The organism is Ectothiorhodospira shaposhnikovii, from assembly GCF_047222355.1.
Classification (GTDB): Bacteria; Pseudomonadota; Gammaproteobacteria; order Ectothiorhodospirales; family Ectothiorhodospiraceae; genus Ectothiorhodospira.
Window position 1 is genome coordinate 1,096,485 of sequence record NZ_CP178333.1, and the last position, 57,671, is coordinate 1,154,155.

General features: G+C 65.0%; 48 protein-coding genes and 1 pseudogene (2 of these 49 cut by a window edge). 27 read left to right on the forward strand and 22 right to left on the reverse strand.

From position 1 onward, the window contains the following. Nucleotides 1-426 carry the 3' end of a ribosome biogenesis GTPase Der gene (gene der / locus ACLF6L_RS05020; RefSeq protein ID WP_238618130.1) on the forward strand. 975 nt of this gene lie to the left of the window's left edge, so 426 of the gene's 1,401 nt are visible here — the last part of the coding sequence; its start codon lies beyond the left edge, outside the window; the stop codon is at nt 424-426. A gap of 13 nt (nt 427-439) precedes the next feature. Here the strand turns inward: der and ACLF6L_RS05025 are convergent, their stop codons facing one another. The 3 genes from ACLF6L_RS05025 to ACLF6L_RS05035 all read right to left on the reverse strand — a co-directional run bounded on the left by ACLF6L_RS05025 (nt 440) and on the right by ACLF6L_RS05035 (nt 2,579). Continuing rightward, entirely contained in the window at nt 440-595 is a 156-nt protein-coding gene (locus ACLF6L_RS05025; RefSeq protein ID WP_008932778.1) for a hypothetical protein, read from the reverse strand. A gap of 33 nt (nt 596-628) precedes the next feature. Continuing rightward, complete coding sequence (locus ACLF6L_RS05030) at nt 629-1,687, reverse strand: YgfZ/GcvT domain-containing protein (RefSeq protein WP_238618132.1); 1,059 nt, start codon at nt 1,685-1,687, stop codon at nt 629-631. A 178-nt stretch (nt 1,688-1,865) separates the two neighbouring features. Continuing rightward, nucleotides 1,866-2,579: a YhcB family protein gene (locus ACLF6L_RS05035; protein ID WP_412852499.1), complete on the reverse strand. Its 714-nt coding sequence runs from the start codon at nt 2,577-2,579 to the stop codon at nt 1,866-1,868. Between the two features lie 455 nt (nt 2,580-3,034). Here ACLF6L_RS05035 and ACLF6L_RS05040 point away from each other — a divergent pair. Continuing rightward, a pseudogene (locus ACLF6L_RS05040) lies at nt 3,035-3,840 on the forward strand (NifU family protein). 21 nt (nt 3,841-3,861) lie between these two features. Here ACLF6L_RS05040 and ACLF6L_RS05045 read toward each other — a convergent pair. From ACLF6L_RS05045 to asd, 7 genes are all read right to left on the reverse strand, one after another. Then, entirely contained in the window at nt 3,862-4,110 is a 249-nt protein-coding gene (locus tag ACLF6L_RS05045) for a succinate dehydrogenase assembly factor 2 (RefSeq protein ID WP_008932783.1), read from the reverse strand. A 128-nt stretch (nt 4,111-4,238) separates the two neighbouring features. Next, nucleotides 4,239-5,015: a succinate dehydrogenase iron-sulfur subunit gene (locus tag ACLF6L_RS05050; protein ID WP_008932784.1), complete on the reverse strand. Its 777-nt coding sequence runs from the start codon at nt 5,013-5,015 to the stop codon at nt 4,239-4,241. A gap of 26 nt (nt 5,016-5,041) precedes the next feature. Further along, nucleotides 5,042-6,832 carry a succinate dehydrogenase flavoprotein subunit gene (gene sdhA, locus ACLF6L_RS05055; RefSeq protein WP_008932785.1) on the reverse strand — a complete coding sequence of 597 codons (1,791 nt, stop codon included), beginning with the start codon at nt 6,830-6,832 and terminating at the stop codon, nt 5,042-5,044. A gap of 3 nt (nt 6,833-6,835) precedes the next feature. Next, the gene (sdhD, locus tag ACLF6L_RS05060; protein ID WP_008932786.1) at nt 6,836-7,216 is read right to left on the reverse strand and encodes a succinate dehydrogenase, hydrophobic membrane anchor protein; all 381 of its coding nucleotides are present in this window, start codon (nt 7,214-7,216) and stop codon (nt 6,836-6,838) included. 13 nt (nt 7,217-7,229) lie between these two features. Next, complete coding sequence (gene sdhC, locus ACLF6L_RS05065) at nt 7,230-7,607, reverse strand: succinate dehydrogenase, cytochrome b556 subunit (protein WP_008932787.1); 378 nt, start codon at nt 7,605-7,607, stop codon at nt 7,230-7,232. 161 nt (nt 7,608-7,768) lie between these two features. After that, the gene (locus ACLF6L_RS05070; RefSeq protein WP_412852500.1) at nt 7,769-7,945 is read right to left on the reverse strand and encodes a succinate dehydrogenase assembly factor 4; all 177 of its coding nucleotides are present in this window, start codon (nt 7,943-7,945) and stop codon (nt 7,769-7,771) included. Nucleotides 7,946-8,119: 174 nt separating this feature from the next. Further along, nucleotides 8,120-8,986 carry an archaetidylserine decarboxylase gene (gene asd / locus ACLF6L_RS05075; RefSeq protein ID WP_008932788.1) on the reverse strand — a complete coding sequence of 289 codons (867 nt, stop codon included), beginning with the start codon at nt 8,984-8,986 and terminating at the stop codon, nt 8,120-8,122. Between the two features lie 42 nt (nt 8,987-9,028). Here asd and prmB point away from each other — a divergent pair, with 42 nt between their 5' ends. The 4 genes from prmB to ACLF6L_RS05095 all read left to right on the forward strand — a co-directional run bounded on the left by prmB (nt 9,029) and on the right by ACLF6L_RS05095 (nt 13,774). Beyond that, nucleotides 9,029-9,934 (forward strand): 50S ribosomal protein L3 N(5)-glutamine methyltransferase, encoded by a 906-nt coding sequence (prmB, locus tag ACLF6L_RS05080; protein ID WP_412852501.1) that lies wholly within the window; start codon nt 9,029-9,031, stop codon nt 9,932-9,934. A 135-nt stretch (nt 9,935-10,069) separates the two neighbouring features. Then, on the forward strand, nt 10,070-11,458 hold the full coding sequence (gene hemN, locus ACLF6L_RS05085; protein WP_238618139.1) for an oxygen-independent coproporphyrinogen III oxidase: 1,389 nt from the start codon (nt 10,070-10,072) through the stop codon (nt 11,456-11,458). A gap of 2 nt (nt 11,459-11,460) precedes the next feature. Continuing rightward, nucleotides 11,461-12,561 (forward strand): chorismate synthase, encoded by a 1,101-nt coding sequence (aroC, locus tag ACLF6L_RS05090; protein WP_090203248.1) that lies wholly within the window; start codon nt 11,461-11,463, stop codon nt 12,559-12,561. 34 nt (nt 12,562-12,595) lie between these two features. Continuing rightward, entirely contained in the window at nt 12,596-13,774 is a 1,179-nt protein-coding gene (locus ACLF6L_RS05095; protein ID WP_412852502.1) for an MFS transporter, read from the forward strand. A gap of 144 nt (nt 13,775-13,918) precedes the next feature. On the opposite strand, the gene ACLF6L_RS05100 is transcribed toward ACLF6L_RS05095, so the two are convergent. From ACLF6L_RS05100 to ACLF6L_RS05130, 7 genes are read right to left on the reverse strand one after another with little or no spacing between them, the layout of a single operon-like run. After that, entirely contained in the window at nt 13,919-15,559 is a 1,641-nt protein-coding gene (locus tag ACLF6L_RS05100; protein WP_412852503.1) for a complex I subunit 5 family protein, read from the reverse strand. Then, entirely contained in the window at nt 15,556-17,031 is a 1,476-nt protein-coding gene (locus ACLF6L_RS05105; protein ID WP_412852504.1) for a complex I subunit 5 family protein, read from the reverse strand. Before ACLF6L_RS05105 ends, ACLF6L_RS05100 begins: the two co-directional genes overlap by 4 nt. Before the next feature lie 5 nt (nt 17,032-17,036). After that, entirely contained in the window at nt 17,037-17,384 is a 348-nt protein-coding gene (locus ACLF6L_RS05110) for an NADH-quinone oxidoreductase subunit K (protein WP_412852505.1), read from the reverse strand. Further along, nucleotides 17,381-17,815, reverse strand: coding sequence for a Na(+)/H(+) antiporter subunit B (locus tag ACLF6L_RS05115; RefSeq protein ID WP_412852506.1), 435 nt, complete (start codon nt 17,813-17,815; stop codon nt 17,381-17,383). The genes ACLF6L_RS05110 and ACLF6L_RS05115 overlap by 4 nt, the downstream gene beginning before the upstream one ends. A gap of 7 nt (nt 17,816-17,822) precedes the next feature. Further along, complete coding sequence (locus ACLF6L_RS05120) at nt 17,823-18,896, reverse strand: efflux RND transporter periplasmic adaptor subunit (RefSeq protein ID WP_238618146.1); 1,074 nt, start codon at nt 18,894-18,896, stop codon at nt 17,823-17,825. A 10-nt stretch (nt 18,897-18,906) separates the two neighbouring features. Beyond that, nucleotides 18,907-21,987, reverse strand: a complete 3,081-nt coding sequence (locus tag ACLF6L_RS05125; RefSeq protein ID WP_412852507.1) for an efflux RND transporter permease subunit — start codon at nt 21,985-21,987, stop codon at nt 18,907-18,909. Next, a complete protein-coding gene (locus ACLF6L_RS05130) occupies nt 21,987-22,952 on the reverse strand; it encodes an efflux RND transporter periplasmic adaptor subunit (protein WP_412852508.1) in 966 nt (321 codons plus the stop codon). The genes ACLF6L_RS05125 and ACLF6L_RS05130 overlap by 1 nt, the downstream gene beginning before the upstream one ends. A gap of 239 nt (nt 22,953-23,191) precedes the next feature. On the opposite strand from ACLF6L_RS05130, the gene ACLF6L_RS05135 reads away from it, so the two are divergent. The 3 genes from ACLF6L_RS05135 (at nt 23,192) to ACLF6L_RS05145 (ending at nt 27,961) form a co-directional block, all read left to right on the forward strand. Beyond that, nucleotides 23,192-25,255 carry an esterase/lipase family protein gene (locus ACLF6L_RS05135; protein WP_412852509.1) on the forward strand — a complete coding sequence of 688 codons (2,064 nt, stop codon included), beginning with the start codon at nt 23,192-23,194 and terminating at the stop codon, nt 25,253-25,255. 169 nt (nt 25,256-25,424) lie between these two features. After that, nucleotides 25,425-26,519: a patatin-like phospholipase family protein gene (locus ACLF6L_RS05140; RefSeq protein ID WP_238618150.1), complete on the forward strand. Its 1,095-nt coding sequence runs from the start codon at nt 25,425-25,427 to the stop codon at nt 26,517-26,519. Then, the gene (locus ACLF6L_RS05145) at nt 26,516-27,961 is read left to right on the forward strand and encodes a GntP family permease (protein ID WP_412852510.1); all 1,446 of its coding nucleotides are present in this window, start codon (nt 26,516-26,518) and stop codon (nt 27,959-27,961) included. The genes ACLF6L_RS05140 and ACLF6L_RS05145 overlap by 4 nt, the downstream gene beginning before the upstream one ends. A gap of 60 nt (nt 27,962-28,021) precedes the next feature. Here ACLF6L_RS05145 and ACLF6L_RS05150 read toward each other — a convergent pair whose 3' ends face one another. From ACLF6L_RS05150 to ACLF6L_RS05160, 3 genes are all read right to left on the reverse strand, one after another. Next, nucleotides 28,022-29,665, reverse strand: a complete 1,644-nt coding sequence (locus ACLF6L_RS05150; RefSeq protein ID WP_412852511.1) for an alpha/beta hydrolase — start codon at nt 29,663-29,665, stop codon at nt 28,022-28,024. A gap of 185 nt (nt 29,666-29,850) precedes the next feature. After that, on the reverse strand, nt 29,851-31,047 hold the full coding sequence (locus tag ACLF6L_RS05155; RefSeq protein WP_412851734.1) for an IS4 family transposase: 1,197 nt from the start codon (nt 31,045-31,047) through the stop codon (nt 29,851-29,853). A 171-nt stretch (nt 31,048-31,218) separates the two neighbouring features. Next, on the reverse strand, nt 31,219-32,121 hold the full coding sequence (locus ACLF6L_RS05160; RefSeq protein ID WP_412852512.1) for a LysR family transcriptional regulator: 903 nt from the start codon (nt 32,119-32,121) through the stop codon (nt 31,219-31,221). 192 nt (nt 32,122-32,313) lie between these two features. Here ACLF6L_RS05160 and leuC point away from each other — a divergent pair, with 192 nt between their 5' ends. The 10 genes from leuC (at nt 32,314) to draG (ending at nt 44,489) form a co-directional block, all read left to right on the forward strand. Then, entirely contained in the window at nt 32,314-33,720 is a 1,407-nt protein-coding gene (gene leuC, locus ACLF6L_RS05165; RefSeq protein ID WP_008932794.1) for a 3-isopropylmalate dehydratase large subunit, read from the forward strand. 17 nt (nt 33,721-33,737) lie between these two features. After that, nucleotides 33,738-34,373, forward strand: a complete 636-nt coding sequence (gene leuD, locus ACLF6L_RS05170; protein WP_008932795.1) for a 3-isopropylmalate dehydratase small subunit — start codon at nt 33,738-33,740, stop codon at nt 34,371-34,373. A gap of 101 nt (nt 34,374-34,474) precedes the next feature. Continuing rightward, nucleotides 34,475-35,554 carry a 3-isopropylmalate dehydrogenase gene (gene leuB / locus ACLF6L_RS05175; protein WP_238618154.1) on the forward strand — a complete coding sequence of 360 codons (1,080 nt, stop codon included), beginning with the start codon at nt 34,475-34,477 and terminating at the stop codon, nt 35,552-35,554. A 118-nt stretch (nt 35,555-35,672) separates the two neighbouring features. After that, on the forward strand, nt 35,673-36,695 hold the full coding sequence (locus ACLF6L_RS05180) for an aspartate-semialdehyde dehydrogenase (RefSeq protein ID WP_238618155.1): 1,023 nt from the start codon (nt 35,673-35,675) through the stop codon (nt 36,693-36,695). A 117-nt stretch (nt 36,696-36,812) separates the two neighbouring features. Further along, entirely contained in the window at nt 36,813-39,572 is a 2,760-nt protein-coding gene (locus ACLF6L_RS05185; protein ID WP_412852513.1) for a FimV/HubP family polar landmark protein, read from the forward strand. Nucleotides 39,573-39,606: 34 nt separating this feature from the next. Next, entirely contained in the window at nt 39,607-40,290 is a 684-nt protein-coding gene (locus tag ACLF6L_RS05190; RefSeq protein ID WP_238618157.1) for a CbiQ family ECF transporter T component, read from the forward strand. 49 nt (nt 40,291-40,339) lie between these two features. Beyond that, entirely contained in the window at nt 40,340-41,140 is an 801-nt protein-coding gene (truA, locus tag ACLF6L_RS05195) for a tRNA pseudouridine(38-40) synthase TruA (RefSeq protein WP_008932800.1), read from the forward strand. A gap of 180 nt (nt 41,141-41,320) precedes the next feature. Continuing rightward, on the forward strand, nt 41,321-42,838 hold the full coding sequence (gene nifB, locus ACLF6L_RS05200) for a nitrogenase cofactor biosynthesis protein NifB (protein ID WP_238618159.1): 1,518 nt from the start codon (nt 41,321-41,323) through the stop codon (nt 42,836-42,838). Nucleotides 42,839-42,917: 79 nt separating this feature from the next. Beyond that, the gene (locus ACLF6L_RS05205) at nt 42,918-43,595 is read left to right on the forward strand and encodes a nitrogen fixation protein NifQ (protein WP_412852514.1); all 678 of its coding nucleotides are present in this window, start codon (nt 42,918-42,920) and stop codon (nt 43,593-43,595) included. Then, the gene (draG, locus tag ACLF6L_RS05210) at nt 43,596-44,489 is read left to right on the forward strand and encodes an ADP-ribosyl-[dinitrogen reductase] hydrolase (protein ID WP_238618161.1); all 894 of its coding nucleotides are present in this window, start codon (nt 43,596-43,598) and stop codon (nt 44,487-44,489) included. Here draG and ACLF6L_RS05215 read toward each other — a convergent pair. Continuing rightward, nucleotides 44,486-45,667 carry a pyridoxal-phosphate-dependent aminotransferase family protein gene (locus ACLF6L_RS05215; RefSeq protein ID WP_412852515.1) on the reverse strand — a complete coding sequence of 394 codons (1,182 nt, stop codon included), beginning with the start codon at nt 45,665-45,667 and terminating at the stop codon, nt 44,486-44,488. The two genes, draG and ACLF6L_RS05215, sit on opposite strands and share 4 nt — an antisense overlap. A 171-nt stretch (nt 45,668-45,838) precedes the next feature. Between ACLF6L_RS05215 and purL the strand changes: the two genes are divergently transcribed. Then, nucleotides 45,839-49,729: a phosphoribosylformylglycinamidine synthase gene (purL, locus tag ACLF6L_RS05220; protein WP_412852516.1), complete on the forward strand. Its 3,891-nt coding sequence runs from the start codon at nt 45,839-45,841 to the stop codon at nt 49,727-49,729. Further along, a complete protein-coding gene (locus tag ACLF6L_RS05225) occupies nt 49,729-50,469 on the forward strand; it encodes a glycosyltransferase (protein ID WP_412852517.1) in 741 nt (246 codons plus the stop codon). The genes purL and ACLF6L_RS05225 overlap by 1 nt, the downstream gene beginning before the upstream one ends. Before the next feature lie 6 nt (nt 50,470-50,475). Here ACLF6L_RS05225 and ACLF6L_RS05230 read toward each other — a convergent pair whose 3' ends face one another. Beyond that, nucleotides 50,476-51,309: an NAD(+)--dinitrogen-reductase ADP-D-ribosyltransferase gene (locus ACLF6L_RS05230; protein ID WP_238618165.1), complete on the reverse strand. Its 834-nt coding sequence runs from the start codon at nt 51,307-51,309 to the stop codon at nt 50,476-50,478. 173 nt (nt 51,310-51,482) lie between these two features. On the opposite strand from ACLF6L_RS05230, the gene nifH reads away from it, so the two are divergent. The 6 genes from nifH to nifE form a co-directional block, all read left to right on the forward strand. Then, entirely contained in the window at nt 51,483-52,364 is an 882-nt protein-coding gene (gene nifH, locus ACLF6L_RS05235) for a nitrogenase iron protein (RefSeq protein ID WP_200176998.1), read from the forward strand. Nucleotides 52,365-52,497: 133 nt separating this feature from the next. After that, nucleotides 52,498-53,967, forward strand: coding sequence for a nitrogenase molybdenum-iron protein alpha chain (gene nifD / locus ACLF6L_RS05240; protein ID WP_238618166.1), 1,470 nt, complete (start codon nt 52,498-52,500; stop codon nt 53,965-53,967). 99 nt (nt 53,968-54,066) lie between these two features. After that, nucleotides 54,067-55,638 (forward strand): nitrogenase molybdenum-iron protein subunit beta, encoded by a 1,572-nt coding sequence (gene nifK, locus ACLF6L_RS05245; protein ID WP_238618167.1) that lies wholly within the window; start codon nt 54,067-54,069, stop codon nt 55,636-55,638. Between the two features lie 74 nt (nt 55,639-55,712). After that, complete coding sequence (nifT, locus tag ACLF6L_RS05250) at nt 55,713-55,925, forward strand: putative nitrogen fixation protein NifT (RefSeq protein ID WP_090203323.1); 213 nt, start codon at nt 55,713-55,715, stop codon at nt 55,923-55,925. Between the two features lie 53 nt (nt 55,926-55,978). Then, nucleotides 55,979-56,698, forward strand: a complete 720-nt coding sequence (nifX, locus tag ACLF6L_RS05255) for a nitrogen fixation protein NifX (protein WP_238618168.1) — start codon at nt 55,979-55,981, stop codon at nt 56,696-56,698. A gap of 233 nt (nt 56,699-56,931) precedes the next feature. Next, nucleotides 56,932-57,671, forward strand: partial view of a nitrogenase iron-molybdenum cofactor biosynthesis protein NifE gene (gene nifE / locus ACLF6L_RS05260; RefSeq protein ID WP_238618169.1) — the 5' portion only. 673 nt of this gene lie beyond the right edge of the window; only the first 740 of its 1,413 coding nucleotides appear in the window; its start codon is at nt 56,932-56,934; its stop codon lies beyond the right edge, outside the window.

The following is a 57,671-nucleotide window of genomic DNA, read 5'->3' on the forward strand; positions in this document are numbered from 1 at the left end:
CGGTTCATTTCCGCCCTTCACGGCACCGGGGTCGGCGACCTGTTCGGCGCCGTTCAGCGGGCCCATGAGTCCGCCTTCCGGGACATGGGTACCAGTGTCCTGACCCGTCTGCTGGAAAGCGCCGTGGTGGCGCATCAGCCGCCCTTGGTGCGGGGACGGCGGATCAAGCTGCGCTATGCCCATCAGGGGGGGCGCAATCCACCGGTGATCGTCATCCACGGCAACCAGACCGACGAGCTGCCGGGGGCCTACAAGCGTTACCTCACCAACCACTTCCGCGAACACCTGCAACTGGTGGGTACTCCCATCCGGCTGGAGTTCAAGAGCGGCGAGAACCCTTACGAGGGCAAGCGCAATACCCTCACACCCCGCCAGATCCACAAGCGCAAGCGCCTGATGCGGCACATCAAAAAGAAGGGACGATGAAGGCCCGGTCGGATCAGACGAGCCGCAGGTAGCCGGCCACGAACAGCACCCCCATGATCCCGGCGGTGATGTACAGGGCGTTGGAGAGTTTCCTGTTGCCGGGGCGGCTGAAGTAGGCCGCCCACAGCATGAGCAGGATCACGACGAACAGAAAGAACAGAAAACGCACGGTGATGGCTCCCGAAAGGTCATCGCTCCATCATCAGGGGGCTGCCGCCAGGTCAAAGGCGTAGGGGAGGGCCTCCACCCGGGTCGGGGTACCTTCCGGCCCCTCCAGGCGGGGTTCCCCGGCTTCCGCGCTGACGACCTGCATCACTGCCAGGGCGGCGGCGCCGCCATCGGGATGGAGCTGGGCATCGACGATGGTGCCGGCGGGCTGATCGGATGGCTGGGCCGGATCGACGAGGATGTCTCCGGGCCGTGGTGGTGTTTCCACCGGCAGGTGGATCAGATACATGCGGCGTTTGAGCTTGCCCAGGTACTGCATCCGGGCCACCACTTCCTGTCCCGGATAACAGCCCTTCTTGAAGCTCACGCCGTCCAGCAGATGCAGGTTGGTCATCTGCGGCACGAAGGCCTCGGCCGTGGCCGGATAGAGATTGGGTATCCCCGCCAGGATGTCCATCAAGGCCCATTGCGCCGCGCCCACCGGGGCGCAATGGACATTGAGGGCCTGCCAGAGTCGCTGCATGGATTCCAGGTCGCCGTACAGCTCGAAGCGGGGATGGCGACCGGGGATGCGAATGATCGTGATGCCGTCATGACGGGTACAGGCGTTCGCTTCGGCGGGGATGTCGCCACCCACGGCGTCCCTGAGCAGGGTCTCCGCATGTGGGCCGGACAGCCCCAGGGGGATGAAGGCGCCACCGGCGTCTTCCAGGCTCACCTTGGCCCGCAACACGTACAGGGAAAGACGCTTGAGCACCGCTTCCACCTGTTCCCTGGGCAGGCGCAGGTAGAAGGCATCACCGCGGTTGAACAGGCGGAATGTACAGATCATGCGGCCCTTGGCGGTGCACCAGGCACCCGGAAGGCTTCGCCCGGGACCGACCTCGCCCACATCGCAGGTGAACTGCCCCTGCAGGAAGGCGGAGGCCTCCTCGCCGTGGGCACTGATCAATCCCAGGTGTGACAGATCGCAGATCACGTCGCCGGTGACGGCCACGCTGCGTTCACGCTCCGGGTTGCCGTAGTGGGATACCCGGTCGTTGTCCATCTCGGCACCGGCGTCGAGCAGGAAGGCTTTCCACTCGGGTTTCATCAGTTCGCACCTTTGGGGATGTCTCGATATCCGAACGCCATCTTAGACCAAAGTTCGATACAAGGGGAGAAAGGGCAAGGCGCCATAAACGCACATCCCGGCACGAGGCCGGGATGTGCATGCGGGACCTGCCTGTCCCTCGGGGAGAACCCCGGTGCTCGTCCTAGGTCTGAAGCGCTTACTTCTTGGCGGCTTCCAGGTCCTTGGCGGCCAGGCGGATGCGATCAGGCTGGCCGGGGGCCTTGACGGAAGTGGCGCCGGGCATGGTCTTGGCGGACTCGGCAGCCTTGGGCTTGATGTCGCGCTTCAGCGCCGTGGCGCCACGGGGATCGGGGCGGCTCTGGGGCTTGGGCTGAGGTGCGGCGGCAGCGGCGGGCTTCTGCGGGGCCGGAGCAGCCTTGGGTGCCGGTGCGGGAGCAGCGGCCTTGGGAGCGGCAGCCGGAGCAGGGGCAGCCTTGGGAGCCGCGGGGGCGGCCTTGGGTGCTTCAGGCTTGGCGGCGGCGGGAGCCTTGGCGGCGGGAGCGGCAGCCTGAGCCGGCTTGGCGGCGGCGGGGATGGCGCGTCTCTGTTCTTCCTTGGACAGTTCCAGCAGCGCGGAGGCGCGGCGGGGCAGGAAGCGGTTGGAGGGGCCGTCACCCAGGCGATCGTAGCTGTCTACCAGGTGATCATAGAGTTCACGGTAGGAGTGGGCCATGCCCGTGAACAGGGTGGCGGTCTTCTCGAAGTGACGGTTGACCTGGGATCGATAGTTGTTGATCTTGCGCTGCTGGTTGTCCAGTTCCTTTTCCAGGTCCCGTACCCGACCGGCGTCCCCTTGCTGCCGACCGAACCAGAAGCCCAGCAAGCCCGCGCCCACAAAACCCAGGACCGTGAGCATGCTGTCCCCAACCATCAAGAACTCCCGCATATTCGCGGCTATTTCTGTCGATGACATACCTATCTCCTGCAAGTTTGCCGCCGTTGGCCCCCGCGACCATACGGGTCTTTGTGGCGGCGGTTAGCCCGCGGTGTCTTTAGGTGACGACCGCATGTTGATGACTCCGGTGAGTCGAAAATTCCGTTGATGCTATCCAGCCCGAACATTATGCACAATAACAGCAAGGTATGCTGCCATGAATTCGGGATTAAGTCGTTGTTTTCCCACTTTAATAGTCGGTTATGGGCGGTAAACCCGGAGGGCGTGTCCGGGTCATGTCACATGATGCTGAATGATGGTTTTGAAGGCCTAAGGATGACAGGGATATTTTGCAGGGAGCTTTGACCGTGGTCATGGTGACGAACAGTCGTGGGTATTTTGTGCGCTTGAAGTCCTCCGCGAAGGTCCTGGGAGGGCTGTTTCTGGTTCATATGGCCGCGCTGGCATCCGTCTGGAGCAGCGGCCTGCCGTTCTGGGGGCAGGTATCGGCCACCCTGGGCGGCCTGTGCAGTCTGGTGCTGATGGTGCGCCGGGTGGGTGTGGGGCCATTTCCCGGACAGTGGCGTGCCGTGGGTTGGGATGCCGATGGGACATGCTGGCTGGAGTCACGGGACGGTCGGCGGGTGATGGCGCGGATCCTGCCCGAGTCGGTGGTATTGCCGGGGTTGATCCTGTTGTTGCTGCGGGATGAGACGGGGCGCCGCCTGCAACTGCCGCTGATCCGGGATGCGGTGGTCGGCGGGGATCTGCGGCCGCTGCGTCTGCGCTTGCGCCGGGCAGCCAGGGACAGGCAGACTGCGGGGCCGGAGCCGTGATCACAGGCAGGAGCATGACCGTCATGACCGAAACCAGAACCGACCTGGACTCGCTGCTGAGTCCTGATGCCCACCATGTTTATTCCGAGGCGGAACTGGATGCCATCGAGGCCGTGGACCCCGAGTTGGCATTGAGGTTGGATCGCGCCCAGACCCTGGCCGCCCGGATGCGGGAGGACGCACCGGCCCGGGGTGACATCGACGAGGCGGCCGTGCGGGCCGCGGTGGAGGAGGCGCGTCGGGTGCTGATGCAGGATGGCGGCGATATCGAGTATCTGCACCTGGAGGGACGGACGGTGATCGTCCGTCTCAAAGGGGCCTGCGTGGGGTGTCCCCGCTCGGCGCTGGATCTGCGCAACATCGTCGAGCGCTTGGTCAAGGCCCGTTGCCCCGGGGTGGAGGCGGTAGTCAACCGTTTTTGATGTTGCGCAACAAAGGCGGGCTCAGCGCTCGATGAAGTGACGCCTGACGCGGTCGATCATCGTGGCCAGTTCGGCCTTTTCCACCGGCTCGCCGTAGAGGAGCCAGCGCTGGAGGTCGTCATCTTCCTGCTTGAGGATTTGCTCGAAGGTCTGCAGTTCCGCGGCATCCAGGTGTTCACCCTGGGCGAGCAGGAACCCCTCCAGCATGAGATCCAGCTCCTTGGTGCCGCGTCGGCAGTGCCAGCGTAATCGGGCGATATCGCTCATCATTCAGGACTCATGGACAGGCAGGAACGAAGTCCGTGGGGCAGGTCCGCCTGCGAACGGCGGCGCGGAAATCCCCGGCCGGATACCATCGCGGCCGGGGGTATTTCCTGGGACGGGGATATCCGGCGGACTCAGCGCCGGATCACCATCAGCTTCTTGATCTCCGCAATCGCCTTGGCCGGGTTCAGGCCCTTGGGGCAGGTGCGGGTGCAGTTCATGATGGTGTGGCAGCGGTACAGCTTGAACGGGTCCTCCAGGGCGTCCAGACGCTCACCGGTGGCCTCGTCACGGCTGTCCGCGATCCAGCGGTAGGCCTGCAGCAGGATGGCCGGACCCAGATAGCGGTCGCCGTTCCACCAGTAACTGGGGCAGCTGGTGGAGCAGCAGGCGCAGAGGATGCACTCGTACAGGCCGTCCAGCTTGGCGCGCTCTTCCTTGGACTGCAGCCGCTCGGAATCCGGCGGCGGCGGGGTCTGGGTCTGGATCCAGGGCTTGATGGACGCATACTGGGCATAGAAGTGGGTCATTTCCGGAATCAGGTCCTTGACCACCTTCATGTGCGGCAGCGGGTAGATGTTCACATCTCCCTTGATCTCGTCGATGGCCTTGGTGCACGCCAGGGTATTGGTGCCGTCGATGTTCATGGCGCAGGACCCGCAGATCCCCTCCCGGCAGGAGCGCCGGAAGGAGAGGGTGGAGTCCATCTCGTCCTTGATCTTGATGACGGCGTCCAGCACCATCGGCCCGCAGGTGTCCAGGTCCACCTCGTAGGTGTCGATGCGCGGGTTTTCACCGCTGTCCGGGTCCCAGCGATAGATGTTGAAGCGCTTGACGTTGGTGGCACCCTCGGCCTTGAAGGTCTTGCCCTTCTTGATCCGGGAATTGATTGGCAATACAAACTGGGCCATGGTCTTGCGTTCTCCTGAATCTGCGCTCAGTAGACCCGTGCCTTGGGCGGCACGACTTCCACGTCATCGCTGAGGGTGTACATGTGCACCGGGCGGTAGTCGAGCCTGACCTTGCCCTGTGCGTCGACCCAGGACAGGGTGTGCTTCATCCAGTTCTCGTCGTCGCGCTCCGGGAAGTCCTCGCGGGCGTGGGCGCCGCGGCTTTCCTGACGATTCACCGCCGAGCGGATGGTGGCCACGGCGCTGCCCAGCAGGTTTTCCAGTTCCAGGGTTTCCACCAGATCCGAGTTCCAGACCAGGGAGCGGTCAGTGACCCGCACGTCGCCGAAGGACTGGAACACCTCATCCATGCGCTCGCAGCCCTTCTGCAGGGTCTCGCCGGTACGGAACACGGCGGCATAGCGCTGCATGCATTCCTGCATGTCGCCGCGGATGGAGGCGGTGGAGCGGCCGCCGTTGGCGTAGCGCAGACGGTCCAGGCGCTCCAGGGCGGCGTCACTGGCGCCGGCCGGCAGGTCGGGCACGGAGGCGCCGATGTCCTTGACGATCTCGGCGGCGCGGATGGCGGCGGAACGACCGAACACCACCAGGTCCAGCAGGGAGTTGGAGCCCAGACGGTTGGCGCCATGGACGGACACGCAGGCCGCCTCGCCGATGGCCATCAGGCCCGGCACGATGTGGTCCGGATTGCCGTCCTTGAGGGTGACCACTTCGCCACGATAGTTGGTGGGGACGCCGCCCATGTTGTAGTGCACCGTGGGCAGCACGGGGATGGGTTCCTTGGTGACATCCACGCCGGCGAAGATCTTGGCGGTTTCGGCGATCCCCGGCAGGCGCTCGTTGATCACTTCCGGACCCAGGTGCTCCAGATGCAGGTGGATGTGGTCCTGTTTCGGACCCACGCCGCGACCTTCGTTGATCTCGATGGTCATGGAGCGGGAGACCACGTCGCGGGAGGCCAGGTCCTTGGCGTTGGGGGCATAGCGTTCCATGAAGCGCTCGCCCTTGGAATTGGTCAGGTAGCCGCCTTCGCCGCGCACCCCTTCGGTGATCAGGCAGCCGGCACCGTAGATGCCGGTGGGGTGGAACTGGACGAACTCCATGTCCTGCAGGGGCAGGCCGGCGCGCAGCGCCATGCCCATGCCATCGCCGGTACAGGTGTGGGCGGAGGTGCAGGAGAAGTAACTGCGGCCGTAGCCGCCGGTGGCCAGGACCACCAGATGGGCGCGGAAGCGGTGCAGGGTGCCGTCTACCAGGTTCAGGGCCATCACGCCGCGGCAGGTCTCGCCGTCCATGATCAGGTCGGTGGCGAAGTATTCGATGAAGAATTCCGCCTGGTGCTTGAGGGCCTGCTGGTACAAGGTGTGCAGGATGGCGTGGCCGGTACGGTCGGCGGCGGCACAGGTGCGCTGGGCGCGGCCTTCACCGAAGCGGGTGGTCATGCCGCCGAAGGGCCGCTGATAGATCTTGCCGTCCTCGGTACGGGAGAAGGGCACGCCGTAGTGTTCCAGCTCGATGATGGCGGGCACGGCCTCGCGGCACATGTATTCGATGGCATCCTGGTCGCCGAGCCAGTCGGAGCCCTTGACGGTGTCGTACATGTGCCAGCGCCAGTCATCTTCGCCCATGTTGCCCAGCGCCGCGGAGATGCCGCCCTGGGCGGCCACGGTGTGGCTGCGGGTGGGGAATACCTTGGTCACGCAGGCCGTCTTGAGACCCTTTTCCGCCATGCCGAAGGTGGCTCTCAGGCCGGCGCCACCGGCGCCCACCACCACCACGTCATAGGCATGGTCGACAATCTTGTAGTCGCCCTTCATCAATCAGCTCCCGAAAGCAATGCGCAAAATGGCGACGATCCCGATGATCGCCAGCAGCCACGCGAGAAACGTCATGGCAATGAGCACGGTGAATTTCTTGCCTTCACTGTGCACGTAATCTTCGATCACGGTGTGCAGGCCCATCTGGATGTGGTGGAACATCACCCCGACGCCGAGGATCAACAGGACCGTGTTCAGGGGTTTGGCGGCCCAGGCCAGGGTGGCCTCGTAGCCCGCGCCGGCCAGGGTGGCCAGGCTGAAGATCAGCCACAGCATCAGCGGTACCAGGGCGATGGAGGATAGACGCATCACCCACCAGTGGTGGGTGCCGTCCTTGGCGGAACCGAGGCCGCGGGCCCGGCCGAGTGGTGTACGAAGGCTCATGTGGATATCCCCGTCAGATCACGACGACCCAGAAGATCAGGGTCAGAAGCAGTGTGGTGGCCAGGGCGGTCCAGCCGGTGACGTAGACGCCCTTGATGGTCAGTGCGACACCCGCGTCCCAGACGAGATGGCGAATGCCGGCGCACAGGTGATAGAACAGCGCCAAGGTGACGGGGATCAGGATCGCGATCCCGATCCAGCCATGCAGCAGGGCCTCGGCCCGAGCGAACGCCTCGGGGCCGGCGGCCAGGGCGGCCAGCCAGTAGACCAGGATCAGGCTGGCGACGCTCAGGATCACGCCGGTGATCCGGTGCAGGATCGAGAGTACCGAGGTCATCTGCGGCCGATAGACCTGCAGATGGGGTGACAGCGGCCGGTTGTCGTTTGGCATGGCTTGGAAGGCTCCGCTTGAAGAATCCGCAGTGTGCGGGTGTTGACGGTCTGCGGCCCCGAACCCGTGATACGCATGACGCTCCGGGGCGGGGCAGGTCGTTCAGTCGTGCAATACTCGAGGATAGCGGGTGCAAGAGTGCCCGGTGGTCCGGGCTGCTTTCAGAAGTCGGTGCAACGTCCGCGCTGTTCCCAGTCACCGTGGCGGGTGGGCTCGGGACCCTGGTAGCCCCCGATCTCGCGGGTGGACTCGGCTGTGACGGATGAAGGGGTATCTGTATCGTCCGCCTTCGACGCCCGGTCATCATCGGGCGTCGATGTGTGATCTTTCTCGCTCATGGATGTTCTCTATTATTCGCCACGATAGGGGCGTCCGGGTGCTTGCGGCGGCCGATGGTGATGTGAAGACACCGGCTGCGCCCCCCGTGATATGGCTGCCGCGCATGACGCGGCGCATCAAATCCGAGTATAAATAGCAGTTCTGCGCCGGACCCGCAAGGGTCCGGCCTCGCCTCAGCGTCGCGCCAGGGCCTGGCCCATGCGCACCGCCTGCCCAGGCGCCAGTGCCGGCAGCCAGCCGGAGACCTGTTCGGGGAGTAGCAGGATGACGGTGGAGCCCAGGTTGAATCGCCCCATTTCCTCGCCCCGCGCCAGGGTCGGCGGGTTGTCCCGGTGGTCCCATCGGCACGGTGTCCGGGGGCTGCGCGGCGTGACCTCGCCGGCCCAGACCGTCTCGATGGAAGCCACGTTGATGGCACCCACCAGCACCATGGCCATGGGGCCGAAATCCGTCTCGAACAGGCAGGCCAGGCGCTCATTGCGGGCGAACAGGCCGGGTACGGTCTTGACCGTGAAGGGCGCCACCGAGAACAGGCGACCGGGCACGTATACCGATTCCCGCAGGGAGCCGTTCCAGGGCATGTGGATGCGGTGATAGTCCCGGGGGGACAGGTAGAGGGTGATGAAGTGTCCGTCGGCAAAGGGCGCCGCCAGGTCTGCGTCCCCGCCCAGCAGGGCAGTGGCCGAGTAGGCGTGTCCCTTGGCCTGGATCAACTGCCCGTCGCGAATGCGGCCGAGCTGGCTGACGCGGCTGTCCGCCGGGCTGATCAGGGTGTCCGGGGCGGGGTCCAGCGGCCGGGCGCCGGGCTTGAGGGCGCGGGTGAACAGGTCGTTGAAGCTGGCGTAGCGGCTCGGATCCGATTCGACGGCCTCGGACATGTCCAGGCCATAGCGGCGAATGAACCACCGTGCCACCGGGTCCTTGTGCCGGGTTTCCCAGCGCGACAGACGGTAGACCAGCCGCGAGATCCCATGATGGGGCAGCAGATACAGGGGCAGGGCCTTGAGCCAGTCCTGCCAGTTGGCCACTTGATCGTTCATGGGCGTATTATTCCACACCCTGAACCGCACTGGCTGATTTCCATGACCGATTCCACCGCTACCGACGGGCTGCTGACCGTCCGTGACTTCATTCGCTACGGCATGAGTCGTTTCACCGCCGCGGGCCTGAGTTTCGGCCATGGCACCGACAATGCCCTGGACGAGGCCGCCTGGCTGGTGCTTCACGCCCTGCACATGCCCCATGACATGACCGGTCCCTGGCTGGAATGCCGTCTCACCCGGGACGAACGGGCGCGGGTGACGGAACTGCTGGAGCAACGGGTGCAGACCCGCAAGCCCGCCGCCTACCTGACCGGTCAGGCCTGGTTCATGGGGCTGGAATTTTTCGTCGACGAGCGGGTGTTGGTGCCCCGCTCCCCCTTGGCGGAACTGATCCAGCAGGGTTTTGCGCCCTGGATCGAGGCCGGGGCGGTGCATCGGGTGCTGGACCTGTGCACCGGCAGCGGCTGCATCGGCATTGCCTGCGCCCATGTGTTTGACGAGGCGAAGGTGGATCTGGGCGACATTTCCCCCGATGCCCTGGTGGTGGCGCGGGAGAATATCCGTCGTCACGGCCTGGAAGGGCGGGTGGAAGCGTTGCAGTCCGATCTTTTCAAGGGTCTGGGCGGGCGCCGCTATGACATCATCGTCAGCAATCCTCCCTATGTGGACGCCCGGGACATGGCGGCCCTGACTCCGGAGTTCCGTCATGAGCCGGTGCTGGGACTGGCCTCGGGGCCGGACGGCCTGGATGCGGCCCTGGAGATCCTGCGGGGCGCGGCGGATCACCTCAACCCCGGCGGCATCCTGGTGGTGGAGGTGGGCAACAGCGCCCCGGCCCTGGAAGCGCGCCTGCCCGACGTGCCGTTCACCTGGCTGGAATTCGAGTCGGGCGGGGAGGGGGTATTCCTGCTGACCGCCGAGCAATTGCAGGCGCTGGATCTGTAGGGGTGAACCGTAAAACCGTCCCGGGATGGCCGTCGACTTGGCACAAGTCACCAAAATCCCCCAATACGTTCGGCACATCCGTCCCGAGCGGTTACAATAGACAGTTACATTCCTAGACCGGGTACCAATGCCGTCATGAGCTTGTCGCAGACCATCGATTTCGATCTGGACCTGATCAACCGTTACAACACGGCGGGTCCCCGCTACACCTCCTATCCCACCGCCGTGCAGTTCCACGAAGGTCTGGATGCCGATCGCTATGCGGAGATCGCCCGGGGCACCAACGCCAGCGGCCGTCCCCTGTCCCTGTATTTCCACATCCCCTTCTGCGACACCGTGTGTTTCTACTGTGCCTGCAACAAGGTGGTGACCAAGGACCGCGCGAAGGCCCGTCCCTACCTGGATCGGCTCTACAAGGAAATGGCCCTGCAGGGCGAACTGTTCGACCGCAGCCGCCCGGTGACCCAGTTGCACTGGGGGGGTGGCACCCCCACCTTCATCTCCCATGACGAGATGATCGAGTTGATGGACAAGACCCGTGAGCACTTCAGGCTGCTGGATGACGATACCGGCGAGTATTCCATCGAGATCGACCCCCGCGAGGTGCATGACGACACCCTCGCGCTGTTGCGCAAGCTGGGTTTCAACCGCATCAGCCTCGGGGTGCAGGACTTTGACGAGACCGTGCAGAAGGCCGTCAACCGGGTCCAGACCGAAGCCCAGGTGATGAGCGTGCTGGACGAGGCCCGGCGTCTGGGCTTCCGCTCCACCAGCGTGGACCTGATCTACGGTCTGCCGCATCAGACTCCGGACACTTTCGGCGACACCGTGCGCAGGATCATCGAAGTGAACCCGGCTCGGATATCCGTATTCAACTACGCCCACCTGCCGGACCGCTTCAAGCCCCAGCGCCGCATCGACGAGGATGCCCTGCCCAATCCCGCCGACAAGCTCACCATCCTGCAGCAGACCATCCAGCAGCTCACCGAGGCCGGGTATGTCTACATCGGCATGGACCACTTCGCCCGTCCCGACGACGAACTGGCCGTGGCCCAGCGTGACCACACCCTGTACCGCAACTTCCAGGGGTATTCCACCCACTCCAACTGCGACCTGATCGGCCTGGGTTCCACCAGCGTGGGCGTGGTGGGCAACAGCTACAGCCAGAACCACCACGACCTGGAGAAGTATTATCAGTGCCTGGATGAGAACCGCCTGGCCGTGTTCCGGGGCGTGGAACTGGATACGGACGACCTGCTGCGCCGGGATGTCATCACCCGTCTGATCTGCCACTTCGAACTGGCGTTCGCAGACGTGGAGCGGGCCCACGGCATCGTTTTCGGTGACTATTTCGCCCAGGAACTGGAAGGACTCAAGCCCATGGAGGCCGATGGCCTGCTCAAGGTCACCAGCAACGCCATCACCGTGCAGCCCGCCGGCCGCCTGCTGATCCGGAACATCTGCATGGTGTTTGACCGTTACCTGCGCCAGGCCACCGAACAGCGCTATTCCAAGGTGATCTGAACGTGTCGGGCAACACCATCGGCAAGTTGTTCACGGTCACCGGTTTCGGTGAGAGTCACGGGCCGGCCATCGGCTGCATCGTCGATGGCTGTCCGCCCGGACTGGCCCTGTGCGAGGCCGACCTGCAGCAGGATCTGGAGCGGCGGCGGCCGGGCAAGACCCGGCACACCACCCAGCGTCGGGAACCGGACCAGGTGAAGATCCTCTCCGGGGTATTCGAGGGGCGCACCACCGGCACCCCCATCGCCCTGATGATCGAAAATACCGATCAGCGTTCCAGGGACTATGCCGACATCGCCCGGCAGTTCCGGCCGGGCCATGCGGACTATACCTACCACAAGAAATACGGCCTGCGGGATTACCGGGGTGGTGGCCGCAGTTCCGCCCGGGAGACCGCCATGCGGGTGGCGGCCGGGGCCATTGCCAAGAAATACCTCCGGGAACGCTTCGGTGTCCAGGTGCGGGGCTATCTGGCCCAGCTTGGCCCCATCCGCGCCCAGCGGGTGGACTGGTCCGTGGTGGAGACCAACCCCTTCTTCTGCCCGGACCCGGACCGGGTACCGGAGATGGAAGCCTACATGGACGATTTGCGCAAGTCCGGCGACTCCATCGGCGCCCGCATCAACGTGGTGGCCACCGGGCTGCCTCCCGGCTGGGGCGAGCCCATCTTCGATCGCCTGGACGCGGACATTGCCCATGCCATGATGGGCATCAACGCGGTCAAGGCGGTGGAGATCGGTGACGGCTTCGCCTGCGTGGCCCAGAAGGGCACCGAGCACCGGGACGAGATGCTGCCCGAGGGCTTTGCCTCCAACCATGCCGGAGGCGTGCTGGGAGGCATCTCCAGCGGCCAGGACATTCGCGTCAGCATCGCCCTGAAACCGACGTCCAGCCTGCGCATCCCGGGGCGCTCCCTGGACGTGGACGGACAGCCGATCGAGGTGATCACCACCGGACGTCATGACCCCTGCGTGGGCATTCGCGCCACTCCCATTGCCGAGGCCATGCTGGCCATCGTCCTGATGGACCATGCCCTGCGGCATCGGGGACAGAACGGCGATGTGTCGGTGACCATGGCGGACATTCCCGCGGGACAGCCCTGAGCGGCCATCCCGCCGCGCCATCATGTAAAACCCCATGCCTGCCGCCTACTGGAAACTTTCCAGCTTCTATTTTTTCTATTTCGCCAGTATCGGCGCCTTCATGCCCTACTGGGGGCTGTATCTGAACGAGCAGGGGTTCTCCGCCGGACAGATCGGTGAGCTGATGGCCATCGTGCTGGCCACCAAGATCATCGCCCCCAATGTCTGGGGCTGGGTGGCGGATCATACGGGGCGTCGCACCCTGGTCATCCGCATCGCCGCCGCCCTGGCCATGCTGTGCTTTTCCGGGCTGCTGTTCTACAGCGGCTACTGGTGGATTGCCGTGGTGATGGCCTTGTTCAGCTTCTTCTGGAACGCGGCCTTGCCCCAGTTCGAGGCCACCACCATGAACCACCTGGGCAAGAGCACCCATGCCTACAGCCGCATCCGGCTCTGGGGGTCCATCGGTTTCGTGCTCTCCGTGGGTTCCCTGGGGGCGGTGTTCGAGCGGGTGGATGTGGCTGTCCTGCCCTGGATCGTGCTGGCGCTGCTGGGCTTCATGTGGCTGAGCACCCTGCAGGTCCGTGACGGTCAGGTGCCGGTGCACGAGTCTGCCCCCGTCTCTATCTGGTCCACCCTGTCCAGTCCGGCGGTGATCCTGCTGCTGGTGGCCTGTTTCCTGATGCAGGCCAGTCATGGCCCCTATTACGCCTTCTTCACCCTGTATCTGGAACTCCACGGCTACACCCGGACCATGGCCGGTTATCTCTGGGCCCTGGGGGTGCTGGCGGAGGTGGGCGTGTTCCTCATGATGCACCGGTGGCTGCCCCGTTTCGGTGCCTGGCCGTTGCTGGCGGTGGCCATGTTCGTCACCATGGTGCGCTGGGCTCTGCTGCCGCTGTTCGTGGACAGCCTGCCCATCATCATCCTGGTGCAGCTCATGCACGCGGCCAGTTATGGGCTCTATCACGCGGCCGCCATCTCCCTGGTGCACCAGTTCTTCGTGGGGCGCCAGCAGGGCCGGGGGCAGGCCTTGTATTCCTCCCTGAGCTTCGGCATGGGCGGGGCCATCGGTGCCCTGATCAGCGGCTATGTCTGGGATGGCCTGGGGCCGGCCTGGGTCTATGTGATGGCCTCGGTGATGGCGGGTCTGGGCTGGCTGGCCGCCATGGCCGGCAGCCGGGCCTGGAAGGCCGCCTGGGGGCGTGCCCCATCTTCCCGAAGTAATCATTAGCACTAGAGCCGCAACTGAATAAAACCGCAGTGTCTGTGATTGATGTATAAGCCATCACAGGGTGAATGATGCAAGGCTGGATCTTTCCGTCTCAGCATGGATGGCGGCTTGCTGGCGTTGCGGCGGGTCCTCTCAACCTTGGACTCATCGAAACAACGTGGAGCCCGCAAAGAGCGCCGCCCCGATGAGAAGGGTCAGCACCAGCAGCGACACGCCCGCGGTAGGCCAGTCGCACAGGCGACGTTCCACGCGTTCGATCACGTTTGCGATGACGCGGCCGGCGCGTGCGGTTACGCTCCCGAGCACCAGGATATCCCCTTCCGGCACGCGCGGCAGGGCCGCGCCGAAACGGCGCAGGGCGAGTACAAGGACGCTACCAAGCAATACCGGCCAGGCGGCGGCCCAGAGCGCCTTGGGGACGAGACTCTGCGCGGCGGTAACACCCACGAGTGTGGGGGCCAGCGCCCAGGGCAGGGCCACGGCCAGGAAAGCCATCAGTAGCCAGGGGATCAGCAGACCGGCCTTGGCCCGGGCCACCGGGGACCCGGCGCGGGTGTCGGCGAGCCGGAACAGGAAATGCAGCATCAACAGGGTACTGCCCGCCGCCGCCACGGTGACGAGGGTCGCAACGAGCCCGTCCCCCAGCGGCGTCTTGGCGGCGAGTTTGGCCAGGGCCCCTCCCGTGAGCGGCAGACCGCCCAGCGCGAGCGCCAACAGCCCTGCGGGAAGTACCAGTGTCCAGTCGCGTCGCCCCCCCGAATGGGCGGCAACGCCGACGGAAAGGAACAGCGCCCCCTTGATCAGCACGTGATGCGCGGCGAGGAAGGCGGCCGCCATGGTAGCCGAGGCATTGCCCGTCGCCAGCCCCATGCCGAGCACCGTCGCCACGCCGCCCATCTGGCTCACGCTGGAGTAAGCCAGCACCGTCTTCGGGTTCTGTTGGGTGATGCCGACGAGCACGGCGTAGAAGGCGGTCAGCAGCCCGATCACGGTCAGCGCCGTGCCCCAGCCGGTCAGGCCCGGGTCGAGAGGCAGGAACAGAATCAACCCGATCACGCCCGCCTTGATGATCGCACCACTGAGAACCGCCGAGGCCGGCATGGGGGCCGCGGGGTGTGCGATCGGCAACCAGACGTGTAGAGGCAGCAGGCCTGCCTTCAAACCGAAGCCCGTGATCAGCAGCCCGATGATGTAATGTCGGGCGGGATTTTCGGGCAGTGCCGCGACGACGTCCTGAATCGCGATACTGGAACCCGGCGCATAGGCGGCGAGCAGCGCGAAGGCAAGCAACAGGCAAACCTCCCCGAATACCGCGAGGCCGATATAGAGCACGCCGGCCCTGCGTGCCGGGGGGGTATCGTCGTGGGCGACCAGGCCCCAGGCGGCCAGGCTCACGATGGCAAAGGCGGTGTAGAAGGTCAGCAGATCGCCCGCAACGAATACCCCGAGGCTGCCGCACATCGTCAGCAGCCACCACTGGGCAAAACGCGCGGCGTTTGGACCCTTGCCCATGTAGCTTCGTGCATAGATCCCCGCGATCATCCAGAGCAGCGAGGCGGCGCCGAGCAGCACGGCTGCAATGGGATCGAGTGAAAAGGTCAGATTGAGGCGGGAATCGTCCAGCACCAGCGGTGCGGCGTCGTGGGCCAGCAGGGCCGCGGCCAGGCCGGGCAGCGGAGCCAGTCCGAGCAGCGCCGGCATGCGGGCGCGAACGCGCGGGGACAGGCAGGCCGCCAGCATCGCGAGCGGGACGGCCCAGGTGGCGATCAGCAGCAGGCTATTCACAGGGCGCGTCCGATGTGGACGATGGACAGGGAGGCCAGCGGCACCAGGCCGACGCCGATCGAGAGCAGCGCGAGGCCGAGCACCAGAACTTCCCCGCGCCGGTCCACCGGGGAGCGCAGGGGCAGCGCCCTATCCGACTGGGCCAGGGCACGGGAAAGTACGCGGAACAGGTAACCGCCGGTCAGCAGTCCCCCCAAGACGATGATCAGGACCCACCACCACTGCGCACCCTCGATGGCGGCTCGCAGCAGCAGCCACTTGGCCATGAAGCCGCCGCTTGGCGGCAGACCCATCAGCGAAAGGCCGGCCAGCCCGAACGCAAACAGGGGGATGGGCAGTACGCGTCCGATGCCCTCCATGTCCAGGATGCGGTCATGTCCGATCGTCTTCGTGATCAGACCCGCCGCCAGACACATCGAGGCCTTGGCCAGCGCATGCGACACCGCTTGCAGGATCCCGCCCGTCCAGGCCGCGGTACCGAGTTGGGTGGCACTTGCCAGCGGGAAGGCCAGAAACAGATAGCCGATCTGCGCCACCGTCGAGTAGGCGATCAGCATCTTCAGTCGCACCTGCCTGAGGGCAAGCACACTTCCCACCAGGATCGCGGCCGCCCCCAGGGCCCCGAGCAGTTGGGCCGCCATCGGCGTCGCCACGCCGGGTAGCGCATCCACCCACACCCGGATGATGAGCACGAAGGAGCCCTTCACCACCAGTCCCGAGATCAACGCGCTGGCGGCCGCCGGGGCACCGGCATGGGCGGCGGGCAGCCAGATGTGCAGGGGGAACAGGGCGGTCTTCGTGAGTAGCCCCACCGTCATCAGTGCGGCTGCCAGCTGGGTCGTGGGTTCGACACGGACGCGCTCGGCGAGCAGGGCGATATCGAGCGTGCCGTAGGACCCGTAGAGCAGCGCCACGCCCAGCAGGAACAGGGCGGAGCCCAGCAGCGAGAAGAGGAGATAACGCAGGGCGGCGGTCAGGGCCTCCGCGCGTCCGCTCAGACCGACCAGCGGGACGGCACCGAGGGTGAGCAGTTCCAGTGCCACGAACAGGGTGAACAAATCCGAGGCGAGAAAGACCGCGTTGAGTGCGGCCCAGATCGTCAGCAACAGGGTCCAGAACACCCGCGGTGCCCGGGTCTCGGGTATTCCACGTGGCATGCCGAAATCGGAACGGGCATAGAGTCCGGCCGCGCCGATCACGACCGCGGTGGTGGCCAGCATCACGATGGAGAGCCCGTCGGCACGTAGCAGCACACCCACGGGGGGCGCCCAGCCGCCCAGCACATATTCCAGTGCATCGCCGCGACGGATCACGGTGGCGGCGATGGCGACGACAATGCCGAGTTCGAGCGCCAGCAGCACGAGCCCGATCCGTTCCGCATGCCGCCCCCCCAGTACCAGCAGCAGCGGGATGCCGAGTACCGGCCCGAAGATCGCAAGGACCAGCAGGAAACCCTCGGGTGTCGCGGTCACGGGACTCACGAATCAGCGCCCTTGCCCTTGCCGGAGTCTTTTGGCTCGGGGCGTAGTGTCACCCGGCCGGTCTCGGCGAACAGCCGAAGCATGATCGCCACGGCGAGTGCGGTGCCGGCGAGTGCCACGACGATGGCGATGATCACGAAGGCCTGGGCCACCGGGTCCGCGGGGAACCCGGCTGTCGCTCCTCGTTGGGTGACCACGCCGAACACGAGAAACAGGCCACCGCCCAGCACGTTGAATGCGAGGATCTTGCGTAGTGGATGGGGCTGCACCACAAGCCCGTAGAGGCCCACGCCCACCAGCGCGGCGGCGAGCAACCCATACAGCGTGGTGATGGTCGGCGTCACCGTTCGGCACGCTTCGCGTCTTGCGCCGTGGACATGTCGGCCGGGAGCGGAGAGGGCGACTGCCTCGGCGGACCCTCCAGCAGCATGGCGAGCGCGACCGTCATCGAAACCGCGATGCAAAGCACTGCGATCAGACTGCGCATGGCCGGTCCGGGACGCTCCAGAACGGCGGCTTCCTCACCGGCACGCATGCGGGCGGCGGCAGATAGCAGCAACACGCCGGTCACGACGGCCATCGCTGCCTGGGTCAGGGCCACCCCCACGGCGCCCAGGCGCACCCAGACCAGCCCCAGCAACAGGCCGAAGGCGATAAAGCCCACCGCCGCCGCAAAAGTGGCCCGCGCGACATGGATCCAGATGGCGGCAACCAGCACCCACATGATCAGTCCGAGCTCGATGAACCCCAGGCCGGTCATGCGGCGCAGGACCACTGACGTGTCATTGACTCAACATCCCGGTGCGATAGGGGCTGATCACCATGCCGGCCTGTAGCCGGCCGACACCCGCGGAGACGATCCTCTGGCCACCGTGCAGCCCCTCCAGCACGATCACCGTGTCGCGGTCGGCCTCGCCCAGGGTCACCACTTGGCGCTCGATGACGTAGGTCTCCGGATCGACCGCCCAGACGAAAGCATCACCCGCCTCGGTTTCGCCCACCGCGCTCAGGGGAACACGTAATACGGACCGAAGGTAGACGGTGGGGCGCGCGTGGACGGTCGCGGTCATGCCGGGCAGCAGATTGATGTCCTCGGGCCGGTCGATCGCCAGGGTCACCCGGAAGCTCTGGGTGACGGCGTCGGCCCGGGTGGCGATCTCGGTGACCCGGGCGGGAAATGCCCGGTCGGGGGCCGCGGCGAAGACGGCCTCGGCGACAGGCCTATCGCGCGGCAGTTCGCTCAAACGTCCCAACACCCGTTCAGGGAGATCGACGACGACCTCCAGTGCCTCGGATGCTTCCAGCAGCAGTACCGGTTGATCGGCCCGAACCCTCTGGTGGTTTTCGATCAGTGTGGCGGCGACGATGCCGTCGAAGGGGGCTGTGAGCGTTGCGTCCTCAAGGATCTTGCGCGCCTGCGCGGTGCGCAGCGTCGCGATCTCGAATTCGGCCCGCTTCCGGTCCACTTCGGCCGGGGTCACCGGCGACACGGGCGAGCCGGCCAGTCTGGAGAAGCGCAGGAAATCCGCTTCCGCAAGCGCCAGCCGGGCTTCCTCCAGGGCAACGCGGTTTTGCAGGTCGCGCGGATCGAGCTGAGCCAGCAGTTCGCCGGTGGCGACCCGTTGCCCGGCGACTACCGGCCGTTCGCTCAGCAGCCCGGACACGGGGAAGGCCAGCGCCGAACGCCGGGTCGCCTGTACCCGTCCCGGCAGTTCCAGGATTTCCGCGTCAACCCCTACCACAAGCGTCTGCACCAGGGGCGCCCGCCCGGTCTCATCCAGGAGGGTCCGGGCGGCGGTCTGCGCCTGGGCCGCCCCGGCGTGCAGCAATACCAACACCAGCAGGATCATTCTCATGTTCCTCTCCTCAGGACGCCGGCACCGCGGGACCGGGGTCGACGGGCTCGTCCTTGGATCGCGACGGCACCCGGTACAGGGTTGCGTACAGCACCGGCACCACGACCAGCGTGAGTACCGTGGCAAAGCTGAGTCCGCCGATGATGGTCGCGGCCATGCCGACGAAGAAGGGATCCTGGAACAGGGGCAGCATGCCCAGCACCGTGGTACCCGCGGCCATCACCACCGGTCGGATACGGCTGACACCGGCGTTGAGCACCGCATCCAGGGGCATCCTTCCTTCGCGCAGTTCCAGGTTGATCTCATCCATCAACACGATGGCGTTCTTGATCAACATGCCGGACAGTGCGAGGAAGCCCAGCAGCGCCATGAAGCCGAACGGCTCGTTGGCCAGGAGAAGCCCGACGGTGACACCGATCACGGCGAGCGGCACGGTGAGCATGATCGCCAGCGGCTGGCGCAGGTTATTGAACAGCAGCACCAGGATCAGGACCATCAGCAGTAGCGGCACCGGGATGCCGGCGGCTATGTAACGCTGGGCACGGGCCGAGTCCTCGAACTCCCCGCCCCACTCCAGGCGGTAGTCCGGCGGGAGTTCCAGCGCATCGATCTGGGGTTTGACCGCGGCCAGCAGGGTACTGGCCAACTCGCCGGGAAAGGCGTCGGCTCGCACTTCAATGGTGCGCACGCGATCGCGCCGCATGATGATCGGGTTGTCCCACTCCACCTCGAAACCACTGACGACCTGCCGTAGCGGGATCGCCTGTTCGGCTGCCGGACTCCAGATCTGCACGTCGCCGAGACTGGCGACGTCTCGACGTTCATCCTCCGGCGCCCGGGAGATGATGGGAATCAGGTCGTCGCCCTCGCGATAGAGACCGATCATGTTGCCTTCGGTCGCGCGCTGCAGGGCACGCGCCAGCTGGGGCCGATCGATGCCGGTAAGCCGTGCCTGCGCCTCGGAGAACTGCGGCGCGAGCACCATCGTCTGCTGACGCCAGTCCGTGGTTGCGATCTGTGCCAGTCCGGAATCAGCGATGATCCGTTCGGCCTGCGCCGCCAGGTCACGCAAGACCTCCGGGTCCGGACCACTGAACCGCGCGCGGACCTTGAATGTGCCGCCGGGTCCCAGCTGGAACAGGTTCACGACCGGCTCGCCGTTTGGAAGCGTGTCCCGGATGAAGTCGTAGACATCGAGTGTGAGGTCACCGATCCTGCGCCGGTCATCCACCTCGACAATCAGCTGACCGTAGCTGCGGTTGGGGTCTTCCGGGGTGTAGGTCAGCTGGAAGCGCTGGGCGCCGCTGCCGACGAAGCTGGAGACGGCGACCACCTCTTCCCGGGAGAGCAGGTAGTCCTCGATGACCTTCATGTCCGCCGAGGTGGCGTGGATGTCGGCCCCCTGCGGCAGGTAGTAGTTGACCATGAACTGGGGCTGGGTCGATGGCGGGAAGAACCCTTCCCGAAGCATGCCGAAGCCGATGATGGCCAGGACGAGGAGGCCGACCGTCGCGGCCAGGGTCAGGTAACGGACCCGGATGCAGAGCACCAGGAATCTGCGATAGGTTTGGTAGAACCGGCTTTCACCGCCGGAGGACGCCTTTTCCGGCTTCAGGAACAGGTGGCAGAGCAGCGGGGTCAGGGTCAGGGCCGTGATCCAGCTCAGCAGCAGCGAAACCAGCATCACCACGAACAGGGAACGGGTGTACTCACCGGTGTTGTCGGCGGAGAAGCCGATGGGGACGAAGGCGAGCACCGCGATGCCGGTCGCGCCGAGCAGGGGCATGGCCGTCTGCGCGACGATCTCCTTTGCGGCCTTGATCCGGTCCATGCCCCGGGTAATGCGCACCAGGATCCCGTCCGTGACGACGATGGCATTGTCCACCAGCATGCCCAGCGCGATGATCAGTGCACCCAGCGAGATGCGTTGCAGGGTGATGTCCAGCGCATACATCACGATCAGCGTGCCAAGGATGGTCACCAGGAGCACGACGCCGATGATGAGGCCGGAGCGCAGCCCCATGAATACCAGCAACACGACGATGACGATGGCCACGGCCTGGGCGAGGCTGACGATGAAGTTGTTGATGGCCTCGGTCACCGCGCGGGCCTGGAAGGCGATCACGTCGATCTCCATGCCGACGGGTGTGAGCGGCGCAAGCTCCGCCAGTCGCTGTTCCACCAGTTCACCCATCACCACCACGTTCCCGCCCGAGACGGTGGAGATGCCCAGTCCGATCGCCGGCTTGCCGTTGAAGCGCATCAGGGCCGTGGGCGGGTCCTGGTAGCCGCGGGTGACGGTCGCCAGGTCACGTACCCGGATCAGCCGCCCCTGGCCGGTGGGATCCGGAATCAGCACATTGGAGATGGCCTCCACGGAATCGAACTCGCCGGTGGGCCGCACGACGATCCGGCTGCCCCCGACGCTGACCCGTCCGGCGTCGGTCACCGTGTTCTGTTCGCCGATGGTCCGGTACACGAGTTCCAGCGGGATGCCCAGTTGGGCCATTCGGGCGCGTGAAACCTCCAGGAAGATGTGCTCGCGCTGAACGCCGTTCAGCGCGACGCTCGCAACACCGGGGACTTGCAGGAGTTCGCGGCGCAACAGGTCGGCGTAATCCTTCAGCGCCGAGTACGTGAAGCCCTCTCCGGTGATGGCCAGGTACACACCAAAGACATCCCCGAAATTGTCGTTCACGACGGAGGGGAGCACCCCGGGTGGCAGGCGGGATTGAGCGTCGCCGACCTGGCGTCGGAGTTCGTCCCAGATCTGCGGCATTTCCGCGGCCGTATAGGCCTGCTGGATCTCCGGTGTGATGATGGACAGCCCGTCCGTGGACTGGGAGGTAATCCGCCATAGCTGCGGCATCTGCTGGATTGCGGTCTCCAGCACGTCCGTCACCTCGCGCTGGACCTCCTCGGCGCTGGCACCCGGATAATGGGTCACGACCTTGGCCACCTTGATCGTGAACTCGGGGTCCTCCAGCCGCCCCATGTTCTCGTAGGCGAAGATGCCGCCGCCGATGGTCAGGAAGGTGATGAACAGGACGATGACTTTCTTGTGAATCGACAACTCGGCGATGTTCATCATCAGTCCCTCGTCCGGACTCGTTCGCCGTCGGCGAGATAGGCGGCACCGGCGGTGACCACCCGATCACCCTCCGACAGGCCCTCCAGCACCTGAACGGTACGGCCGCTCAGGCTCCCGATCCGCACGAACCTTCGCTGCACCGTGGACTGCTCAGGGTCCAGCAGCCAGACGAAGGATCTGCGATCGGATGTGGCCTGGAGTGCCTCCACCGGGAGAAAGTGCATGGAACGGATATCCACGATCTCGTCATGGGGCACGAAGCTCGCACTCATGCCGGGGAGGATGTTGGCCCCTTCCGGAGCGGGCAGGCCGAGGACCACGCGGTAGGTGTTGGTGCGGGGATCCGCGCGCGTTTCCAGCTCTTTCACCGAGACCGGGAACTGTCTCCCCGGCAGTACTTCGAAGCTGACCGTTCCGACCTCGGTGCCGAGCAGGGATCGGCCGGCCGGCGGCAACCGCACCACGTCGAGTTCGGGTAGCTGGATGCGAACCTCAAGCCGGCTGATGTCTTCGAGCAGCAGGATGGGTTCGCCGGCTTGCACGGTCTGAAAATTGTCGACGAGGCGGCGGGCGACGCGGCCCGGGAACGGGGCCAGGAGTTCGGTATCCTCCAGGCGCTTTTGCGCCAGCGCCAGTTCGGCGTCGGCCACCTGGAAGCGCGCGCGGGCCTGGTCCCGCTCCGCCGCCGTCACTACCCCGGATACGAAGGCTCTTTCGATGCGGTCCAACCGGGATCGGGCCTCGTTCCGGTCCGCCCGTCGCCCGTCGCGCTCGTTCAAGAAATCGCGGGGGTCGATCCGGGCCAGCAGCGTTCCCGCCTCGACGAACTGTCCCTCCTGGATGGGGAGATCGATCAGCGGTCCGGAGACGATGAAGGCGAGTTCGGCACGCTGATCCGCGCGCACCTCACCGGGAAACTGTCGGCGCGCCGGCAGTTCGGGAGGCCCCAGCAGTACCGAATCCACCAATCGCGGAGGCGCCCCCGTCAGGTCCTCGGGGGGACCTCCGCAGGCGGTAAGCAGGACCAGTGCCGCAAGCGCCGGAACCAGAGCCCATCCGATCCTTGCGGAAGACTCCGGTACCTGACCAAGGGTCGGAGTGAACCTGACGATCCGCCACCATACTGAACGCAAGCGCACAGCACCCTCCCTCGGCCCGCCGAGCGGTTTTCCCCTTCCCGGAATGTCGCACAACCGATGCCGCAATGATAGTCTCCCGCTTCAGAAAAGGGCGGGCATTTGAACGTGAAATCCGTCCAGCCCACATCCCGTTCCGGCGCGAGACCGACGTGACTCTGATCCGGCTGATGGTCGTGTACATAACGCTGTTCGCCTTGGCGGGGTGCGCCACGGTCCGCATCGATGATGCCGATCCGCGGGCCGCCTTCGCGGAGCGGCGCGGCGACTACCTGACGACCGGCGTCTTCAGTGTGGAAACGCGCAGCGTCCTGTTCTTGTTGGGGAGCGAAGCACCACGCTGCGAGCGCTCGCCGTCCGATTGCATCTCACTGCTCTACCAGGTGGGTGACCAGGACACGGAGAGCATTCTGGCGGTGCTGTCCGAGTTGTCCCTCGCGAAGGCCCTGCGGACCGAACAGGCGGCCAGGGGCACGGATTCCGACGAGGTCATCGCGGACTACCTGAATGCAGCACGTTTCGCTTACGCCTTCCTGTTTCTCGACGCCCGTCCACCGGAGGAGCGCGCGCTGGAAAACCGCCAGACGCGGGTGCGTGACTACTATAATTTCAGCGTCGAACGTGTCGCTACATTGGTATTTCAGCGCACGCGAAGGGCGGACGCACCCGTGATGCCGGTGGAGGGTACGGTCCGGGATATCGGTCAGTGGAGCCTCACGATCGGGCGGGTCGAGCCGCGGTTGCAGAGAGGCACGGAACGTCTCGCATCCATCGTCTCGCCCACGCGCCTGCAGATCCGCGGCCTCCAGAACGCCTACCGGAGAGATGGCCTGGGCGGCGAACTGGTCGCCGTGTGGACCCCGGACGTCTCCGGCCAGCATGATCTCCCGATGAGGGATATCGGCTTTTCTCCCGCCACGGTCCTGCTGGAGTTCGAGGGCGAAGGACTGGATCAAGTGCTGTCCCGACGGGAGGCACGACTTCTCATCCTGGATCCCAACCGGAGCAGGACCACGTGGGTCCGAGGTCAGCATGTGCCGGTGGCCGCGAATTTCAGCGCCTCTTATGCCCTGTGGCTGTCCCGTGCGGGTTTCCGTCGCCAGGGCCTGCTCAGCACGCTCGGTCGCGATACGTCTCTGATGCACCCGCGTATCCATCTCATGCAGCCCTATGACCCCGATCGGTTTACCGTGATCATGCTGCATGGGTTGGCGAGCAGTCCGGAGGCCTGGGCCAATCTTGCGAACGAAGTGCTTGGTGACGCGACCCTGCGAGACCATTTCCAGATCTGGCAGGTGCATTACCCGACCAATCTGCCCATCGCGATCAACCATCTCGAGATCCGGTACGCCCTGGAACGGACCCTGGCGGCGGTCGATGCCCGGGGGCAGGCCAGGGCCGGTCGGGACATGATCCTGATCGGACACAGCATGGGTGGGGTGATTGCGCGTTTATTGATCCTGGAGGGCAGCGAGGATATCTGGATGGAGACGCTGGGGGTCCCCGAGGATTCCGACAGGCGCGCGGCGCTGGCGCCCCTGGAACCCTACATTCGCTTCGAGCCGCTGGAAGGCGTCAGCCGTTCCGTCTTCCTCGCCAGCCCGCATGCCGGCACGCCGTTCGCCGGCAATTGGCTCAGCCGGTTCGTCACCAGGCTGGTGCGCCTGCCGGCCGATGTGATCCTCCGTATCGCGGCGGTTGCGGAGGCGATTGCACAGGATCTGCCGGAGAGCGCCGAGAGGCTGAGGGGCACGCCAACCTCGATCCATCAACTCGATGCCGCAAATCCCTTCCTGCAAGCGACGTCACGGCTCGGCATCGCCCCCGGCATCGACTACCACTCCATCATCGCCCGCAACGATCCCTCGGACCCGCCCGAGAATTCCAGCGACGGCGTGGTCCCGTTCGCCAGCGCCTATCTTCCCGGCGCGGCCAGCACGCTGCTCGTGAATGCGGGGCACAGTGTGCAGCAGACCCCCGAGGCCATCGTCGAGATCCGCCGCATTCTCCATCTCCATCTTGTGGAGCACGGTCTCATCAAGCCCCCGGAAGTACGACATCTCCACCTGGAGGGACCGGAACGGGGCCCACGGCCGACACGGGATCCGGATACCGGTATCCCGGTGCGATAACTCCTTGCGAAGCCGTTCTCTCGCCCCCGGGCGGGAATCGCTCCGCAATGCTTCCGGGGCATTCACCAGAGGCAAGTGTCGATCCGGTCCGGTTTTCTGTATCCGACGCTGGACACGGTGCCCATGTTGCGGTATTAGCCAGAACTTCGGGGGTCAAGGGAGACTTCGGATGAGAAGGGCCGGGAAGGATATAAAAACGGTGGATCTCGCCTTGCAGGGGGGCGGCGCTCACGGCGCACTCACCTGGGGGGTGCTGGACCGGCTCTTGACGGATGAGCGAATCGAGATCGCCACCATCAGCGGCACCAGCGCGGGTGCCATGAACGCGGTGGTCATGGCCGATGGCCTGGATCAGGGGGGGCGCGAGGGAGCGAGGGAAGCGCTTGCCGGATTCTGGAAGGCGGTCAGCGACGCGGCGCGGCTCTCCCCGATACAGCGGTCGCTTTGGGACCGAATGACCAACCGCTACAGCCTGGATCACTCGCCCGGTTACCTCTTTTTCGAACATCTCACCCGGCAGTTCTCGCCCTACGAACTGAATCCCCTGAATATCAATCCGTTGCGTGACCTCGTCGCTTCGCGGGTGGATTTCGAACGGGTCAACCACTGCAAGGATCTCAAGGTCTTCGTGACCGCCACCAATGTGCGCACCGGCCGCGGCCGCACCTTCACCCAGCCGGATCTCACGGTGGACTCGGTGATGGCTTCCGCCTGCCTGCCCTTCATGTATCAGGCCGTGGAGATCGACGGTGAGGCGTATTGGGACGGCGGCTATATCGGGAACCCCGCGCTCTACCCGCTGGTCGAGGATCGCGCCACGCGCGATCTGATCGTGGTTCAGATCAATCCACTGGTAAGGGAAGAACTACCGCGCACCGGCCGCGAGATCATCAACCGACTCAACGAGATTACCTTCAACGCCAGCCTCATCAAGGAACTTCGCTCCATCGAACTCCTGCACCAGTTGATCGAGGTCGAGCAACTCGAATCCGAGCGTTACCGCGACATCTACGTGCATCTGATCCATGCCCACGAAGAACTCAAGAATCTGGATGCCTCAAGCAAGATGAACGCCGAATGGGGCTATCTGACCCATCTCAAGGAACGCGGCCAGGCCTGGGCCGGGAGCTTCCTGGAACGTCATTTCGATGATCTGGGCAAGCGTTCCACCTTCGATCTGAAGAGCCTTTTTACCGACAGCTTCAGGCCACCGAGCCTCGACACATCCACCTCATCCGACCAGCCAACGGAGCCGAAGCCATGATGGGGATCCTGGTTATCGTCATCGCACTGGGCCTGCTGATGTATTTGGCCTATCGAGGCGTCAGCCTCCTGATCCTTGCGCCGGCGCTGGCCACCTTCGCGGTGGTGGCAACGATGGATGGCCCGGTGCTTGCGAGTTACACGCAGATTTTCATGGGCTCGGCGGGCGGCTTCATCACACTGTATTTCCCCGTATTCCTGCTCGGCGCCGTGTTCGGCAAGTTGATGGAGGATTCCGGCAGCGCCCGGGTTCTTGCCGACGCCATCATTGCCAAACTTGGCAGCGGCCAGGCGATCCTGGCCGTGGTCCTGTCCTGTGCCGTCATGACCTACGGCGGGGTGTCCCTGTTCGTGGTGGCCTTTGCGGTTTACCCGATTGCGGCGGCCCTGTTCCGGCAGGCCGATATCCCCAAGCGATTGATTCCCGCAACCATCGCCTTGGGCGCCTTCACCTTTACCATGACGGCGCTGCCGGGTACGCCCGCCATCCAGAACGCCATCCCGATGCCGTTCTTCGGGACCTCTCCCTTCGCGGCACCGGGGCTTGGAATCATCACGGCGCTGGTGATGTTCAGCCTCGGCATGCTCTGGCTCAATTACCGCGCGCGCAAGCTGGCCCCGGAAGGCTACGGCAACCACCCGGACGCGGAATTCGTCCCGAACAAGGCGTTGCGGGAGCGCGCGGCGGGTGAGGGTTTCGACCTGATGGAGCTTCCGGTGGAGGAGCGTCCTGTGAGTCGGCCACCGGTATTCGTCGCCGTTCTGCCGCTGGTGCTGGTGATCGCGATCAACCTGTTGTTCACTTTTGTGATCATCCCGAACATGGACACGGACTTCCTGGCCCTGCCGCTGTACGGCGAGACCAGCATTGATGAGGTGCGCGGGATCTGGTCGGTGACCGCGGCCCTGGTGCTTTCCCTGTTGGCGGTGATCGCCCTGAACTGGAAGCGGCTGCCCAAGCTCACGCAGTCCGTCGACAATGGTGCCAACGCCTCACTCCTGCCGATCTTTAACACCGCCAGTCTGGTGGGCTTTGGGGCCGTGATCGCCTCGCTGGGTGCCTTCGTGCTGATTCGTGATGCGGTCGTCGGCCTTGGGGGCGATAACCCGCTGATCTCGCTCGCGATCGCCGTGAACGTGCTGGCGGGAATGACCGGCTCGGCCTCGGGCGGGATGAGTATCGCGCTCTCGACCCTCGGTGATACCTATCTGGAGATGGCTTACGCCCAAGGGATCAGTCCGGAATTGCTGCACCGCGTTACGGCAGTGGCTACGGGTGGACTGGATACGCTACCGCACAACGGCGCGGTCATCACCCTGCTGGCCATCTGCGGCCTCACACACCGCCAGGCCTATTTCGATCTGGCGATGGCCGCGATGGTGGCGCCCTTCCTCTCGCTGATTGTGCTGATCACCTTGGGGACGTTGTTCGGGAGTTTCTGAACCCCAAAGACCTCTCTCCCAGTCTCCGGAAGCCTGTCACAGGCTTCCGGAGACTGTCTTTTAGTCAAACAGTGCGAGCAGGCGTTGCAGTTCGGACTCGCTCCAGCCCTCGGGTTCGGTTAGCGCCAGCCAGGCGTGGATGTAGTCGGTCGGGGCGTACTCGTGCCCGAATCCCTTGGGTGCGGTGCCCACCATCATGTCGGCGGCCAGTTGCAGCATGGTCACGATGGGAAACCAGCGCAGATCCGGGGAGACATCCGGGCCGCGTGGCTCGCGCATCCACTCCGGCTCCTTCCAGGCGGACTCGGGGCTGAAGAAGGTGATCGGATCGCTGGCATACTGCAGAAAGACGATTCGGAATGTTCCCCATTCTTCTTTGCCGTGATTGAGCCTCTGTTCCTGATTCATGAACCGGACGACCGACCCGCCTCGGAACTCGGGCAGCCAGGCCGGGGAGCCTGGATCGCGCTCAGCCGTTACCCTGCGCCATGTCTCGTTGCGAAACGGTGGTCCGCTCCACAGGGCACCGTCGAAGGGATCATTGATGATGTCGAAGAGGTCGAAGGAGAGATCGGAGTTGAGCGAACCCAGGCTCAGGCCACGCAGGAACAGCCGCGGCCGGGATTCCGGGGGCAGGGTGCGCCAGTGATGATAGATCTCCGTAAACAGGGCACGGGCATTCTCCGCCCCATAACCCTGGTCGGTCAGCAAGGTGAGCGGGCTGTTTAAATAGGAGTACTGTGCCACGACCGTGGCGATATCCCCTCGGTGCAGGTACTCCACCGTGTTCTGTGATGAGGGATCCACCCAGCCCGTGCCGGTGGGTGTCACCAGCAACAGTATGGAGCGATCGAAGCCCCCCGCCCGTTTCAGTTCTTCCAGTGCCAGGCGGGCCCGTTGCTCCGGGGTATCCGCTGAATTGAGGCCCACGTAAACCCGAATCGGGGGCGGTACCGGTGTGTCGAAGAAATCGCTGAGTTCCTCGGCGGTGGGGCCGCCGGCAACAAAACTACGCCCCTGTCGGCCCAGATCCTTCCAGTTGATCAGCGACTCTTGACTGCCCGTCTGCCAGGCATGCACGGGATGTGGCAGGTCGGCGTCGATCAGTGCATCCAGTTGCTGGAAGGAACGATCCAAGCCCCGCAGCGTTGAACTGACCAGCACGCCGTTGATCACCGTCCAGAACAGAAACACGGCGGCGGTGATGCTGAAGATCTGGGATATGCGGCGCGGGACGTACCGGTGGAGCCTGATGGACAGTGTACGAAAGACCCACTTGAACAGACGAGCCAAAGAAAGCATCAGTACAAACACCAGCGCGGCGATGACGCCCAACAGCACCGGCTGAACACCCGCGAGTTCTTCGATTCCCATCAGTGCGCGGAGGGAGTTCTGCCATTCCGATGCCTGCCAAATGAAGCTGAACGTGATCAGCACGCAGAGCAGGCCCGCAACGACCTGGGTGAATCGGACCGTCCGCTTGCTTGGGGTTGGCAATTCCAGGTACTTCCAGAACCATACGCCGGCGACACCCAGACCATAACCCGCGGCGAAAGAAAGTCCGGAGATCACGCCCTGGATCAGGAACGGGCGTGGTAGCAGGGAGGGCGTCAGCGAAAAGGCAAAGAAGACGGTTCCGACGAGTAGACCCACGACGCTTAGGTACATTTGCGGTCTCGCTGAATAGGCAGGGAAAGGGGGCAAGCTGCTTCGACAGCGGTAGTATGCTGTCGGAACGCAGGCAAGCCAACGCCGACTCCATGGCACTCAACCTACTCAATGGCGGGTCTGGGGGGCGCTGCTTTACAGCATGCTCGATGATGCAAGCAGTATGACGATCAATCGGGCGAAAGTGGCTCATGGTCGGTACCTGGAGTATCCCCACGAAATCATGCAGGGATCCCGGCGGCAAACACGGTTCGTATGGTCGATCTGATGCGCTGTAAGGTGTCGTCGAGGATGTTGGCTGATTCTCGCCGCAGCACTCTCAAGCCCAGGAAAAAATGGGATAACACCCGTCGCTTCGCGGTGTTGGGCTGGTAATGACGGTGGCGTCCCTCATGCTCTGCCGCCAGACCCACCAACCAGGCCGCAAAACTGGCCAGGGCGGCAATCAGCAACAGCACATCAAATCTTTGCGCAGAGCGGGAGCGGGAACGATTCACGCCAAGTCCATAATGCTCATTTTTGCTGGCACGAAAATCCTCTTCAATTTGCATCCTCAGCGAATAGAGCGCTATCACCCGGTCGGTGATCTTCGCCCCTCCAAGCAGGGAGGTGGCAATGACCCAGGGCTCTCTCTGCCCAGTTGCATGCGCGCGACTCTTGCCAGCCTGGGCGCGCCGGCCAGACCGGGTCGCATGAATACGACCCTGAAGGCGCTTGCGCAGGCCATACACCTGGCATTCCAGGGAATCGTGGCGGGTCATGGCAAAGGCACCCATGAAGGTCGGCTGATTTTCATCCAGCAAGCATCCCAATTCGCGGGTATTGAGCCAGATGTCCTCGCCTGGCCGCGTCATCTGGACCAGACCTCGCGCTCGGCCCACCCAGTCCCAGCCCAAAGCTTCCACGGCGCGAAACCAGGGTTTCTTGAAACCGGCGTCCGTGACGATCACCGGGCGGACTCCGGCGGGCAAGACCTCCGAGAGGCGCTTCAAAAAGTCCTCCTGGATCTCGCGGTTAGCGTACTTGGACTGAGGGTGGCACTCCTGGTACAGGGTTCTTCCCTGGCCGCCCACGGGCACCGAGGCGCGCAACACGTGAATGCTCTCATCCACCGCCACCGGCGACCAGTCCACCAAGATCACTGGGCGCTCTTCCTGCCCAACCAGCCAGTGAGCCATGGCCTGATAAACCGTCGCCGCCTCTCGATGCATCCTGGGGTTACCGATGAGCCGATCCATCTGCTTGATGCTCGCCTTTTCGGTGATCTTTCGCTGCGATGCCCGGCCAAGACCGGTGACCGAGGTGGTCTGCCCGTCCAGAGCCGCCGCCGTGGCGATCAGCAGCGCGTTGAAGCGGGTGCGGTGAATGGATTGACAAGCAACCCCCAAGTTTGCGTGAATCAGGTCCGTGGCGTGCATCGGTGTGTTTCGTGGCTCTTTTTTGGCTTCGTCACCTTAAAGAATCACGATCTTGCCGGTGCATGTCCACCCCCACCTCCCCTTATCCCACTGTTTCACAAGGAATTCCGCCCGCAAAAACGTGGGGATAGCCCAGGGTCGGTACAGGAACATTGCATTGCGGGAATGCTCTCATCCCATGGGCGGAAACTCCGACAGTCTGCCGGACATTGCCCGCTGAGCTTCCAGCAGTCGGATCAGGGCGGTGGCGGCGTTGGAACGGGTGCGTTCCCGGTGGGTGACCCAGCCCAGTGACCGTCCCATGGTCAACCCCTCCAGCGCCAGCCGTTGCAGGGATTCCCCCATGGACAGGGGTAATACCCCCCAGCCCAGCCCGATCCCGACCATCATCTGAATGGTCTCCAGATAATTGGTCTCAAGAATCCGGGCGGGGGCGATACCCAGGGGCAGGAAGGCCCGCTCCACCAGACCCCGGGTGAAGGTACCCGACGGCGGCAGGATGGCGGCATGGGCATTGAGCCGTTGCGGGGTGACATCCCCCCGGGTCAGATCATGATCCGGCGCGGCCATGGGCACCAGCGGGTCATCCCAGATCACCCGGCAGCTCAGCAGGGGAGAGGGCCTCTCCGGCAGCGTCACCACCGCCAGATCCACCAGCCCCTGTTCCGCAAACCGGCAGGCATCCTCGGAATCCATGAAGCGGATGTCCAGCTCCACGGCGGGATATTGCCGGGCGAAGGCCTTGAGCACCGGCGGCAGACGCCGCAGGCCGATGTGATGGGAGGTGGCCAGCACCAGGGGACCTTCCACCCGGTCCGACAGACTGTCCAGGAGCCGACGGGTCTCTTCCAGGTCCAGTAGGATGCGCCGGGCCTGGGGCAGCAATACGCGACCCGCCTCGGTCAGGCTGACCTGGCGGCCGATGCGGTCGAACAGCCGGCGTCCCAGTTCTTCCTCCAGGGCGGCCACCCGCTTGCTCACCGCTGGTTGGGTCAGGTGCAGCATTTCCGCGGCCCGGGAAAAGGAGCCGGCGGTGGCAACGGCGGTGAAGGCTTTCAGGTTATCGATCAGCATGGAGAATCATCATGGCAGAGTGGCTGAGACTGATCTTGATCCTTCTCCCTGCCTGGGAGAAGGGCCGGGGATGAAGGGCCTCATGATCGGGATGTGCATTCTTTATGGGAATCTCATTCATGAATAACATGAATTTGTGTTATCAAACAGATCGGCCTATCCTCATTCCCAGCGTACACCGAGGTAAGCGTGATGACTGCAAAGACCCTTTACGACAAGCTCTGGGATGCCCACGTGGTCCGTACCGAAGAGGACGGCACCGCGCTCCTGTATATCGACCGGCATCTGGTCCACGAGGTGACCTCGCCCCAGGCCTTCGAGGGCCTGCGACTGGCTGGCCGCAAGCCCTGGCGCAGCCACTCCGTGGTGGCGGTCCCCGACCACAACGTACCCACCCGTGATCGGGATCAGGGCATCGCCGATCCGGTCTCCCGCACCCAGGTGGAGACCCTGCAGCAGAACGTGCGGCATTTCGGGCTCACCTTTTTCCCCATGGGGGACATCCGCCAGGGCATCGTCCATGTGATTGGACCGGAGCAGGGGGCCACCCTGCCGGGCATGACCGTGGTCTGTGGCGATTCCCACACCTCCACCCACGGCGCCTTCGGTGCCCTGGCCATGGGCATCGGCACCTCCGAGGTGGAGCATGTGCTGGCCACCCAGTGCCTGTTGCAGAAGAAAATGAAGAGCATGCTCATCTCCGTGGACGGGCAGGTGGGTCCCGGTGTCACCGCCAAGGACATCGTGCTGGCCATCATCGGCGAGATCGGCACCGCCGGTGGTACCGGCTATGCCATTGAGTTCGGGGGAGACGCTATCCGCGCCCTGTCCATGGAAGGACGCATGACCGTCTGCAACATGGCCATCGAGGCCGGTGCCCGTGCCGGCATGGTGGCGGTGGACGACACCACCATCGATTACGTCAAGGGTCGTCCCTTTGCACCCAAGGGGGCCTACTGGCACCAGGCGGTGGCGGCCTGGCGCGAACTCCATTCCGATCCCGATGCCCGGTTCGACCGGGTGGTGCATATCGACGCCGCCGGCATCGAACCCCAGGTGACCTGGGGCACCTCTCCCGAAATGGTGTTGCCGGTCTCCGGCAAGGTCCCCAACCCGGACGCGGTGGCCGACGAGGTGAAGGCCAACGGCATGCGCCGGGCTCTGGAGTACATGGGCCTGACCGCCGGCATGCCGGTGTCCGACATCACCGTGGACAAGATTTTCATCGGTTCCTGTACCAATGCCCGCCTGGAGGATATCCGCGCCGCCGCCGAGGTGGTCAAGGGACGTCGCGTGGCCGGGAACGTGAAGCTGGCCCTGGTGGTGCCCGGTTCCGGGTTGGTGAAGCAGCAGGCGGAACAGGAGGGGCTGGATCGCATCTTCCTGGATGCCGGGTTCGAATGGCGTGAACCGGGCTGTTCCATGTGCCTGGCCATGAATGCGGACCGGCTTGAGCCCGGCGAGCGTTGCGCCTCCACCTCCAACCGTAATTTCGAGAGTCGTCAGGGCTTGGGTGGCCGCACCCATCTGGTGAGTCCGGCCATGGCCGCGGCGGCGGCGGTGACGGGCCGATTCGTGGACGTGCGTGAGCTCAACTGACAAAAGGTACCGCAGTGATGGAAAAATTCGAGACACTCAACGCCCTGGTCTGTCCGCTGGACCGCTCCAACGTGGATACGGACGCCATCATCCCCAAGCAGTACCTCAAGTCCGTGAAACGCACCGGTTTCGGCCCCAACCTGTTCGATGACTGGCGCTACCTGGACCCGGGTGAGCCGGGCATGGACCACAGCCGGCGTCGGGTGAACCCCGACTTCGTGCTCAACCAGCCTCGCTACGAGGGGGCGCGGATCCTGCTGGCGCGCAAGAACTTCGGTTGCGGTTCCTCTCGCGAACACGCGGTATGGGCCCTGACCAACTACGGTTTTCGCGTGGTCATCGCGCCGAGCTTTGCGGACATCTTCTTCAACAACAGCTTCAAGAACGGCCTGCTGCCCCTGATTCTGGACGAGGCCATTGTCGATCAACTGTTCCGCGAGGCCGAGGCCTCGCCGGGCTACAGGCTGACCGTGGACCTTCAGGCCCAGACCGTGGTGACGCCATCCGGGGCATCCTTCCCGTTCCAGGTGGACCCCTTCCGCCGCCACTGCCTGCTCAATGGTCTGGATGACATCGGCCTGACCTTGCAGCACGGGGAGGATATCCGGGCCTACGAGGCCCGTCGTCGGACCGAGGCGCCCTGGCTGTTCTGAGCCTTTCCCCTCATCCCCGGCCCTTCTCCCCCAAGGGGGAGAAGGGAGCCCCATGCAAAGCCCCTCTCTCCAATTCCATTCATCGCGGAGAATCGACATTCATGACCCAGAACATTCTCATCCTGCCCGGTGACGGCATCGGCCCGGAAATCGTTGCCGAGGCCACTCGTCTTCTCAACGCGCTCAAGGACCGTTTCGGCCTGGCCGTGGAACTGGAAGAGGCCCCCATCGGCGGCGCAGGCTATGATGCCGCCGGCAAGCCGCTGCCCGACGAGACCCTAGCCCTGGCCCGGGCTGCCGATGCGATCCTGCTGGGTGCCGTGGGCGGCCCCCGCTATGACCAGCTGGCCTGGGAACTGCGCCCCGAACGGGGGCTGCTGGCCATCCGCTCCGAGCTGGCCCTGTTCTCCAACCTGCGCCCGGCCATCCTCTATCCGCAGCTGGCATCCGCCTCGGCCCTGAAGCCGGAGATCGTCGGCGGCCTGGACATCATGATCCTGCGCGAGCTGACCGGCGGTGCCTACTTCGGCAAGCCCCGCGGCATCCAGACCCGCGAGGACGGGGTGCGGGAAGGCTTCAACACCATCATCTATTCCGAGCCGGAAATCGAACGCATCGTACGCAGTGGTTTCGAGATCGCCATGAAACGTGATCGCCGCCTGTGTTCGGTGGACAAGGCCAATGTGCTGGAAGTCTCCCAGCTCTGGCGCGAGGTGGCCGAGCGGGTGGCCAAGGAGTACCCGGAGGTGGCCCTGTCCCACATGTACGTGGACAATGCGGCCATGCAGCTGGTGCGGGCACCCAAGCAGTTCGACGTGATCGTGACGGAAAACATGTTCGGCGATATCCTCTCCGATGCCGCCGCCATGCTCACCGGTTCCATCGGCATGCTGCCTTCCGCCTCCCTGGACGCCGGAGGCAAGGGCATGTACGAGCCCATTCACGGCTCCGCCCCGGACATCGCCGGCCAGGGCGTGGCCAATCCGCTGGCCACCTTGCTGTCGGTGGCCATGATGCTGCGCTACACCCTGAACGAAGAGGCCCAGGCCGCCCGCGTGGAAGCCGCGGTGGGCCGGGTGCTGGATCAGGGGCTGCGCACCGCCGACATCTGGACCGAAGGCTGCCGCAAGGTGGGAACCCGAGAGATGGGCGAGGCCGTGGTGGCCGCGCTGGCGGACTGACGGGCAAGGCAGACGATGGCCGGTATCCGGGATTTTCGTGCGGATACCGGCGTACCTGTTAGACTGATACACAACGCAGTTCGAACGACAGATACCGAATCCAAGGAATTATTGAGCGATGAGCAAAACCTATGATGTGGCCGTGGTCGGCGCCACCGGCGCCGTGGGCGAGACCATGTTGTCCATCCTGGCGGAACGCAAGTTCCCGGTAGGCAATGTCCATGCCGTGGCCAGCAGCCGCTCCGCCGGCAGCCGGGTGGCCTTCGGTAACAAGCAACTGGTGGTGGAAGACCTGGCCACCTTCGATTTCTCCAAGGTGCAGATCGGCCTGTTTTCACCCGGTGCCTCCGTGTCCAAGGAGTATGCACCCAAGGCCGCTGCCGCCGGTTGCGTGGTGATCGACAACACCTCCCAGTTCCGTTACGACGACGACATCCCGCTGGTGGTACCGGAGGTCAACCCCCATGCGGTGGCCGGGTACAAGAACCGCGGCATCATCGCCAACCCCAACTGCTCCACCATTCAGATGCTGGTGGCCCTCAAGCCCCTGCACGATGCCGCCGGCATCGAGCGCATCAACGTGGCCACCTACCAGGCCGTGTCCGGCACCGGCAAGGAGGCCATCGAGGAACTGGCTACCCAGACCGCTCAGTTGCTCAACGGCAAGCCGGTGGAATGCAAGGTCTATCCCAAGCAGATCGCCTTCAACGTACTGCCGCACATCGACGTCTTCATGGAGAATGGCTACACCAAGGAAGAAATGAAGATGGTCTGGGAGACCCGTAAGATCATGGAGGATGACCGGATCCAGGTGAACCCCACCACGGTGCGCGTGCCCGTGTTCTACGGTCATTCCGAAGCGGTGCACATCGAGACCCGCGACAAGCTCACCGCCGAACAGGCCCGTGAACTGCTGTCCAGGGCGCCCGGCGTGGTGGTCATGGACGAACGCCGTGACGGCGGTTATCCCACGGCGGTTACGGAAAGTGCCTCCCAGGATCCGGTGTTTGTCGGGCGCATCCGGGAAGACATCTCCCATCCCCGCGGCCTGAACCTGTGGGTGGTGGCGGACAATGTCCGCAAGGGCGCAGCCTTGAACAGTATTCAAATCGCGGAAGTTTTGATAAAAGATTTTCTTTAAGCATAGGTCCTGACCTGTCCCTGCACCTGACCGGCAATGCAGTTCCGCCGGTCCGGATGCAGGGCGCGTCACATCGGCAGGGGACTTGGCCGGACCGTTTCAGAAAGGGGACATGCCGTGCGCAGACTGGCTTTGGGAACCGCCTTGTGGGCACTCATGGCGCCGGGGGCGTCCGTGGCCCTTGGCTTGGGGGAGATCGATACCCGTTCGGCACTGAATCAGCCCCTGCGGGCGGAGATCCACCTCTTGTCCGTGCGCCCCGGGGAGATGGAAGACCTGGTGGTCAGGCTGGCCCCCGATGCCCTGTTTCAGCGTCTGGGCATTGATCGCGCCCACCTGCTCTCCGATCTTCAGTTCGAGCCGGTCACCACGTCGGATGGACGTCATGTGATTCGGGTCACCTCCCGTAACCCCATCCGCGAACCCTTCCTGAATTTCCTGATTGAAGCCAGCTGGCCCGGTGGTCGACTGGTCCGTGAGTACACCGTGCTCCTGGATCCGCCCACCATGTTCGAACGGGCACAGCCGCCGGCCCCCGCCGTGACCGCTCCCGCTCCGGTCGACCGCCGTCCGCCGGCGCCGCCTGGTACGCCCCGCCCGGATGCCGCGACCCCCCCCCCGTCCACCTACCGGGTCAGGGGAGGGGACACCATGTGGGACCTGGGCACGCGACTGCGTCCGGATGCCGGTATCTCGGTCGAACAGATGATGATGGCCCTGTTGCGCGCCAATCCCGAGGCGTTCCCCGACGACAACATCAACAATGTCCGCAGCGGTAGCGTGCTGCGGGTGCCCGGGCGTGACGAGATCATGGCCCTGAGCGCGGCGGAGGCCCGTCGCGAGGTGGCCGCTCAGCACCGTCTGTGGCGGGAGTATCGGGCCCGTGCCGCCGAACAGCCGCCCAGGCCCCAGGTTCCGGCCGCGCCGGATGCACCGCCCGCGCCCCCCGCCGTGGCACTGCCGGATCCGGCGCCGAGGACGGCGGAGGAGGGACGCCTGGAGATCGTGGCCGAACCCGATGCCCGGACGGCCGATCGGGCGGCACGCCTGGAACAGGAACTGACCCTGCTGCGGGAGACCAGTGAAACCCGGCGCCAGGAAAGTCTCGAACTGCGGGACCGCATCCGCGAACTGGAAGACCTGCTGGAACGTCAGGGTCGCCTGCTGGCACTGAACAATCAGCAACTGGCACAGTTGCAACGGCAACTGGCCCTTGCCCAGGGCGAGGACATGGATGCCATGCCCGCGCCGGTGCCGCCCTCGGCACCGATGATCCCCGAACCCCTGCCGCCCGCGGTGCCTGAGGTCCCACCGGAGGCCCCGGCACCGGCTGCGCCTGCCGCTCCCCAGCCTCCCGTCACCGTACCGGCACCTCAGCCCCAGGCGACCGGCTTCCTGGCCGAGCTGTTGCGCAGCCCGTCCCTGCTGATCGGCGGGGGCTTCGGTATCCTTCTCATCCTTGCCCTGATCCTGCTGACCCTGCGGCGTCTGCGTGGTCAGTCCGATGAGGCCGGGGAGGCGACCGCCCCGCCGATGCGTTCGTTCCGTGAGCAGGAGACGCCGGCTTCCGCAGTCGGTACCGGTACCGCCACCCTGACCACCGGGGCCGCGGCGGCGGGTGCCGGTCTGGCCGCGACGGCGACCAGACCCGCTTCGTCCGGGACCATGACGGGCAGTGAAACCGCGCAGGTTGACCTGACTTCCACGGCCATGATGGATACCGTGGAGACCCCATTGCCCCAGATCTCCGTGTCCGCTGCTGACGGTACACCTTCCGAGGCGGGCAGCTGGGATGAAGTGATCAATGACGACACCATCGCCGAAGCCGATGTCTATCTGGCCTACGGCCTCTACCAGCAGGCCGAGGATTTGCTCAAGGAGGCCCTGGTCCGTGAGCCCGAGCGTCCCGATTACCAGTTCAAGCTGGCGGAAACCTACTTTGCCACCGGCAACCAGGGCGCCTTCGACGAGACGGCGGCACGGATGTCCGAACTCAAGGGAGACCGTGCTTCCGCCCTGTGGGATCGACTGGTGACCATGGGACAGGAACTGAGCCCGGGTAACAGCCTCTATCAGGGCATGGGCAAGGCATCTTCCCCAGTGTCTTCGGCGGGCAGCGACGACAGCGATCTCCTGAGTACGCAGGATCTGGATGTATCCCTGGGCGATGTGGATTTTGATATCCACGATGACCTGGATACCCTGGTGAAGGACCGTTCCGATGCCTCCGGTATTGATGAGGAAGCACCGACGGCACTGCAGCCAGGGAGTGAAGAAGAAGCGCCGACCCGTATGCAGGATGCCGCGGCGCCGACCGAGCCAACCCGGGATGCCGGGAGGGTTCGGGACGAGGAGGAGGACACCCTCCAGTTCAGCCTGGGGGACCTGGATTTCGACATTGACGCGTTGGAGTCGGAGTCCGCCAAACCTCCGGCGCCGGCGGATCAGGGGGATGAGACGGTCAATCTCGACCGGCCTGAGCGGCACCCCGCCTCGACGCCTGATCGGCCAGCGGAACCGCCGTCCCCTGAGGACGAGGCAACGCTGGAAATCGATCTCAAGGATCTGGACTGGGCGGATGAAGACGCCACCCTCAAGGTGTCCGAGTCCTCCAGGAAGGACGATGCGGACGATACGGTACGTCTGTTGGAGGACTCCTTTACCGAAGATGATCTGAGAAATCTGGAGGACGACACCCAGAGTCTGGAAGATGCCTTCGGCCTCGGCGATGAAGTCAGCACCAAGCTGGACCTGGCCCGCGCCTACATCGACATGGGCGACGCGGAAGGTGCCCGCGCCACCCTGGAAGAAGTTCTGGCGGAAGGTGATGCCCTGCAGCAGCAGGAGGCTCGGGAACTGCTGGATCAGATCCGCTGACCCTGCTCCGGCGTGATGTTGAGTGTCTGAGCGGATGCACCCGGCCCTGAAGATTCTGGGTGTCGTCCTGTTCATCCTGTGCGTGGCCCAGGCCGGCTGGGCCGTGCTGGCGGTGGGCGGTCTACTGGCCGCCGTCGCGCTGGCGGCCACCGGCGCCGAGGGCGTGGGGCGGTTCCTGGCGATGTCCCGCCGCCTCAAGTGGTTCTTTCTTTCCATCATCCTGATCTTTGGCTGGTTCACCCCCGGTACGCCGTTGCTGGAATGGATGGGGGCCTGGTCTCCGGGGCGGGAAGGTCTGGTGATGGGCCTGCAGCGGACCCTGGTGCTGGTACTGGCGGTGGCCGCCGTGGTCTGGTTACTGCATGTCACCTCGCGGGAATCCCTGGTCAAGGGGCTGTTGTGGCTCACCCGTCCCCTGGCGCCGCTGGGCCTGCCCCGGGAACGTTTCGCCGTGCGGCTGGTGCTGACCCTGGAGGCACTGCCCCAAGTCCGGATACTGGCCGCCGCCGGCCGTCCGGATACCGCGCCGCAAGGTCCCAAGGCGCGGCTTCAGGGGCTGGGGCAGCGGGCCACCGGTCTGTTTCGGGAGGTGCTGGAGCAGGCGGAGAAGGCGCCGCTGGAGCCCATTCGCCTGGATCCCGTGCCGCCACCGGGACCGGGTCAGTGGCTGTTGCTGTGCCTGATCCTGCTACCGCTGCTGCTGGCCGCCCTGCACTGATGCCGGGAACTGGTATCATCCCGCCTCCCATTCATGCCCCACGAATCCAATGAACGACACCCCCCGTCGACTGGCGATCGGACTTGAATACGACGGCTCCGGATTCCGGGGCTGGCAGCAGCAGAAGGATGGCCGCACCATCCAGCCCCTGGTGGAACGGGCGCTGGCCAAGGTGGCGGATCATCCCGTGCAGGTGACCTGTGCCGGCCGTACCGATGCCGGGGTGCATGCCACCTGTCAGATCGTGCATTTCGATACCACCGCCGACCGTCCGCCCCATGCCTGGCTGCTGGGCGGCAACAGCAATCTCACGCCGGAGATCAGTCTGCAGTGGGTCAGGCCCGTGGCACCGGATTTCCATGCCCGGTTCTCCGCTCGCTGGCGCCGTTATCGCTATGTCTTCCTGAACCGTTTGGCCCGTCCCGCCGTCCTGCGTGGGCGGGTGACCTGGTATCACCGTCCCCTGGCGGCGGAGCCCATGCACGAGGCGGCCCAGCATCTGCTGGGCGAACATGATTTCAGCAGTTTCCGTGCCCTGGGTTGTCAGGCCCGTCATCCCATCCGGGAGGTGCAGTCGGTGTCGGTGACCCGCGATGGGGATTTCATCTATCTGGATATTCGGGCCAATGCCTTTTTGCATCACATGGTGCGCAATATCGCCGGCGCCCTCATGTGCGTGGGTCGAGGCGAGCGGCCCAGTGACTGGTTGGCGGAACTGCGGGAAGCCCGGGATCGCAGCCAGGGCGGGGTGACGGCGCCGCCGGACGGCCTGTATCTGGTTCAGGTGGGGTATGACGCGCAGTTCGACCTGCGCCCGGAGGCGGTCATTCCCCGCTACGGCTTCGTTTAGCCGGTGGCTGTGACTTTCCCGACATTTCCCTGTGGCAAGCCCCACATTCTCCCTGGGTGATCTTTTTTTTATCCATTAAAAACAGACAAATACCACCCATTAAAGGCCGGGCACAGGTCTTGCATGCCTCCAGGAAAACCAAGTCAATCCCGCTGCGGCGGGCACCCTGGGAGGATTGTGATGGACCCAAAGCCCGACAGAATCATTCAAATCCCCGTCACCGTCCAGGGCGGGTGCGCCAGCACCAAGCCCAGTTCCGGTTGCGGCGACAGCCACGGTCGGAAACCCGGACTGCCCGCCCACATCCAGGCCAAGATCCAGGATCACCCCTGCTACTCGGAAGAGGCCCATCACCACTTTGCCCGCATGCATCTGGCGGTGGCTCCGGCCTGCAACATCCAGTGTCATTACTGCAACCGCAAGTACGACTGCTCCAACGAGTCCCGTCCCGGCGTGGTGTCCGAGGTCCTCAAGCCGGCTCAGGCCATCCACAAGGCCCTGACCGTCGCGGCTTCCATCCCCGAGATGACCGTGGTGGGCATCGCCGGACCCGGTGACGCCCTGGCCAACCCAACCCGCACCTTTGCCACCTTCCGGGGCATCCGGGAGCAGGACCCCGGCATCAAGCTTTGCCTGTCCACCAACGGCCTGGCACTGCCCCAGCATGTGGATGAGCTGGTCGCGCTGGGCGTGGATCATGTCACCATCACCATCAACAGCATCGACCCGGAGATCGGCGCCCGCATCCATCCCTGGGTGCTGTGGGAGCGTCGCCGGGTGTTCGGCCGAGAAGGGGCGCGGATTCTGATCAGCCAGCAGCAGAAAGGCCTGGAAATGCTGGTGGAGCGGGGCGTTCTGGTGAAGGTCAACTCGGTGATGATTCCGGGTATCAACGATCACCATCTCAAGGATGTCTCCCGCAGGGTCAAGGAGAAGGGCGCCTTCCTGCACAACGTCATGCCCCTGATCTCCGACCCGGCCCACGGCACCTATTTCGGCCTCAACGGTCAGCGCGGACCCACCGAGGCGGAACTGTCCGCCCTGCGGGATGCGTGCGAGGGCGACATGAACATGATGCGCCATTGCCGCCAGTGCCGTGCCGACGCAGTGGGCATGCTGGGCGAGGATCGGGGCGAGGCATTTAGCCTGGCGCGCATTGATCAGGACCTGCCGGACTACGACGCGGTCCGTGAACGTCGGGATCAGGTCCAGGCGGCGATCAGGGAACGCATGGCGGCGCGCAAGCGCCAGGGAGGCACTGTGACTTCAATACCTTCGGCCGGATCCGCCGCACAACCGCCCGCCCGCCCGGTGCTGATGGCGGTGGCCACCAAGGGCGGCGGCCTGGTCAATCAGCATTTCGGCTATGCCCGGGAGTTTTTGATTTACAAGGCCACGCCGGAAGGGGTTCGGTTCGAGGGGCACCGGCGGGCGGATCTGTACTGCGCCGGACCGGAGGCCTGCAATGACCGGGCCCAGGTGCTGGCCAGCACGGTGCGGGCCCTGGAGGACTGCGAGGTGCTGCTCTGTGCCCGTATCGGCATTGAACCCTGGTCGGTACTTGAGGCGGCCGGGATCATGCCCAACGGCGAGCACGCCATGGCCCCCATCGAGGATGCGGTGATGGCCGTGTACCGAGAGATGATGGCTGCCGGGCGCCTGGACATGGCCGCGGAAGAGGCTACGCAGTGCGCGTGACGCAGCCTGCAAACCCCAGGCGGTCGACGACAGGCAACATGAGGACATACCCATGCCACTGAATCCGTCAGCGTCGAACATGGCAGCCTCACACGCCGTCACGCCGGTGCCGGCGGGTACCGTGCATTGGAAAAAAAGCCCCCATGGCCGGCACCGCGCCGGCCATCCGCCCCGGGTCGGTGGTTGTGATGAGGTTGCCGAGGCCGGCGAGGGCAGGATGGACAGCCTCCACGACCGACTGCTTGCCCATGCCGGGGGGCTGCCCAACGATGATCTGCTGGCGTGTCTGTTGTCCGCCTGGATCGGCGGTCGCGGCGTCCTGCCGGCGCATCTGGGGCTGTCCGGCAGTGACTACCGGCAGATGCTCGGTCGTCACTTTCCGGGGCTGACCCTCAACCCGCCTGCCCTGGAGCCGGTGGAGGTGCAGCGCCTGGACGAACGGCGGGATCTACAGCAGTTGCTGCTGTCCCATCGCCGGGGACGGGATCCCTCCGAGGTCTGGCTGGCCGCCATCGTGGCCGCCGCCTGCATGGGGCCGGATCATCTCTGGCAGGATCTGGGGCTGCGCAGTCGTGATCAGCTCACCCGGCTGATGCGGGACAATTTCCCGGGGCTGGTGGCACTCAATGCCCAGGACATGAAATGGAAGAAATTCCTCTACCGCCAGCTCTGCCTGGCCGAAGACATCCTGATCTGCCGGTCACCGTCCTGTGAGGTCTGTCAGGACTATGCGGTGTGTTTCGGGCCGGAGGTCTGATTGTCGAAAGCACCACTGCAACGGGGACTGGGGGCCTATCTGGGGCTGGCCGTGGGGGATGCCCTGGGGGCCACGGTGGAGTTCATGACGCCTCGGGAGATACAGGCCGTTCATGGGGTGCATCGGCGCATCATCGGCGGCGGCTGGCTGAACCTCAAGGCCGGCGCCGTCACCGACGACACCACCATGAGCCTGGCCCTGGGCCGGGCGATCCTGGCATCCGGCGACCTGGACGGGGTGGCCATGGCCGAGGCCTTCAGTCAGTGGATGCGGGATCGTCCGGTGGATATCGGCCATACCGTGCGTCGCGGCATCATCCGGTATCGGCGCACCGGTGAGATCGAGACGCCGCTCAACGACAATGACGCGGGCAATGGTGCCTGCATGCGGGTCCTGCCCGTGGTGCTGGCGACCCTGGACCAGCCCCTCGATACGCTCCTTGCCGCTTGCCGCCTGCAGGGGCGGATCACCCACCATCACTCTCTGTCCGACGCGGGGACGGCCTGTGTGGCCACCATGGTGCGGATGGCCGTCCAGGGCCACGGCCCCGCGGATCTGATCCAGGGGCCGGTGGAGGCGCTGGTGACGGCCCATCCGGAGTTCCGCTTTCGGGGCAAACGGGAGGAGAATCCCAGTGGATTCATCGTCCACACCCTGCGGGCGGTGTTCCAGGCCCTGTTCGACACGGACAACCTGGAAGACTGCCTGGTGGACGTGGTCAACCGGGGCGGGGATGCGGACACCACCGGGGCCATCGCCGGGATGATCGCCGGTGCCCTGTACGGTGAGGCCTCCATTCCTCACCCGTGGCGAAGTGCCCTGGATGGCCGGGTGGCGGACGCCGTCGCCACCCAGGCCCGGGCATTGATGGCGGGTACCTTTCTCCCCGCTTAGCCGGCGTATACCCGCGATGCGGCAGGCATGGCGTGGCCGCGCTCGATGGGGGCGTTCATTTCCAGCAGCACCGCTTCCAGGGCATGCAGGCAGAGTTGCACGTTCTTGCGGTTGCAGCCAAAGCCCATCAGGCCGATGCGCCAGATCTTGCCCGCCAGCGGCCCCAGTCCGGCGCCGATTTCCAGGCCGTAGCGCTCCAGCAGCAGACCGCGCACCCGGGCTTCGTCCACGCCGTCGGGCACCTTCACCGCATTGAGTTGGGGCAGGCGGTGGGCCTCGTCCACCAGCAGGTTCAGACCCATGGCCTCCAGGCCCGCCTTCAGGGCCTCGTGATGATGCCGGTGCCGTGCCCAGGCATTCTCCAGACCTTCTTCCCGCAGCAGCACCAGGGCCTCGTGGAGGGCATAGAGGGCATTGATGGGGGCGGTGTGGTGATAGGCCCGCTTGGCATTGGGACCCCAGTAGCCCATGACCAGGTTCAGGTCCATGAACCAGCTCTGCACCGGATGCTTGCGCCCCTTGATGCGGGCCACCGCGGCCTCGCTGAAACTCACCGGTGCCAGGCCCGGGGTGCAGGACAGACACTTCTGGGTACCGGAGTAGATGGCGTCCACGCCCCAGTCGTCCACCCGCAGTTCACAGCCGCCCAGGCCGGTGACGGTGTCCACGATCACCAGACAGTCATGGGCATGGGCCACCTGGGTGAGGGTCTTCACATCGGAGCAGGCCCCGGTGGAGGTCTCGGCGTGGACAAAGGCCACCAGACGGGCTTCGGGGTGGGCCGTGAGGGTGTCTTCCAGCTGCTGAGGGTCCACCGGACGACCCCACTCGCATTCCACCACCACCGGGGTGCCGCCGCAGCGTTCCACGTTCTCCTTCATGCGCATGCCGAACACGCCGTTGATGCACACCACCACGGTATCGCCGGGTTCCACCAGGTTGACGAAGCAAGTTTCCATGCCGGCGGAACCGGGGGCGGAGACGGGCAGGGTGAGGGTATTCTGCGTCTGGAAGGCATACTGCAGCAGGCCCTTCATCTGATCCATCATGCCGACGAAGGCAGGGTCCAGGTGGCCGATGATGGGGCGGCTCATGGCGGCCAGCACCCGCGGGTTGATATCGGAGGGGCCGGGACCCATCAGGGTGCGAACGGGGGGGTGGAAGGACTGGATGGTCATGGTCGGCACGTCCTGTCAGAATTGGTTGTGTATTATGGTAGGAATTTTGCAAATGGCCCGGAGTATACGAAGCCCGCGCCAAGGGCGGCAAGTCGGCGCAACTCCGTCCCCGTCCCTTGCCGCTTTGCAGTATCATTGCCCCTTTTACGCACCGTAAGTTCGGGGTCATCGATGCTGTGTCTGCCGGGTAGTCCTTCCCTCTCCACCTTCCGCCGTCAACGCCTGTTGGAGGCCCTGCGCCAAGCGGTGCCGTCCATTACCGCCGTCAGCGCCCGTTTCGAGCACTTCGTGCAGACGGAGCGGGAACCGAGTGCCCGTGATCGTCAGGTGCTGGAACAGCTGCTGACCTACGGCGGCGGCACCGCCGACGCAGGACGGGGCCGACTGATCCTGGTGGTCCCCCGCATCGGCACCATCTCCCCCTGGTCCAGCAAGGCCACCGACATCGCCCGCAACTGCGGCCTGGACGGCGTGGTCAGGCGCATCGAGCGGGGCACCGCCTGGTGGATCGACAGCGACACCCCCCTGAACGCCGATGCCCTGGCACGCATCCTGCCCCTGTTGCATGACCGCATGACCGAAACCGTCCTCCATGAACGGGACGAGGCGGTGGCCCTGTTCTCCAACGCGGCGCCGGCACCGCTGCGGACGATCCCCCTGGGGGACGACCCCCATGGCGTCCTGGCCCGGGTGAACGGGGAACTGGGCCTGGCCCTGACCCAGGACGAGATCGACTACCTGGCCGATGCCTACGAGGCCCTGGGCCGGGATCCCTCCGACGTGGAACTGATGATGTTTGCCCAGGCCAATTCGGAGCACTGCCGCCACAAGATCTTCAACGCGGACTGGGTGATCGACGGCAAGCCCCAGGAAAAATCCCTGTTTGCCATGATCCGCAACACCCATGCCCATGCCCCTGAAGGCATCCTCTCCGCCTACCGGGACAACGCTTCGGTGATCCAGGGCCACAAGGCCCGACGCCTGACCCCGGACCCTGTGAGCGGTGAATACCGGGATCAACCGCTGGACCTGCCCATCATCATGAAGGTGGAGACCCACAACCACCCCACCGCCATCTCCCCGTTCCCCGGTGCCGCCACCGGTTCCGGCGGCGAGATCCGCGACGAGGGCGCTACCGGCCGGGGGTCCAAGCCCAAGGCGGGACTCACCGGGTTCTCGGTGTCCAACCTGCGCATCCCCGGTTTCGAGCAGCCCTGGGAACAGGACTTCGGCAAGCCCGAGCGCATCGAATCCGCTCGCCAGATCATGCTGGACGGCCCCATCGGCGCCGCCGCCTTCAACAATGAATTCGGCCGTCCCGCCCTGGCGGGCTATTTCCGCACCTACGAGGCCCTGGTGCCCGGCGCGGGAGAACCGGAACTCAAGGGCTATCACAAGCCCATCATGATCGCCGGCGGCGTCGGCAGCATTCGCGCCGAGCACGTGGAGAAGCTGGCCCTGCCGGAAGGCACCCCCGTGGTGGTGCTGGGCGGCCCGGCCATGCTCATCGGCCTGGGCGGCGGCGCCGCCTCCTCCATGGCCAGTGGCGAGAGCGCCCTGGAACTGGATTTCGCCTCCGTGCAGCGGGGCAATCCGGAGATCGAGCGCCGCTGCCAGGAGGTCATCGACCGCTGTACCGCCCTGGGCGCGGATAACCCCATCCTCTCCATCCATGACGTGGGGGCCGGTGGCCTGTCCAATGCCATCCCCGAGATCCTCAATGACGCCGGCCGCGGTGGCAGCATCGAGCTGCGCACCGTGCCCTCCGACGAGCCGGGCCTGTCCCCCATGGAGATCTGGTGCAACGAGGCCCAGGAACGTTACGTCCTGGCCATCGACGCCCGCCGCCTGGAGGCCTTCACCGCCCTGTGCGAACGGGAGCGGGCGCCCTTTGCCGTGGTGGGCACGGCCACCGCCGAACAGCGTCTATTGGTGGGCGATGCCCTGTTCGCCAATCACCCCGTGGACCTGCCCATGGAAGTGCTGCTGGGCAAGCCCCCGAAGATGCTTCGGGACGTGCATCATCGCAGTTTCCAGAAACCGGAGGTGGATACCTCGGTCATGGATCTGGGCGAGGCCGTGCGCCGAGTACTGCGTCTGCCCGCCGTGGCCTCCAAGTCCTTCCTCATCACCATTGGCGACCGCACCGTGACCGGGCTCGTGACCCGGGATCAGATGGTCGGCCCCTGGCAGGTACCGGTGGCGGACGTGGCGGTCACCGCCAGCGATTACTGGTCTTACACCGGCGAAGCCATGGCCATGGGGGAACGGACCCCCATCGCCCTGGTGCATCCCGCCGCTTCCGGCCGCCTGGCCATCGGCGAGGCCATCACCAACATGGCCGCGGCGGCGGTGGACGACCTGTCCCTGATCCGCCTCTCCGCCAACTGGATGGCCGCGGCGGGTCATCCGGGGGAGGACGCGGCCCTGTTCGACACCGTCAGGGCCGTGGGAGAGGAACTGTGCCCCCGCCTGGGCATTGCCATTCCGGTGGGCAAGGACTCCCTGTCCATGCGCACGGTCTGGCAACAGGACGGCGAGGAGCGGGTGATGACCGCGCCCCTGTCCCTGATCATCTCCGCCTTTGCCCCGGTGAGCGACGTGCGCAACACCCTCACGCCGGCGCTGGTCACCGACCAGGGCGATACCGACCTGATCCTCATCGACCTGGGCAAGGGCCAGCGCCGTCTGGCCGGTTCCGCCCTGGCCCAGGTGTTCGGCCAGGTGGGGCATCATGCCCCGGATCTGGATGATCCGGACATGCTCAAGCGCTTCTTCGCCGCGATTCAGGAACTCAATCGGGAGGGCTACCTGCTGGCCTATCACGACCGCTCCGACGGCGGGCTGCTGGCTACCCTGTGCGAGATGGCCTTTGCCGGCCGCACCGGCGTCACCGTCCATCTGGATGACCTGGGCGAGGACGACCACGCCGCCCTGTTCTGCGAGGAGCTGGGTGCGGTGGTGCAGGTGCATCATGACGCCGTGGAAGACGTGCTGGCGGTACTCCATGGCGCCGGTCTGGGCCATCATAGCCACGTCATCGGCACCCTCAACGACGACCAGGCCATCGTCCTGCGTCGGGGCCACGACATCCTGTTCCAGGCCCCCCGCGGCGAGCTGTACCAGTGCTGGGCCGAAACCAGTTACCGCATGCAGGCCCTGCGGGATGATCCCGACTGCGCCCGGGAGGCCTTCGAGGCGCTGGCCGACGACGGCGACCCCGGCCTGTCCCCGGTGCTGGGCTTTGACCCGTCCGAGGACCCGGCCCTGCCGTTCATCCAGACCGGTACCCGTCCCCGGGTGGCGATCCTGCGGGAGCAGGGGGTGAACGGTCAGGTGGAGATGGCCGCGGCCTTCCACCTGTCCGGCTTTGCCGCCGTGGACGTGCACATGACCGACCTCATCGAGGGTCGGGTGGATCTGGCGGACTTCCGCGGCCTGGTGGCCTGCGGCGGTTTCTCTTACGGCGACGTGCTGGGCGCCGGTGGCGGCTGGGCCCGTTCCATCCTGTTCAACCCCCGCCTGCGGGAGGCCTTCCAGACCTTCTTCCACCGGCCGGACACCTTCTCCCTGGGGGTGTGCAACGGCTGCCAGATGCTGTCCCAGCTCAAGGACCTGATTCCCGGTGCCGGACACTGGCCCCGTTTCGAGCGCAACCGCTCGGAGCAGTTCGAGGCCCGCCTGTCCCTGGTGGAAGTGATGCCCAGCCCCTCGGTGCTGCTCAGGGGCATGGAAGGCTCCCGGTTGCCCATCGCCGTGGCCCACGGCGAGGGCAGGGCGGACTTCGGCGGCGACTCGGCCGAAGGGGTGATGGACTCGGGGCTGGTGTCCCTGCGCTATGTGGACAATCGGGGCGAGCCGGCCCGGCGCTATCCGGCCAACCCCAACGGTTCGCCCCTGGGCATCACCGGGCTGACCACGGAGGATGGCCGGGTGACCATCATGATGCCCCACCCGGAGCGGGTGTTCCGCACCGTGCAGTATTCCTGGCATCCCCGTGACTGGGCCGAGGACGGCCCGTGGTTGCGGATGTTCAGAAATGCCCGGGTCTGGGTGGGCTGATGCCGAAGGCCGCCCCCCAGGTCTCCCTCGTCATTCCCGCCTGGAACGAGGCCGAGCTGCTGGGGCGCACCCTGGACAACCTCCGGCAGGCCTGTGACGGCCTGCCGGAGTCGTATGAAATCATCGTCGTCGACAACGATTCCGACGACGACACCCCCGACATCGCCCGGGCGGCAGGTGCCGTCGTGGTGCATGAGCCGGTGCGTCGTATCGCCCGCGCCCGCAATGCGGGGGCCAAAGTGGCGCGGGGGCATTGGCTGATCTTCGTGGATGCCGATACCTGGCCGTCCCGGGCGCTGCTGCGGGCCAGCCTGGACGCCCTGGCCTCGGGGGAGGTCTGCGCCGGGGGTGCCCGGCTGGAGTTCGACCACCTGGAGTACGGGTTCTATCGTCTGGGGAGCCGGTTCTGGAACTGGCTGTCCCTGAGACTGGGGCTGGTGGCCGGGTGCTATGTCTTCTGCACCCGGGAGGCCTTCCAGGCCGTGGGCGGCTTCAGTGAAAAGGTCTATGCGGGGGAGGAGGTGTTCCTGTCCCGCCGCCTCAAGCGCTGGGGGCGCCGCCGCGGGCAGCGGTTTCGCGTGCTGCCGGAACCGACGGTGCGGACCTCGGGGCGCAAGGCCCAGTGGTTTTCTCCCTGGCAGCACTTTCTGGTGACGGCGACGGTGCTGCTGGTGCCCTTTGCCCTACGCTCCCGCCGCCTCACCTGGTTCTGGTACCGCAGGCCGACACAAAAGCCCTGAGGGGCTTTATATCAGGCTCACCTTCACCCGATACACCCCGCCGATCACCAGGTGCTCTCCCTCGCCCTGCAGTACCCCCGGCAACAGGTCCTGGAAGCAGCAGACCTTGGCCGTCGGCACCTTCACCGTCAGGATGTAGTCCCCGAACTCGTCCGCCCGTTCCCGCACCGCGCTGAAGGCATTCACGTTATTCAACAGCACCAGGGCTTCGCCACCGGGCAGATGGGCCAGCACCTCGTGGTCCGCCAGCCGGTTCACGCCCCGGTACAGGGTGAGATGGGTGCGCTCGGGTGCCCGCCGTCGCAGCTCGTACTGGGTATAGGAGTACAGCAGGTCCAGCTGTGATTCCAGGGCGTTGGTGTTGTAGACCCCGCCCGCCCGTTCCTGCATGAACCGCCCATAGGCCAGTGACTCCGCATCCGGCAGGGGTTCGCGGTGAAAACGGGTGATCAGTCCGAAACGGGATTCCGCCCAGCCCTTGAGGACCGCCGCCTCCCGGCCGTCCGGGTTGAACCACCAGCCCCGGAGGGTGCGCAGGTAGTCCGCCCGTCCCCGTCCGCCGGCTTCCCCCTCCGCCAGCCCGCAGGCCGCCGGATCATCCAGGCAGAAATGACCCCGCATGTAGGCCATGAAGTCATGGATGCGGACCGCCGGCTCGTCCAGCCCGTCCAGATGACGCCACAAATCCCCGTGCAGTGCCCGGACCCCGTCCAGCTCCAGCGGGGCGGGGTGGTCCTGAAAGGTGAGACTGCCCAGGATCACCGCGGGCAGATTGCATCGATTGATGGGCAGGCGGGCCGCGGCGGGCAGGGAAGGGGGGGGCGGGGTGTCGTTATCCATACAGAACCGGGGTCTTTGTCGTGTATCTCACGTCCGGTGTTGGACGGTCTGATGATTATTTTTATTTTATTAAACAGTGGTTTATGTATTTATTTTCGGTCTGGCACGGGGATTGCTGAATACAGGTTGCACGCACACCCAATCGCAACAGTCAGGCAGAGGAGAACAAAGCCATGGCCCTTCGTCAATGTGCAATCTACGGTAAAGGTGGTATCGGCAAGTCCACCACCACCCAGAACCTGGTCGCGGCCCTGGCCGAGGCCGGCAAGAAGATCATGATCGTCGGCTGCGACCCCAAGGCCGACTCCACCCGTCTGATCCTGCACGCCAAGGCCCAGGAAACCATCATGCAGATGGCCGCCGATGCCGGCAGCGTGGAAGACCTGGAACTGGAAGACGTGCTCAAGACCGGTTATGCCGGCATCAAGTGCGTCGAGTCCGGCGGTCCCGAGCCGGGCGTGGGTTGCGCCGGTCGCGGCGTCATCACCGCCATCAACTTCCTGGAAGAGGAAGGCGCCTATGAAGAAGACCTGGACTTCGTCTTCTACGACGTGCTCGGCGACGTGGTCTGCGGTGGTTTCGCCATGCCCATCCGCGAAAACAAGGCCCAGGAGATCTACATCGTGGTCTCCGGCGAGATGATGGCCATGTTCGCGGCCAACAACATCGCCAAGGGCATCGTGAAGTATGCCAGCTCCGGCAGCGTCCGTCTGGCCGGCCTGATCTGCAACAGCCGCAACACCGACCGCGAAGACGAGCTGATCATCGCCCTGGCCGAAAAGCTGGGCACCCAGATGATCCACTTCGTGCCCCGCGACAACGTGGTGCAGCGGGCCGAAATCCGCCGCATGACCGTGATCGAGTACGACCCCAAGGCCAAGCAGGCCGACGAATACCGGGCCCTGGCCCGCAAGGTCATCGACAACAAGCTGTTCGTGGTCCCCACCCCCTGCACCATGGATGAACTGGAAGACCTGTTGATGGAGTTCGGCATCCTCGACGCGGAAGACGAGAGCATCGTCGGCAAGACCGCGGAAGAAGAAGCCACCGTATAAGGGGCTGGGCCGGAAGGGAGGTGCCCCGAGGGGGGCCTTCCGCTGGCAGGCGCGCCGCAACGCGGCGTGTTCATGAGCATTCCACCTGGCGCGTGTCCACGGATAAGTGGCGGCGCAAGAGGAGCAAATCGCAATGTGCGCAATGAAACGCGAAGAAGCCGAGGCCCTGATCCAGGAAGTCCTCGAGGTCTATCCGGAGAAGGCCCGGAAGGACCGTGCCAAGCACCTGGCCGTCAGTGACCCCAATGTCGAACAGGCCAAGAAGTGCATCGTCTCCAACCGTAAGTCGGTGCCCGGGGTGATGACCATCCGCGGTTGTGCCTACGCCGGTTCCAAGGGCGTGGTCTGGGGCCCCATCAAGGACATGGTCCATATTTCCCACGGCCCCGTCGGCTGCGGCCAGTATTCCCGCGCCGGTCGCCGCAACTACTACACCGGCCACACCGGCATCAACGCCTTCGGCACCATGAACTTCACCTCGGACTTCCAGGAGAAGGACATCGTCTTCGGCGGCGACAAGAAGTTGGAAAAGCTCATCGACGAGATCCAGACCCTGTTTCCCCTGCATAAGGGCATCAGCATCCAGTCCGAGTGTCCGGTGGGCCTGATCGGTGACGACATCGAGTCCGTCTCCAAGAAGAAGGCCAAGGAACTGGACAAGCCGGTGGTGCCGCTGCGCTGCGAGGGTTTCCGTGGCGTGTCCCAGTCCCTGGGTCACCACATCGCCAACGATGCCATCCGCGACTGGGTGCTGCCCAACCGCGATGACGATGCCAGCTTCGAATCCACCCCCTACGACGTGGCCCTGACCGGCGACTACAACATCGGCGGCGACGCCTGGGCCTCCCGCATCCTGCTGGAGGAAATGGGTCTGCGGGTGGTGGCCCAGTGGTCCGGCGACGGCACCATTTCCGAGCTGGAACTGGCCCCCAAGGCCAAGGTGAACCTGCTGCACTGCTATCGCTCCATGAACTACCTGGCCCGCCACATGGAAGAGAAGTACGGGATCCCGTGGATGGAATACAACTTCTTCGGTCCCACCAAGATCGCCGAGAGCCTGCGCAAGATTGCCGCGCTGTTCGACGAGAAGATCCAGGAAGGGGCGGAGCGGGTGATTGCCAAGTACACCCCCGAGATGAACGCAATCATCGAGAAGTACCGTCCGCGCCTGGAAGGCAAGAAGGTGATGCTCTACGTGGGTGGCCTGCGCCCCCGTCACGTGGTGGGCGCCTACGAGGACCTGGGCATGGAAGTGGTGGGTGCCGGTTACGAGTTCGCCCACAACGACGACTACGACCGCACCATCAAGGACCTGGGTGAAGGCACCCTGCTGTACGACGACGTCACCGGCTACGAGCTGGAGGAATTCGTCAAGCGGGTACGGCCCGACCTGGTGGGTTCCGGGATCAAGGAGAAATACATCTTCCAGAAGATGGGCATTCCCTTCCGGCAGATGCACTCCTGGGATTACTCCGGTCCCTACCACGGCTATGACGGCTTTGCCATCTTCGCCCGGGACATGGACATGACCCTGAACAATCCCTGCTGGGACAAGCTTCAGGCCCCGTGGAAGAAGGCCGCAGCGGCTGCCAAGGCCGCCTGAAACTGACCGTGGCGCCGCCGCAACCGGCGTCACGGCCACCGACAGATGTCATTCCAGACCGTTCGTCCACAGATTGGTGGCGCGGCAGGAGAAATCACCATGAGCCAGAACGCAGACAACATCAAGCCCTGCTACCCCCTGTTCCAGAGCGAGGAGTATCAGGAAGTCCTGGCCCGCAAGCGGGCCGTCGCCGAGGAGGCCCACAGCCCCGAAAAGGTGCAGGAAGTCTTTCAGTGGACCACCACGGAAGAGTACAAGGAACTGAACTTCCAGCGCGAGGCCCTGACCGTGGACCCGGCCAAGGCCTGCCAGCCCCTGGGTTCGGTGCTGTGCTCCCTGGGTTTTGAGAACACCCTGCCTTACGTGCACGGTTCCCAGGGTTGCGTGGCCTATTTCCGCACCTACTTCAACCGTCATTTCCGCGAGCCCATCGCCTGCGTCTCCGACTCCATGACCGAAGATGCCGCCGTGTTCGGCGGGCAGAAGAACATCATGGAAGGCCTGCAGAACGCCAAGGCCCTGTACAAGCCGGCCATGATCTCCATCTCCACCACCTGCATGGCCGAGGTCATCGGTGACGACCTCAATGCCTTCATCGGCAACGCCCGCAAGGAAGGCTACATCCCCGAGGACTTCCCCACGCCCTATGCCCACACACCGTCCTTCGTGGGCAGCCATACCACCGGCTGGGACAACATGTTCGAGGGCACCATCCGCTACTTCACCGTCAACGACATGGAAGGCAAGGAGCCCGGCAAGAACGGCAAGCTCAACCTGGTGCCGGGTTTCGAGACTTACCTGGGCAACTACCGGGTGATGAAGCGCATGATGAAGGAAATGGGCGTGGACGCCACCCTGCTGTGCGACCCGGAAGAGGTGCTGGATACCCCGGCCGACGGTGAGTACCGCATGTATGCCGGCGGCACCACCCAGGAAGAGCTCAAGGATGCCCCCAACGCCCGGGACACCATCCTGCTGCAGCCCTGGCAACTGGAAAAGACCAAGAAGTTCGTGCAGGGCACCTGGAACCATGAAGTGCCCAAGCTGAACATCCCCATGGGTGTGGAGTGGACCGACGAGTTCCTGATGAAGGTTTCGGAGATCACCGGCCAGCCGATCCCCGCCTCCCTGGAAAAGGAACGGGGCCGTCTGGTGGACATGATCACCGACTCCCACACCTGGCTGCACGGCAAGACCTACGCCCTGTACGGGGATGCGGACTTCGTCATGGGCATGGCCAAGTTCCTGATGGAACTGGGCGCCGAGCCCAGGCACATCCTGGTGCACCATGCCAACAAGCGCTGGAAGAAGGCGATGGAGAAGATCCTCTCCGAGAGCCCCTACGGCGCCCGCAGCGAAGTGCACATCAACCGGGACCTGTGGCACCTGCGTTCCCTGGTGTTCACCGACAAGCCGGACTTTTTGATCGGCAACTCCTACGGCAAGTTCATCCAGCGCGACACGCTGGCCAAGGGCAAGGAGTTTGAGGTACCGCTGGTGCGGATCGGTTTCCCCATCTTCGACCGCCACCATCTGCACCGCATGACCACCCTGGGCTATGAGGGCGGTATGTACATCCTCACCACCCTGGTGAACGCGGTGCTGGAGCGTCTGGACGAAGAGACCCGCATCATGGGCGAGACGGACTACAACTACGATCTGGTTCGCTGATCCACCCGCGCCCCCACTCCAACCCCTCTCCCCCCTGGGGGAGAGGGGCTCACTTCGCCGGAGAGTACACCATCATGCCCAGCGTCATGATCAACAAGACCGAAGCCGGGGGCCTGACCCTCTATGTTCCCAAGAAGGATCTGGAGGAGATGATCGTCTCCATGGAACACGAAGGCCCCGACCGCTGGGGCGGGGAACTGACCCTGGCGGATGGTTCCCGCTACTACCTGGAGCCCATGGACGCGGCGCCCCGGCTGCCCATCACCCTGCGCGTCAAGCGCCTGTGATGGTGAACCGGGCCAATGAATGCGCCAGATACCGACACCATCAGGAGATCCTCATGTCACCCGACATCCTCAACCGTGAATGCGCCCTGCGCATCGCTCTGGCGAGCCGGGTCCTGCCCGGGGTGCAGTTACCGCGCCTGATCGAGGCCATCATCGAGAAGGTGGATGCCCCCATCCGGGAGGACGGCCTGGCCAGGCTCACCGTGGCGGATCTGCGCCAGGCCCTCAAGCGTCCCAAGTCGGAATCGGGGGAGGAGGGCGGACCCGGCGACGAGGCCCTGGAAATGGCCGTCCGCTATCTCGGTGGGGAACGGGACGTGGAGCCCGGATTGCCCGCCATCAAGGACTACGTGCCCGGTGACATGCCGGATTCCGTGCGCATCGCCATGGCCTCCAATACCGGGGAAAAGCTGGACGGGCATTTCGGCTCCTGTCTGCGATTCCTGGTCTATCAGGTATCCGCCACTGAATCCCGCCTGGTGGACATCCGCGAGACGGAAACCGCCGACCTGACCGACGACCGCAACGCCGCCCGCGCCGCCATGGTGAATGACTGCCAGGTGCTGTATGTCCAGGGCATTGGTGGTCCCGCCGCCGCCAAGGTGATCCGCGCCGGTGTCCATCCGGTGAAGTTTCCCCGGGGCAGCGTGGCCTCGGAGGTCATCACCCAGTTGCAGGGTGTCCTCAAGGGCGCGCCCCCGCCCTGGCTGGCCAAATCCATGGGGCGCCAACCGCCGACGCTGGAGAAATTCCGTGCCGGGGTGGAAGCCTGAAAGATTTGATGACGCCCTTCTCCCCCCCCCCCCGGGGGAGAAGGGCCGGGGATGAGGGGCGACCCATCCTCCGCAATGACACCCTTGCTCCAATCCTCCCACCATTGTCACATTCGCAACAATCCCTCCGTTCCTGAAAGTCTTAAATAAACAATGGCTTGACGCCATTATTCAGCCTGGCCCGCTCCTTGCATTTCATCACATCAACAACGCGCCAAACGCGGAGGCAAGGCATGAAGGCACAGGACATCAAGGCACTGCTGGACGAACCGGCCTGTGCCCACAACACCCACAAGCCCAAGGGCGGCTGCACCCGGCCCAAGCCCGGCGCCACCGCCGGCGGCTGCGCCTTCGACGGCGCCCAGATCGCCCTGCTGCCGGTGGCCGACGTGGCCCATATCGTCCACGGCCCCATCGCCTGCGCCGGCAACACCTGGGACAACCGGGGTACCCGCTCCTCCGGCGGGCCGGACCTGTTCCGTCTGGGCATGACCACCGACCTTACCGAACAGGACGTGATCATGGGCCGCTCCGAAAAGCGCCTGTTCCACGCCATCCGCCAAGCGGTGGAGGCCCACCAACCTCCGGCGGTGTTCGTCTACAACACCTGCGTCACCGCCCTCATCGGCGATGACGTGGATGCCGTCTGCAAGGCCGCCCAGGAACGCTTCGGGGTACCGGTGGTGCACGTGGATGCCGCCGGTTTCTACGGCTCCAAGAACCTGGGCAATCGCATCGCCGGCGAGACCATGGTGAAGAAGGTGGTGGGTACCCGGGAGCCGGACCCCATCCCGGCGTCCGCGACACGCCCCGGCATCCGGGTCCATCAGGTCAACCTCATCGCCGAATACAACATCGCCGGTGAGTTCTGGCACGTGCTGCCCCTGTTCGACGAGCTGGGCCTGCGCATCCTCTGCACCCTGTCCGGGGACGCCCGCTTCCACCAGATCCAGTCCATGCACCGCAGCCAGGC

Bases quoted from the DNA above. Each gene is read 5' to 3' on its own strand.
- ACLF6L_RS05030 (WP_238618132.1), bottom strand. From the start codon at position 1,687: ATGAAACCCGAGTGGAAAGCCTTCCTGCTCGACGCCGGTGCCGAGATG.
- ACLF6L_RS05035 (WP_412852499.1), bottom strand. From the start codon at position 2,579: ATGGTTGGGGACAGCATGCTCACGGTCCTGGGTTTTGTGGGCGCGGGC.
- ACLF6L_RS05045 (WP_008932783.1), bottom strand. From the start codon at position 4,110: ATGATGAGCGATATCGCCCGATTACGCTGGCACTGCCGACGCGGCACC.
- ACLF6L_RS05050 (WP_008932784.1), bottom strand. From the start codon at position 5,015: ATGGCCCAGTTTGTATTGCCAATCAATTCCCGGATCAAGAAGGGCAAG.
- sdhA (WP_008932785.1), bottom strand. From the start codon at position 6,832: ATGAAGGGCGACTACAAGATTGTCGACCATGCCTATGACGTGGTGGTG.
- sdhD (WP_008932786.1), bottom strand. From the start codon at position 7,216: ATGAGCCTTCGTACACCACTCGGCCGGGCCCGCGGCCTCGGTTCCGCC.
- sdhC (WP_008932787.1), bottom strand. From the start codon at position 7,607: ATGCCAAACGACAACCGGCCGCTGTCACCCCATCTGCAGGTCTATCGG.
- ACLF6L_RS05070 (WP_412852500.1), bottom strand. From the start codon at position 7,945: ATGAGCGAGAAAGATCACACATCGACGCCCGATGATGACCGGGCGTCG.
- asd (WP_008932788.1), bottom strand. From the start codon at position 8,986: ATGAACGATCAAGTGGCCAACTGGCAGGACTGGCTCAAGGCCCTGCCC.
- prmB (WP_412852501.1), top strand. From the start codon at position 9,029: ATGACCGATTCCACCGCTACCGACGGGCTGCTGACCGTCCGTGACTTC.
- hemN (WP_238618139.1), top strand. From the start codon at position 10,070: ATGAGCTTGTCGCAGACCATCGATTTCGATCTGGACCTGATCAACCGT.
- ACLF6L_RS05095 (WP_412852502.1), top strand. From the start codon at position 12,596: ATGCCTGCCGCCTACTGGAAACTTTCCAGCTTCTATTTTTTCTATTTC.
- ACLF6L_RS05120 (WP_238618146.1), bottom strand. From the start codon at position 18,896: ATGAGAATGATCCTGCTGGTGTTGGTATTGCTGCACGCCGGGGCGGCC.
- ACLF6L_RS05125 (WP_412852507.1), bottom strand. From the start codon at position 21,987: ATGATGAACATCGCCGAGTTGTCGATTCACAAGAAAGTCATCGTCCTG.
- ACLF6L_RS05135 (WP_412852509.1), top strand. From the start codon at position 23,192: ATGATAGTCTCCCGCTTCAGAAAAGGGCGGGCATTTGAACGTGAAATC.
- ACLF6L_RS05140 (WP_238618150.1), top strand. From the start codon at position 25,425: ATGAGAAGGGCCGGGAAGGATATAAAAACGGTGGATCTCGCCTTGCAG.
- ACLF6L_RS05145 (WP_412852510.1), top strand. From the start codon at position 26,516: ATGATGGGGATCCTGGTTATCGTCATCGCACTGGGCCTGCTGATGTAT.
- ACLF6L_RS05155 (WP_412851734.1), bottom strand. From the start codon at position 31,047: ATGCACGCCACGGACCTGATTCACGCAAACTTGGGGGTTGCTTGTCAA.
- ACLF6L_RS05160 (WP_412852512.1), bottom strand. From the start codon at position 32,121: ATGCTGATCGATAACCTGAAAGCCTTCACCGCCGTTGCCACCGCCGGC.
- leuC (WP_008932794.1), top strand. From the start codon at position 32,314: ATGACTGCAAAGACCCTTTACGACAAGCTCTGGGATGCCCACGTGGTC.
- leuD (WP_008932795.1), top strand. From the start codon at position 33,738: ATGGAAAAATTCGAGACACTCAACGCCCTGGTCTGTCCGCTGGACCGC.
- leuB (WP_238618154.1), top strand. From the start codon at position 34,475: ATGACCCAGAACATTCTCATCCTGCCCGGTGACGGCATCGGCCCGGAA.
- ACLF6L_RS05180 (WP_238618155.1), top strand. From the start codon at position 35,673: ATGAGCAAAACCTATGATGTGGCCGTGGTCGGCGCCACCGGCGCCGTG.
- ACLF6L_RS05190 (WP_238618157.1), top strand. From the start codon at position 39,607: ATGCACCCGGCCCTGAAGATTCTGGGTGTCGTCCTGTTCATCCTGTGC.
- truA (WP_008932800.1), top strand. From the start codon at position 40,340: ATGAACGACACCCCCCGTCGACTGGCGATCGGACTTGAATACGACGGC.
- nifB (WP_238618159.1), top strand. From the start codon at position 41,321: ATGGACCCAAAGCCCGACAGAATCATTCAAATCCCCGTCACCGTCCAG.
- ACLF6L_RS05205 (WP_412852514.1), top strand. From the start codon at position 42,918: ATGGCAGCCTCACACGCCGTCACGCCGGTGCCGGCGGGTACCGTGCAT.
- ACLF6L_RS05215 (WP_412852515.1), bottom strand. From the start codon at position 45,667: ATGACCATCCAGTCCTTCCACCCCCCCGTTCGCACCCTGATGGGTCCC.
- purL (WP_412852516.1), top strand. From the start codon at position 45,839: ATGCTGTGTCTGCCGGGTAGTCCTTCCCTCTCCACCTTCCGCCGTCAA.
- ACLF6L_RS05225 (WP_412852517.1), top strand. From the start codon at position 49,729: ATGCCGAAGGCCGCCCCCCAGGTCTCCCTCGTCATTCCCGCCTGGAAC.
- ACLF6L_RS05230 (WP_238618165.1), bottom strand. From the start codon at position 51,309: ATGGATAACGACACCCCGCCCCCCCCTTCCCTGCCCGCCGCGGCCCGC.
- nifH (WP_200176998.1), top strand. From the start codon at position 51,483: ATGGCCCTTCGTCAATGTGCAATCTACGGTAAAGGTGGTATCGGCAAG.
- nifD (WP_238618166.1), top strand. From the start codon at position 52,498: ATGTGCGCAATGAAACGCGAAGAAGCCGAGGCCCTGATCCAGGAAGTC.
- nifK (WP_238618167.1), top strand. From the start codon at position 54,067: ATGAGCCAGAACGCAGACAACATCAAGCCCTGCTACCCCCTGTTCCAG.
- nifT (WP_090203323.1), top strand. From the start codon at position 55,713: ATGCCCAGCGTCATGATCAACAAGACCGAAGCCGGGGGCCTGACCCTC.
- nifX (WP_238618168.1), top strand. From the start codon at position 55,979: ATGTCACCCGACATCCTCAACCGTGAATGCGCCCTGCGCATCGCTCTG.